This is a genomic window from Arthrobacter sp. Y81, assembly GCF_002929335.1.
Taxonomy (GTDB): Bacteria; Actinomycetota; Actinomycetes; order Actinomycetales; family Micrococcaceae; genus Arthrobacter.
Window position 1 is genome coordinate 54,914 of record NZ_PJIL01000018.1, and the last position, 43,353, is coordinate 98,266.

Annotated in this window: 42 protein-coding genes (1 of these 42 running past the window's edge); 28 read left to right on the top strand and 14 right to left on the bottom strand. The window is 66.8% G+C overall.

Annotated elements, in window-relative coordinates; genetic code table 11:
• Positions 1-96: the start of a phosphoglucomutase (alpha-D-glucose-1,6-bisphosphate-dependent) gene (pgm, locus tag CXQ91_RS19725; RefSeq protein WP_104175585.1), read on the bottom strand. 1,554 nt of this gene lie to the left of the window's left edge; only the first 96 of its 1,650 coding nucleotides appear in the window; it begins with the start codon at positions 94-96; its stop codon lies beyond the left edge, outside the window.
• 260 nt (positions 97-356) lie between these two features.
• On the opposite strand from pgm, the gene CXQ91_RS19730 reads away from it, so the two are divergent.
• Both CXQ91_RS19730 and CXQ91_RS19735 read left to right on the top strand, forming a co-directional pair.
• A complete protein-coding gene (locus CXQ91_RS19730) occupies positions 357-1,250 on the top strand; it encodes a nuclease-related domain-containing protein (protein WP_104175586.1) in 894 nt (297 codons plus the stop codon).
• Positions 1,251-1,371: 121 nt separating this feature from the next.
• Positions 1,372-1,794 carry a DUF4190 domain-containing protein gene (locus CXQ91_RS19735; protein WP_104175587.1) on the top strand — a complete coding sequence of 141 codons (423 nt, stop codon included), beginning with the start codon at positions 1,372-1,374 and terminating at the stop codon, positions 1,792-1,794.
• A gap of 7 nt (positions 1,795-1,801) precedes the next feature.
• Here the strand turns inward: CXQ91_RS19735 and CXQ91_RS19740 are convergent, their stop codons facing one another.
• The 4 genes from CXQ91_RS19740 to CXQ91_RS19755 all read right to left on the bottom strand — a co-directional run bounded on the left by CXQ91_RS19740 (position 1,802) and on the right by CXQ91_RS19755 (position 6,498).
• Entirely contained in the window at positions 1,802-2,674 is an 873-nt protein-coding gene (locus CXQ91_RS19740) for an aminoglycoside phosphotransferase family protein (protein WP_258074144.1), read from the bottom strand.
• 4 nt (positions 2,675-2,678) lie between these two features.
• Positions 2,679-4,148 carry a peptide MFS transporter gene (locus CXQ91_RS19745; protein WP_104175588.1) on the bottom strand — a complete coding sequence of 490 codons (1,470 nt, stop codon included), beginning with the start codon at positions 4,146-4,148 and terminating at the stop codon, positions 2,679-2,681.
• Positions 4,149-4,271: 123 nt separating this feature from the next.
• Positions 4,272-5,771 carry an amidase gene (locus CXQ91_RS19750; protein WP_104175589.1) on the bottom strand — a complete coding sequence of 500 codons (1,500 nt, stop codon included), beginning with the start codon at positions 5,769-5,771 and terminating at the stop codon, positions 4,272-4,274.
• On the bottom strand, positions 5,764-6,498 hold the full coding sequence (locus CXQ91_RS19755; protein ID WP_104175590.1) for a peptidase E: 735 nt from the start codon (positions 6,496-6,498) through the stop codon (positions 5,764-5,766). The genes CXQ91_RS19750 and CXQ91_RS19755 overlap by 8 nt, the downstream gene beginning before the upstream one ends.
• Positions 6,499-6,613: 115 nt before the next feature.
• On the opposite strand from CXQ91_RS19755, the gene CXQ91_RS19760 reads away from it, so the two are divergent.
• The 3 genes from CXQ91_RS19760 (at position 6,614) to CXQ91_RS19770 (ending at position 8,314) form a co-directional block, all read left to right on the top strand.
• The gene (locus CXQ91_RS19760; protein WP_104175591.1) at positions 6,614-6,940 is read left to right on the top strand and encodes a rhodanese-like domain-containing protein; all 327 of its coding nucleotides are present in this window, start codon (positions 6,614-6,616) and stop codon (positions 6,938-6,940) included.
• A gap of 88 nt (positions 6,941-7,028) precedes the next feature.
• Positions 7,029-8,012 carry a prephenate dehydratase gene (pheA, locus tag CXQ91_RS19765; RefSeq protein WP_104175592.1) on the top strand — a complete coding sequence of 328 codons (984 nt, stop codon included), beginning with the start codon at positions 7,029-7,031 and terminating at the stop codon, positions 8,010-8,012.
• A 92-nt stretch (positions 8,013-8,104) separates the two neighbouring features.
• Positions 8,105-8,314, top strand: coding sequence for a hypothetical protein (locus tag CXQ91_RS19770; RefSeq protein WP_104175593.1), 210 nt, complete (start codon positions 8,105-8,107; stop codon positions 8,312-8,314).
• 24 nt (positions 8,315-8,338) lie between these two features.
• On the opposite strand, the gene CXQ91_RS19775 is transcribed toward CXQ91_RS19770, so the two are convergent.
• Positions 8,339-9,442 carry a diacylglycerol kinase family protein gene (locus CXQ91_RS19775; protein ID WP_104175594.1) on the bottom strand — a complete coding sequence of 368 codons (1,104 nt, stop codon included), beginning with the start codon at positions 9,440-9,442 and terminating at the stop codon, positions 8,339-8,341.
• A gap of 77 nt (positions 9,443-9,519) precedes the next feature.
• Here CXQ91_RS19775 and serS point away from each other — a divergent pair, with 77 nt between their 5' ends.
• The 3 genes from serS (at position 9,520) to CXQ91_RS19790 (ending at position 13,056) form a co-directional block, all read left to right on the top strand.
• Complete coding sequence (gene serS / locus CXQ91_RS19780; protein WP_104175595.1) at positions 9,520-10,800, top strand: serine--tRNA ligase; 1,281 nt, start codon at positions 9,520-9,522, stop codon at positions 10,798-10,800.
• Between the two features lie 171 nt (positions 10,801-10,971).
• On the top strand, positions 10,972-11,985 hold the full coding sequence (locus tag CXQ91_RS24845) for a hypothetical protein (protein ID WP_104175596.1): 1,014 nt from the start codon (positions 10,972-10,974) through the stop codon (positions 11,983-11,985).
• 210 nt (positions 11,986-12,195) lie between these two features.
• Positions 12,196-13,056: an HAD family hydrolase gene (locus tag CXQ91_RS19790; RefSeq protein WP_104175597.1), complete on the top strand. Its 861-nt coding sequence runs from the start codon at positions 12,196-12,198 to the stop codon at positions 13,054-13,056.
• Positions 13,057-13,101: 45 nt separating this feature from the next.
• Here the strand turns inward: CXQ91_RS19790 and CXQ91_RS19795 are convergent, their stop codons facing one another.
• A complete protein-coding gene (locus CXQ91_RS19795) occupies positions 13,102-13,701 on the bottom strand; it encodes a helix-turn-helix domain-containing protein (RefSeq protein WP_104175598.1) in 600 nt (199 codons plus the stop codon).
• Between the two features lie 705 nt (positions 13,702-14,406).
• Here CXQ91_RS19795 and CXQ91_RS19800 point away from each other — a divergent pair.
• Positions 14,407-16,842: a phosphoketolase gene (locus CXQ91_RS19800; protein WP_104175599.1), complete on the top strand. Its 2,436-nt coding sequence runs from the start codon at positions 14,407-14,409 to the stop codon at positions 16,840-16,842.
• On the opposite strand, the gene CXQ91_RS19805 is transcribed toward CXQ91_RS19800, so the two are convergent.
• From CXQ91_RS19805 to CXQ91_RS19815, 3 genes are all read right to left on the bottom strand, one after another.
• Positions 16,839-17,627, bottom strand: a complete 789-nt coding sequence (locus CXQ91_RS19805) for a DUF429 domain-containing protein (RefSeq protein ID WP_104175600.1) — start codon at positions 17,625-17,627, stop codon at positions 16,839-16,841. The two genes, CXQ91_RS19800 and CXQ91_RS19805, sit on opposite strands and share 4 nt — an antisense overlap.
• A 77-nt stretch (positions 17,628-17,704) precedes the next feature.
• Complete coding sequence (locus tag CXQ91_RS19810) at positions 17,705-19,030, bottom strand: carboxylesterase family protein (protein ID WP_104175601.1); 1,326 nt, start codon at positions 19,028-19,030, stop codon at positions 17,705-17,707.
• Positions 19,031-19,215: 185 nt separating this feature from the next.
• The gene (locus CXQ91_RS19815) at positions 19,216-19,704 is read right to left on the bottom strand and encodes an inorganic diphosphatase (RefSeq protein WP_104175602.1); all 489 of its coding nucleotides are present in this window, start codon (positions 19,702-19,704) and stop codon (positions 19,216-19,218) included.
• A 150-nt stretch (positions 19,705-19,854) separates the two neighbouring features.
• On the opposite strand from CXQ91_RS19815, the gene dacB reads away from it, so the two are divergent.
• Positions 19,855-21,432 carry a D-alanyl-D-alanine carboxypeptidase/D-alanyl-D-alanine-endopeptidase gene (gene dacB, locus CXQ91_RS19820; RefSeq protein WP_104175603.1) on the top strand — a complete coding sequence of 526 codons (1,578 nt, stop codon included), beginning with the start codon at positions 19,855-19,857 and terminating at the stop codon, positions 21,430-21,432.
• Here the strand turns inward: dacB and CXQ91_RS24850 are convergent.
• Positions 21,429-21,674 (bottom strand): hypothetical protein, encoded by a 246-nt coding sequence (locus CXQ91_RS24850; protein WP_181038962.1) that lies wholly within the window; start codon positions 21,672-21,674, stop codon positions 21,429-21,431. The two genes, dacB and CXQ91_RS24850, sit on opposite strands and share 4 nt — an antisense overlap.
• 170 nt (positions 21,675-21,844) lie before the next feature.
• Here CXQ91_RS24850 and CXQ91_RS19830 point away from each other — a divergent pair, with 170 nt between their 5' ends.
• The 14 genes from CXQ91_RS19830 (at position 21,845) to CXQ91_RS19895 (ending at position 35,596) form a co-directional block, all read left to right on the top strand.
• A complete protein-coding gene (locus CXQ91_RS19830; RefSeq protein WP_104175604.1) occupies positions 21,845-22,960 on the top strand; it encodes a zinc-dependent metalloprotease in 1,116 nt (371 codons plus the stop codon).
• 69 nt (positions 22,961-23,029) lie between these two features.
• Complete coding sequence (gene tilS, locus CXQ91_RS19835) at positions 23,030-24,091, top strand: tRNA lysidine(34) synthetase TilS (protein ID WP_181038964.1); 1,062 nt, start codon at positions 23,030-23,032, stop codon at positions 24,089-24,091.
• A 29-nt stretch (positions 24,092-24,120) separates the two neighbouring features.
• Positions 24,121-24,672: a hypoxanthine phosphoribosyltransferase gene (hpt, locus tag CXQ91_RS19840; protein WP_011690021.1), complete on the top strand. Its 552-nt coding sequence runs from the start codon at positions 24,121-24,123 to the stop codon at positions 24,670-24,672.
• Between the two features lie 205 nt (positions 24,673-24,877).
• Positions 24,878-26,947, top strand: coding sequence for an ATP-dependent zinc metalloprotease FtsH (ftsH, locus tag CXQ91_RS19845; RefSeq protein WP_104175605.1), 2,070 nt, complete (start codon positions 24,878-24,880; stop codon positions 26,945-26,947).
• Positions 26,948-26,956: 9 nt separating this feature from the next.
• Positions 26,957-27,610: a GTP cyclohydrolase I FolE gene (gene folE, locus CXQ91_RS19850; protein WP_104175606.1), complete on the top strand. Its 654-nt coding sequence runs from the start codon at positions 26,957-26,959 to the stop codon at positions 27,608-27,610.
• 11 nt (positions 27,611-27,621) lie between these two features.
• Complete coding sequence (folP, locus tag CXQ91_RS19855) at positions 27,622-28,557, top strand: dihydropteroate synthase (protein WP_104175607.1); 936 nt, start codon at positions 27,622-27,624, stop codon at positions 28,555-28,557.
• Between the two features lie 13 nt (positions 28,558-28,570).
• Complete coding sequence (gene folB / locus CXQ91_RS19860) at positions 28,571-28,930, top strand: dihydroneopterin aldolase (RefSeq protein ID WP_104175608.1); 360 nt, start codon at positions 28,571-28,573, stop codon at positions 28,928-28,930.
• Positions 28,927-29,481, top strand: a complete 555-nt coding sequence (folK, locus tag CXQ91_RS19865; RefSeq protein WP_104175609.1) for a 2-amino-4-hydroxy-6-hydroxymethyldihydropteridine diphosphokinase — start codon at positions 28,927-28,929, stop codon at positions 29,479-29,481. The genes folB and folK overlap by 4 nt, the downstream gene beginning before the upstream one ends.
• Positions 29,482-29,484: 3 nt before the next feature.
• On the top strand, positions 29,485-30,012 hold the full coding sequence (locus CXQ91_RS19870; protein WP_104175610.1) for a DUF3180 domain-containing protein: 528 nt from the start codon (positions 29,485-29,487) through the stop codon (positions 30,010-30,012).
• Positions 29,993-30,505, top strand: coding sequence for a PH domain-containing protein (locus CXQ91_RS19875; protein ID WP_104175611.1), 513 nt, complete (start codon positions 29,993-29,995; stop codon positions 30,503-30,505). Before CXQ91_RS19870 ends, CXQ91_RS19875 begins: the two co-directional genes overlap by 20 nt.
• A 14-nt stretch (positions 30,506-30,519) precedes the next feature.
• Positions 30,520-32,139, top strand: coding sequence for a PH domain-containing protein (locus CXQ91_RS19880; RefSeq protein WP_104175627.1), 1,620 nt, complete (start codon positions 30,520-30,522; stop codon positions 32,137-32,139).
• Positions 32,132-33,052 (top strand): Rossmann-like and DUF2520 domain-containing protein, encoded by a 921-nt coding sequence (locus CXQ91_RS19885; protein WP_104175612.1) that lies wholly within the window; start codon positions 32,132-32,134, stop codon positions 33,050-33,052. Before CXQ91_RS19880 ends, CXQ91_RS19885 begins: the two co-directional genes overlap by 8 nt.
• Position 33,053: 1 nt before the next feature.
• On the top strand, positions 33,054-33,983 hold the full coding sequence (locus CXQ91_RS19890; protein ID WP_104175613.1) for a pantoate--beta-alanine ligase: 930 nt from the start codon (positions 33,054-33,056) through the stop codon (positions 33,981-33,983).
• A 128-nt stretch (positions 33,984-34,111) separates the two neighbouring features.
• The gene (locus CXQ91_RS19895) at positions 34,112-35,596 is read left to right on the top strand and encodes an MDR family MFS transporter (RefSeq protein WP_104175614.1); all 1,485 of its coding nucleotides are present in this window, start codon (positions 34,112-34,114) and stop codon (positions 35,594-35,596) included.
• A gap of 131 nt (positions 35,597-35,727) precedes the next feature.
• Here CXQ91_RS19895 and CXQ91_RS19900 read toward each other — a convergent pair whose 3' ends face one another.
• Genes CXQ91_RS19900 through CXQ91_RS19910 form a run of 3 tightly spaced genes read right to left on the bottom strand, consistent with a single transcriptional unit; the run spans position 35,728 to position 38,390 of the window.
• On the bottom strand, positions 35,728-36,564 hold the full coding sequence (locus CXQ91_RS19900; protein WP_104175615.1) for an alpha/beta fold hydrolase: 837 nt from the start codon (positions 36,562-36,564) through the stop codon (positions 35,728-35,730).
• A 60-nt stretch (positions 36,565-36,624) separates the two neighbouring features.
• A complete protein-coding gene (locus CXQ91_RS19905) occupies positions 36,625-37,479 on the bottom strand; it encodes an alpha/beta fold hydrolase (protein ID WP_104175628.1) in 855 nt (284 codons plus the stop codon).
• Between the two features lie 26 nt (positions 37,480-37,505).
• Positions 37,506-38,390, bottom strand: a complete 885-nt coding sequence (locus tag CXQ91_RS19910) for an alpha/beta fold hydrolase (RefSeq protein ID WP_374953684.1) — start codon at positions 38,388-38,390, stop codon at positions 37,506-37,508.
• A gap of 263 nt (positions 38,391-38,653) precedes the next feature.
• Between CXQ91_RS19910 and lysS the strand changes: the two genes are divergently transcribed.
• The 4 genes from lysS to CXQ91_RS19930 form a co-directional block, all read left to right on the top strand.
• Positions 38,654-40,183 (top strand): lysine--tRNA ligase, encoded by a 1,530-nt coding sequence (gene lysS / locus CXQ91_RS19915; protein ID WP_181038963.1) that lies wholly within the window; start codon positions 38,654-38,656, stop codon positions 40,181-40,183.
• A 2-nt stretch (positions 40,184-40,185) separates the two neighbouring features.
• Positions 40,186-40,404 carry a hypothetical protein gene (locus CXQ91_RS19920; protein WP_104175618.1) on the top strand — a complete coding sequence of 73 codons (219 nt, stop codon included), beginning with the start codon at positions 40,186-40,188 and terminating at the stop codon, positions 40,402-40,404.
• A gap of 135 nt (positions 40,405-40,539) precedes the next feature.
• Positions 40,540-40,866, top strand: a complete 327-nt coding sequence (locus tag CXQ91_RS19925; protein ID WP_104175619.1) for an Lsr2 family protein — start codon at positions 40,540-40,542, stop codon at positions 40,864-40,866.
• 442 nt (positions 40,867-41,308) lie between these two features.
• On the top strand, positions 41,309-43,353 hold a 2,045-nt coding region (locus tag CXQ91_RS19930), incomplete at its 3' end, for an ATP-dependent Clp protease ATP-binding subunit (RefSeq protein WP_104175629.1).

The following is a 43,353-nucleotide window of genomic DNA, read 5'->3' on the forward strand; positions in this document are numbered from 1 at the left end:
GCTCAGGTCGGGAGAAACATCGTAGTACGCGTCCAGGAGCGCAGTGAGGTCAACAAGGTCTTGGGGTTGGGCAACTGTGCCCGCGCGGCTAGCCATGGCACCAGCATGCCAGACGACGGCGGGACACAGCACGGTTTGAACCGGAATCCGGCCCCTATGACGCCGAATTTCACCGGGCATTTACCAATTCATTCCTATTTCCATTTAATTCGGGCAGTATTTGGATGCGAAAAAGCGAGTGGTGGCGCCAAAAGTACCTATATACCCGCCGTCGCAGGGCTGCTAATTTCTAAGGAAATTACGACGGCGGACCCTCCTCCGCCGTGAGCGTTGCGGCGAATCCAAGGGGACACTCAATGGCGGCAGGGGACGGAGCGGCAGATCAGTCACGGCTCGCGGCCGAGCGGATTGCCCGGCTGAAGCGCCAGCTGGACCACGCCGAACGCGCGTCCGATACCTGGGGTGCCGGTGCCGACGGGGAGCGCCGCACCGCCAACAAGCTCGGCGAGCTGGCTCCGCACGGCTGGTTCCTGCTGCACGACGTCCATTGGCCCGGCCGCCCGCTGGCCAACCTGGACCACGTACTGGTGGGGCCGGGCGGCGTTGTAGTGGTGGATACCAAGAATTGGTCGGGGAACGTCGAGGTCCGGGACGGGGTGCTCAGGCAGAACGGCTACACGAGGAATCCCGCCGTGGACGGCGCCCTGGGGCAGGCGGCCGCAGTGGCTGCATTGCTCAGTGCTCCCCACCGGCGCCTGGTCCGTTCCATCATCTGCCTGACCGGCCAGCCCGACCTCGGCGAGGTGACGGATTCCGGCGTCGAGGTGTTGGGCGTCAACCGTGTTGTTGCCCGGATAGCTGCGCTCCCGGCAGTGCTGGATCAGCAGGCGGTAGTTGGCGTCTACTCCCATCTGGGACAACAGCTGACGCAGCCCCAGTCGTCCGCAGCCCCCAACTACCGGAGCATGCCCATTCAGGGCCCGGCGCGGTGGCCGCGGCAGAACCCGGGCCAGGGCGCGCACCAGGGGACCGGGTATCCGTCGCCCCTGCCCAGCCGCTATCACGGACCCGTGGCCGGCAATGCCGCGGGCCGGTTGTCCCCGGCGGACACCCCGCGGCCCCCGCAGTACCTGAAAAGCCTGTACGGTGAACGCCAATTCCGCAAAAGCCGGGCAGTCGGCGCCCTGTGGAGCCTGCTGATCCTGGGGATCGTGGCGTTGGCACTCTCGGCGCCGCTCTGGGTCCGGTAGCCATATTTTCAGGCGGCCGCATCACGGCTGCATCACAGGTGCATTACGGGTGCGTACGGGGACGGCACGTCCGGCGGCGCGTTGGTAGGCTGGTTAAAACCACTCAAAAGGGGATTTTCCCATGACCAACCAGCCTGCCCCCGGCGACGAGGGGACGCCACAGGGCTACCAACCGCCGTCGTACATTCCGCCGCAGGGGTCACAGCCCACGCCGCCCAGCAATCCCTATGGCCAGCCGTCCGGGCCATACGGCATTGTGTATGGCCAGCCGTCGTACTACGGGGTGCCGCCGGAGCCCAAGAGCCTGAGTATTGCCAGTCTGTGCTGCGGGATCGCGGTGTTCCTGGGGCTGGGAATTTTCATCCTTCCGCAGATTGCGGCCGTCGTCCTGGGCCACTTGGCATACCTGCGGGAACCCGCAGGCAGGGGCCTGGCCACTGCCGGGTTGGTCCTTGGCTACCTCGGGCTTGCGCTTACGGCCATCGTGCTGACGCTCATCGTGGTGGCAATCTTCGCCGCAGCCAACGCCGGGTACGGCTTCTAACGCCCTGTCAGTCCGTCAGCGCCCGCTCCAGGCGGGTGGCATTCGCCTCCAGCCAGGCGGCCCGTCGCTCAATGACTCCGCCCACGCCTTCTGACCACATCCGCGCCCAGCCGCCGCCCACCGTCCGGGCATTGTGCTCCATCCGCTCGTACGACAAGCGGACGGCGTCCACGCCGAAGCCCGGCAGCCGCCGTCGTTCGTCCCCGGTCCAGCCATAGGCGTCCGCGAACATCCGGAGCCGCCGGAACGGATCCAGCTGCTCCCAGCCGGGCCAGGCATCGGCCGGGTCCCTGAGCGGCACCCAGTGCATTGCAGTGTTAAAGGAGTCCTTGAGGGCGGTGCTTGGCCCCGCGAGGTCGAAGTCCACCAGGCCGGCGGCCAGCCCGCCCCGGACCACCACATTCTGCGGGGTCACATCCAGGTGGCAGACCAGCGCTGCGGGATCGCCTTTCACGGTGTCCTGCCGGACGGGCCGGAGCGGGAACGGATGTGCCGCCGGCACGAACCCCTCCGAAGCGTGGTGCAGCCGGCGGACCAGGCGGCCCAGGGACGCAAGGAGGTCCTCCGACTGCACCCACGGTTCGGGCGCCGCTCCGGCGCAGTCCCCGGGCACGAACGTGAGGACATCCCGGCCTTCCGGGTCGCGCCCCAGGAACCGCGGCGAGCCCTCGAAACCGGCCTTCTCCAGCCAGTCGAGATAGTCGGCCACCGCGAAACTCTGCGGCTGGTGCGGGCGGCGGATCGTTCCGCCCACCCGCACCACGCCTTCGGTGACGTCGCCCGCGGGCATGGGTTCGACGTCGGACGCCTCGCCGGCGGCGGGCCGGTAGAGGCGGGATTCGACCGGCCTCTGCGCAGCCGGCGGGCGGTGGTTGCTCACCGGGTCAGCGTACGCCGCCCATGAGCTTCTTGATCCCCGGCGAAGCCACAGCCAGGCCGACGGCGAGGACCATGGCCGTGCCGCCGATGCCCGTGAAGTACGGCAGCTCATCGGCGGGGTTGTACAGGCCGGCGAGGATGCCGGCCAGGGTGGTGCCGAGCGAAACGGACAGGAAGAACAAAGCCACCATCTGCGTGTGGAACGCCTGCGGCGCCAGTTTGGTGGTGACGGAGAGCCCGATGGGCGAGAGGAAGAGCTCCGCGAGCGTGAACAGGAGCAGGATGCCCACAAGGGCCAGGAGCGGTGTCTTGCCGCCGCCGGACAACGGGATGAAGGCCAGGAAGGCCAGGCCCATCACGAACAGGCCGATGGCGAACTTCAGGGCCGATCCTGGCTGCTTGTGGCCGAGACGGGTCCACAGGGCCGCCATAACGCCGGCGAAGATGATGATGAACACCGGGTTGATGGACTGCACCCAGGCCGCCGGCATTTCCCATCCGAACAGGTTCCGGTCCAGTTTCTCCTCCGAGTAGACGGCAATGAACGTGAATTGCTGCTGGAAGAGCGCCCAGAACGCTGCAGAGGCGATGTACAGCGGGATGAACGCGACCACGCGCTTGCGCTCCGTCCCTGTCACCTTCGTGCTGCGGAAGATCAGGCCGAAGTACAGCACTGACGCGCCGATGGCCGCGTAAGCCATGGACATGGCCAGGTTTTCGGCGTTCACGGCACCGGTGGCCAACAGCACGGCCACTGCGGCGGCGATCCCAACGAAGATCAGCCCGTACCGGGTCCGCTCCGCGGCCGGCAGCGGATTGGGCACGTGGTGTGCCGCTTCGGGGAGATTCTTGCGTCCCATTGCGTAGATGCCCAGGCCCAGGGCCATGCCGACGGCGGCCGCGCCGAAGCCCCAGTGGAACCCCTGGCTTTCCTGCAGCCAGCCGGTGACCAGCGGGCCGATCAGTCCGCCCGCGTTGATGCCCATATAGAAGATGGAGAAGCCGGCGTCGCGGCGTTCGTCCTTCTCTCCGTACAGGCTGCCCACCAGCGCGGTGGCGTTGGCCTTGAGCCCGCCGGAGCCGACGCCCACCAGCACCAGGCCGGCAATGAGGCCGGGAATGCCCGGCAGGAGCGCCAACGCAATGTGGCCGGCCATGATCAGGACGGCCGAGCCGAACAGGACCCGTTCCGAACCGAAGAGCCGGTCAGCCAGCCAGGCGCCAAGAATGGTGGAGAGGTAGACTCCGCCGCCGTAGGCGCCCACCAGTCCTGCGGCCAGGCCCTGCTCGATTTCGAGGCCGCCCTGCGCAGCCGTGAAGTACATGTAGTAGAGGAGGATGCCCTGCATGCCGTAGAAGGAGAAGCGCTCCCACATTTCCACGGAGAAGAGGCTGGCCAGCATCTTTGGGTGGCCAAAAAAGGAAGTATCGCCCGGCGTTGTAGCGGGGCGATCGGATAAATGAGTTGTGCTCATTTACTTAAGGGTGGCACCGGATCGCGCGATTGTCACATTCCAGCGGGCAGGAAGCAAGGCAGACACGTGGCGCCACGGGCCATTGCGGCGGGCGTTGCCGCGTGTTGTTGCCAGAGACGCCGTCTAGTAGCCGATCTGGGCAGCCACTTGAAGCAGCAGGGCCTCGGATCCCATGGGTCCCACCAGCTGGATCCCCATCGGCAGGCCGGCGCCCGGTGAGCCGCCGGTCCAGTGCACGGGAATGCTGATGGCGGGCAGGCCGCACACGTTGACCATGGAGGACCAGGGCGCATATTCGCACTGCTTCCGGTAATCGCCGTCGGCGTCGCCGGCCCATTCCGACGCAGGCCAGTAGCCGTCCCCGTGCGAGGAACCCGTAAACCAGCCCACGGGCCGCGGCGTCTGGGCCAGTGCCGGCATCAGGACAAGGTCCCAGTGGGCGTACTGCGCAATGGTGTCGCGCTCGAACTGCCGCAGGAAACCGAGCGCCTCGTTCAGCTTGGACACACTCCGCTGCTGCGCCCTCCGCCGGAAAGTGCGGGTGAGCGGGGTCAGGAGCGCCTCGCGCTGCGGGGCAATCCTGGCATTTCCCACGCCGGCAGTCCACGCCGTAGTGAAGGCGTCCGGGTACCGGTTGTCATACCGGACGGCGGCTTCCGCCGTGAAGTGGCCTGCCGCCTCGAGCAGCCGGACACCCGCGTCGAGGGCGTCCATGGCTTCAGCGTCCGGAGTAAACGGGAAAATGGCCTGCCAGGGGCTGTCCAGGCTCACACCGATCCGGAGTTGCCGCGGCGGCCGGGACAGGGCCGCGAGGTACCGGCCCCCGCCGTCTGGAACAGCTTTGTGCCCGGACGTTCCCGGGTCCGTTGCCGCGGCCTCCTGCGCCGGTTCCGCTGATTCCGGTGCGGACACCAGGGCGTCGAGCATCAGGGCCGCATCCTCGGCGGACCGGGCCAACGGGCCGGCCACCACCAGCCGGGCCGGGTCCCCGGTGCTTTCACCGGCCGGGACGAGTCCGCGCCCCGGCTTCAGGCCCACCAGCCCGCAGGCCGCCGCAGGAATCCGGATGGAGCCGCCCCCGTCGGACCCAGGTGCGAACGGTACAAGGCCTGCGGCAACGGCGGCGGCGCTGCCGCCCGAGGATCCCCCCGAGCTTCGGCTCAGCGCATGGGGATTGCGCGACGGCGGGGCGATCAGGTTCTCGCTGTAGGCAGTCAGGCCGAATTCCGGAACCTGGGTCTTGCCCAGGGAGACGACGCCTGCCCGCTTCAACACCGCCGCCAGCGCGCCGTCCACGGGTGCAGGCTTATGGTCCAGGGCCGCACTGCCGTGGGTCGTCACCACACCGGCAACGTCCGTCAGGTCCTTGAACGCCACCGGCATGCCGTGCAGCAGCGGAAGCTCCCCCGGCGAACGGGAGTCCTGGGACCGGGCGTACAGTGCATCCGCGCGTGCGGCGTCGACCCGGGCCTGCTCCGCCGTCACCGTGATGAAGGCCCCGAGGCCCGGATTCCGCGCCTCGATCCGGGCCAGGAAATGCTCGGCCGCCTCCCTGGCGGAGAGCTTTCCCGAGCTCAGGGCGTCACGTAGCCCAACCGCGGACAATTCGTGGATTTCAGCCAAGGAAACGTGGCTCCAGCCGCTCTTCCGCGGCAGCAGCTGCGCCGGGCTGCCGCGTGACGCGGTACGCCGCCTTGCCGGGCACCTCGCTGACCACATCAACGAGGTCCGTGCCGAAGTAAACCAGCCCCACGCCGTCGTCCGTGCAGTGGGTTTCGCCGAGCGTGCCCTCAGCCACCAGCCGGTGCACCAACGGTCGGCGCTGGTCCTCGGAGTCGTAGTGCACGCCGTTGGCATAGGGCAGGAATCCCAGGGCGTTCGTCACCGAACGCAGCTGCGGGCCGAACGAATCCGTGGTGCCGCCTTGATACCAACAGATGGACCCTGCCGAGACGCCGGCCAGGACCACGCCGCCTTCCCACACCCGCCGCAGGATTCCGTCGAGGCCGTGCGCCCGCCAGACGGCCAGCAGGTTCACCACCGAACCGCCGTTGACCCACACCACGTCCTGCTCCATGAGGTGGGCTTCCGGATCGTCGATGCTGGGCATGGTGAACAGGTTCAGGTGGCTGAAATCGAAGCCGGCGATCCTCGCGGCCTGGTCCATTTCCGCGTTGAACCAGCGTTGGTCGCCCGCCGCGGTGCCGATATGGGTGACTCGCGGCACGCGCCCGGTAACGCCGGAAAGCTCGACGGCGTGACGCAGCAGCGCATCAAACTCGAGGCGTGAACGCCGGCCGGCCTTAAGTCCGCCGGACGTTGCCAGAATGGTGGGCTGTTGGGCTGCCATCGAAGATTCTCCTTTGCGGTCCACTTGAAGCGTAACGTGCCTCCGGATTCGGAGCCGCCGCCTCCGGTGGGGGATACGCTGGAGACAGACCGTCATTCCCCCGGAGAGGACTTCCATGAGCGACTTCGAAACCGTGACCGTTACCGACGTTCCCGCCGACGCCAAGATCCTTGACGTGCGCGAGGACTACGAATGGGCGGCCGGGCATGCCGAAGGTGCCCTCCACATTCCGCTGGACCAACTGCCGGCCCGGCTCAGCGAACTGGACCCGGACGAGGACCTGTACGTAATCTGCCGGACGGGCGGACGGTCCTTCCGTGCAGCCAAGTGGCTTGTGGGCCAGGGATATTCCGCTTTCAACGTGGCCGGCGGGATGGACCAGTGGCTTGAGTCAGGACTGCCGCTCGTCTCGGACAACGGCCTCAAACCAGTCATCCTCTAGCACTGCGGCCGCTGCCGCCCCATCGCCGGGTTGCGGCCGGCGCTGCCGCCCGCCGGGCGGCCCTGACATATAACGACAAGGACCGTCCATGCCTGCTTCGCCCGTCACCTACACGTTCCTCGGCCCGGAAGGCACGTTTACCGAGGCTGCGTTGATGCAGGTGCCCGGCGCCGTGGGGGCTGTTCGCATCCCCTCCTCCAATGTGAACACCGCGCTGGACAAGGTCCGTGACGGATCCGCAGATGCCGCCATGGTGCCCATCGAGAACTCCGTCGAGGGCGGCGTGACGGCGACTCTGGATGCCATCGCGTCCGGCCAGGAGTTGAGGATCATCCGCGAGGCGCTGGTCCCCATCAGCTTCGTCCTGGTTGCCCGCCCCGGGGTGGAAATCGCGGATATCCGCAAAATCTCCACCCATGGCCACGCCTGGGCGCAGTGCCGGCTCTGGGTCGAAGCGAACATGCCTGATGTGGAATACATTCCGGCCTCCTCCACCGCGGCCGGAGCCATGGGGCTGCTGAGCGAGGAAGGAGTGCACTATGACGCCGCCATCTGCGCCCCGATCGTGGCCACTGAGCAGCCCGGGCTGCATGTGCTCGCGGAGAACATCGGAGACAACCCGGGTGCGGTGACGCGTTTTGTCCTGGTCAGCCGGCCCGGTGCGCTGCCGCACCGTACCGGAGCGGACAAGACCACGGTGGTGGTCCCGCTGCCCGAGGACCGTCCGGGTGCGCTGATGGAGATCCTGGACCAGTTCGCCACGCGCGGAGTGAACCTCAGCCGGATCGAATCGCGGCCCACCGGGCAGTATCTGGGCCACTACTTCTTCAGCATCGACGCCGACGGCCACGTGGAGGACGCCCGTGTGGCGGACGCCCTGGCCGGGCTGCACCGGATCAGCTCCGCCACGCGCTTTCTTGGTTCCTACCCACGGGCTGACGCGCAGAGCCCCGAAGTGGAAGCGCACACGTCCGACGAAGCATTCCAGGCTGCACATGAATGGGTCGCAGGGATACTCAAAGGGGCATCCATTGAGCCGGGCCAAGCGCCGCAAGGTTCGCCAACAGCTTAGACAAATGCCCTTCCGGGTACTTCCCCGCCTGCACCGCAGTGCGTATGCTTGCCTGATCCATTGGGGACGACCTCTACCGGAAGGAGCGGGTCATGTCAGGAGCCAGTACCGACAACGACGGCCAGGGAATGATCGTCAATCCCAAGCCGACTGCCGATAACCAGGACTGGGACGGCGACGATGCGGACCGCGCGGATCGCCTGCGCTTCGAAGAGGAACAGGCCATGATCCGGGAACAGTCCGAAGCCCGCGCGGCGGCAAAGGCCGCAGCTGAGGCGGAACAGAAGAAGGCCAGCGCCTGACTCCGGGGTCTCCGGGCAGGCTGCCTACCCGGGGGCCTGCTGCGGGGTGGATTCGCCTGCGGCCGTTTCGCCGCCCTTGCTTTCCGTGACCCGAACCAACAGCGATCTCGGCTCCACCTGGACGGTCACGTCGGTGGCCATTCCTGAGGGGTCGCCGTCGACCTGGGTGGCTACCGGCTCTGCACATTTGATGACGATCTTGCCGGAGCGGTAGTAGCTCATGACCGGCAGGTTCCTTTTGTGTTTGAACATGATCTTTGCGTACATCGCGATCCACCCGATAGCACTGCGCGGGCTCATCACCACGACGTCCAGCATGCCGTCGTCGATCATTGCCTGCGGGATGAAGTCGATGCCGCCCGGGATCAGGCCGCAATTGGCGAACAGCACGCTGCGGATCTTCCGTGACTGTTCCGGCTGGTCGTCCAGGGCGATGGACACCTTCTTGCGCCGTCCGGGCAAATGCCTGACCCCAGCCTCGGTATAGGCGAGCCAGCCCACTGCCTTCTTCAGTCCGTCATTGGTGTCGCCCACTACCTCGGCGTCCATGCCCATGCCCGCAATTACCAGGAACGCATGCTCCGACGAAGCACCCGTTCGGGCGTTCCTGATGGCCATGCGGGCCATGTCGATGTGCCGCTGGTGTCCGAACAATGCTGTCTGGACGTTGGCGTGGAGATCGTAGACGTCGAGGTCGATGTTCCTGGCCAGCAGGTTTCCCGTGCCCAGCGGAATCAGGCCCATGGGCACGTTCGTACGCGCCAGCTTCTCGGCCACAACGCGTACCGTTCCGTCCCCGCCGCCCACGAGGACGACGTCGGCCCCGGTCGCGAGTGCTGCTTCGGCCTGCGAATATCCGGGGTCCTCGGCGGTTGTTTCGAAAAAGACCGGGGCGTCCCAGCCTGCGGAGAGGCAAGCGCGCTGGATCAGGGCGGTGGCTTCCGCGGACTTCGCCTTGACCGGGTTCATCACCACGGCCACTGTCTGACGGGCCTGGCCCGGGTGGTACGTGTCCTCTTGGACAGCGCTGCGCGTATGGAGTGCCTTGAGGCTCCGCACACCCCACCAGCTGGAGACTGCGAAAGCCAGGGCCGCAGTGATGATGAGGTAAAGCAGCCAATCGTTCATGGTGCTCCAACACTATCCCGCGCAGGAGCCCGCACGGCCCACCGCGTCATGGCGGGCGGATTCGATACTCTTGTCTGGTGATCGACGTAAAAGACCTCAGCGAAAATCCGGACAAGTTCCGTGCCAGCCAGCGCGCCCGCGGCGCCGACGAGTCCGTAGTGGATGCGATCATCTCGGCAGACGCGGCGAGGCGCGCCGCACTCATCCGCTTCGAAAACCTGCGCGCCGAACAGAATGTCTTCGGCAAGAAGGTGGCGCAGGCCAAGGGCGAGGAGAAGCAGGCGCTGCTGGCCGAGGTCAAGGTCCTGGCCGCGTCGGTCAAGGAGGCCTCCGCCGAAGCGGATGTCGCGCAGGCGCAGCAGGAAGAGCTGCTGCGGGCCATTCCCAACCTGATCGTGGACGGGGTTCCGGAAGGCGGCGAGGACGACTACATCGTTGTCAAGACCGTCGGCGAACCCCGCGAGTTCCCTGATTTTGAGCCGAAAGACCACCTGGAAATCGGTGAGCTGATCGGTGCCATCGACATGGAGCGCGGCGCCAAGGTGTCCGGTTCACGCTTCTACTTCCTCCGCGGCGTGGGCGCCCGGCTGGAAATGGCGCTCCTGCAGATGGCCATGGAGCAGGCCATCGACGCCGGCTTCGTTCCCATGATCACCCCCACGCTGGTCCGCCCCGAAACGATGCAGGGCACCGGTTTCGACGTCAAGCACGACGCCGAAATCTACCGTCTCGCCGAAGACGACCTTTACCTGGTGGGCACCTCGGAGGTGGCCCTGGCCGGGTACCACGCGGACGAGATCCTGGACCTCTCCGCAGGCCCCATCCGCTATGCGGGCCAGAGTTCCTGCTACCGCCGCGAGGCAGGCTCGCACGGCAAGGACACCCGCGGGATCATCCGCGTCCACCAGTTCAACAAGGTGGAAATGTTCATCTACACCACGGTAGAGGAGGCCGCAGCCGAGCACGAGCGCCTGCTGGCCTGGGAAGAGGAGATGCTGGCCAAGTGTGAGCTCCCCTACCGGGTGATCGATACCGCCGCCGGCGACCTCGGCAACTCCGCCGCCCGCAAGTTCGACTGTGAAGCCTGGGTGCCCACGCAGGGTGCGTACCGCGAACTGACGTCCACCTCGAACTGCACCACGTTCCAGGCGCGCCGCCTGAACATCCGTGAGCGCGTGCTGAACGAGGACGGCGCACCCAAGGGGACCCGCGCCGTCGCCACCCTGAACGGAACGCTGGCCACCACCCGCTGGATCGTGGCCATCCTTGAGCACCACCAGAACGAGGACGGCTCGGTGAACGTCCCCCGGGCGCTCCAGAAGTACCTCGGCGGCCTGGAAGTCTTCCCGGTCCTCTAGTTTGGGGTTTCCCAGGCTTGTCCGCGGTTCCTGCCCTTCACGGGCCTGATGCGCGGACAAGCCTAGGAATCGCCGGTTCGCGGCAGCGTGACCATTCCTCCACACCGGGCCCGGTCCACATAGCGCACCAGGCCCGTCGACTCATGAGGTCCGGAGGCTCATCGTGTTGGCATGGAGATCCCGCCTGGACTGATCGACTCCGCCGCCATTCTTCGCACCCGGGCCGGCACAGATTTCATCCATCGCGAGTTCCGGGCGGGAAAGCTGGTGCGGATCCGTCGCGGTTTCTATGTGCGCACCACAGAGTGGATCCGAGCCCGTCCGTCGGACCGCTTCGCGTGGACGACGGCGGCTGTTGCGAGGTCGGTGAAAGGTGCCGTGCTGTGCGGGGAGACGGCAGCCCTCGCTAGCGGCCTCCCTACGCTGAAGACGCCTGGCTGTGTTGAGCTGGCAACAACCCTGCCCGGACGCAGTGGGACAAGGCGATCGGCGCTTCTGGTGCTGGGGGAGGACAGCACAGCCCAACAGGTTCGGGACAAGCGATCCTACCCCCTCCGGTATTGCCTCAAAGCAGCGGTTGAGCCCGTGCAGCATGGGGAGTTTCTGTGCACCGGGCTGATGCAGACCGCGGTAGACGTAATGGTGTCCGGCAGGCTGAGCAATGCATTGGTGGTTGCTGATGGCGTGGCCCGAAGACTGGTACGTGACGGCGTCCTGGCCGCGGCCTCCGGCCTCCTCGGCGTGCCCGGAATCGCCGACCGCATCGCGGCCCACCCGTTTGCAGCCGCCCGGCGCCGCGCTGAACTGGCAGCCACCCTCGCCAGCCCCTTGGCTGAATCCGTGGGTGAGTCCTACAGCCGTGCGGCCTTTGAATATCTTGGCTTCGAGCAACCGGTGCTTCAGCACGTCTTCAGCGACCATGACGGCTTCATCGGCAGGAGCGACTGCTGGTGGCCAGAGCAAGGAGTTGTGGGGGAGTTCGACGGCAAGGCGAAGTACGTGGACGCGGCGCTCCGTGGCGACATCACGGCGGAGGAAGCCGTGTACCGGGAGAAACTTCGCGAAGACCGAATCCGCCGCCTCGGGTATGGCTTCGTTCGCTGGAATTGGGCGGATGTGGATAATCCCGACCGACTGAGGCGGAAGCTCCTGGCCGCGGGCCTGCGCCCACGGAACCCGCGCTAGTCTGCGCGTCCGAACCCTCAAGGGCAGGAACCGCGAACAAGCCTCGGATTCGAGGGGCCAATAGGTGCCACCGCCCTGTGCCCAGGCGGCAAGGTGAAGCGGCGGTAAACACTCACAGTGTGGACAACCCTGTGGGTGTTTACCGGAAGTTCACAACGGGCTGTGGCGTGCGTCCTAGCGGCTGTCGGGGGTGTCTGCTGTACTAGGTGAATGACAACATTGACTGAAACCTCAGTCGCTGGCAACGACGACCAGCGAAACAACGGTAAGAAGGACTCAACACAGAAGCTCATGGTTGCCCTGGATGTCGACGGCACCCTGGTCAACCATGACGGCCACATGTCGGCCCCCGTCCGTGAGGCCGCCCAGGCGGTGGTCGCAGCGGGCCACGAGGTCATGATCGCCACCGGCCGTTCCCTGAATGCCACCTTGCCCATCATTGAGCAGATCGGGATCGAAACCGGCTACGCAGTCTGCTGCAACGGCGGCGTGACACTCCGACTCGACCCGGCGCACCCCGACGGCTACGAAGTCATCCGGAAGGCCACGTTCGATCCGGGGCCCGCGCTCCGTGCCCTCCGCAAGCGGCTCCCGCTGGCCAAGTACGCGCTGGAGGACGAGGACGGCAATTTCCTGTCCACCGAACGTTTCCAGGATGCCAGCTTCGGCGTGGAAGCAATCGGCGTGGACTTCCAGACCATGCTTGACGCCACGGCCGTGCGCGTGGTGGTGTTCAGCTCCGAAAATACGTCCGAGGAGTTCAACGAGGCCATCAAGCACATCGGCCTCGCCGGCGTCACGTATTCAGTGGGCTGGACTGCCTGGCTGGACATCGCCGCCGAAGGTGTCACCAAGGCCAGCGCCCTGGAACACCTCCGCGGCCACCTGAGTATCGAGTCGCACCTCACGGTGGCCATCGGTGACGGCCGCAACGACATCGAGATGCTCACCTGGGCCCGCCGGGGCGTGGCCATGGGCCAGGCTCCCGACGAAGTGGTCGCCGCCGCGAACGAAGTCACCTTGTCCGTTCACGACGACGGCGCCGCGCACGTTCTCCGCAGCCTGCTCTAAGGCGGGGCTGCTTCGGGTCCGCATTCACAGGGGCGGGTCAACTGCCTAGCGGACCTCGAGGATCAGCTGGAGCAGCCGGGCCGCAGCCGGACGGGCCGCGTGCTCCTCGTTCCATTGCGCCCTGGCCACGGCCTTGCTGACTGCTTGGGTGGTGATGCCGAGCTCCTGGGCAACTGCCTTTTGCTGGCCGCGGACACCGGGTGTCAGCAGATCCAGGACACGCCACTCGGCCGCACTTCGCCCGTGCACAATGTGGCCGAGCAGCTTCAACACAGACTCGGATTCCGCGGCGAGGTCGGCAATCGGGCCGTCAACCGCGACGGGGATGCGTTCCTTGCCGTTGCGCAGGCGGTCCACAGCCCGGCGCGCGTAGATCAGGCCGTGTCCGGTGGCGTCCTTAATCTGGTTGGGTAGCGGCTCATTTATAGGCCCCACACCGATCCCGACAAACCAGCTCCCTGAGCGCAGGGCCACCAGGGCGGCGTCCACGGCCTGGTGCGGACAGTCCACGATGCCCTGGACTTCGTCCTCCACGGACCGGTCGAAATCGAGGCGCGCGGGTATGTGCCGCAGGTCCTTGAGCAACTGCGGTACCCGGTCACCGTCGCGCCGGCTGTCCGTTTGGTTGATGGTCAGCGTGAACATTCTGGATGACAGACTACCCGGTGGCAGGGCGCCGTTGAGGGAAAGCGATGAGCCTTTCAGGTCCTCGCGCGTTCAACCTCGGGTGCCGTTGTCGTAGAGCCCGGGCACCTGATCGCGCCGGTCTTCGTCAGCCTGCCCTTGATCAGATACGCGGGGATCGCGCCTGGGGGCAGCCCCGTGGGCCACACCGGAGCGGAGGCGAACGCCAACAGGAGGTACAAGGGAGCGAAGGACCAGCAAACGGCGCGCCAGCCGCCGAGCCAGGCTCGCGACGTCGTGCCGTCCGCGATTCTGACGGAACGCATCCGGCGGCGACGAACAGCCCGTCGTTGAAAAACAGGGCCAGGGAGAGCGGGCCCAATGCCAGATCCGGCCCCAAAAGTGCGGCCAGCCCGCAACTTCCACGTAATAGGCACCCGAGGCAGTGTGCCGGCGGACGCGGCGTCCGTTGACGGGGTCGATCAGTCCTGCGATGTCCGCTCCATCCAGCCGTGCCACGGTGGTTCCCCTCATCCCGGTGCCGAATCAAACAGCATGAATTTACCTTGTTGCGTTGTGCACGGCGATGGGCAGTACAACCCACGCCCCCACTGATGAACCGGACCACGGTCGACACGCTGCCCGGAGGTTGTGCCCGTGGCCTGAAGGTGTTGCCATGGGGAAGGACGCTGCCGACGGCGGCATTGACGGAAGCGGAGAAATGCCATGGCGAACACGCCGGGTAGGGACACTGCCAATAAGCCGGGGGCCAGCAATGCCGGGACGGGGACCGCGGAAGGCACCGAACTGGAACTCGTGGACCGCTGGTGGCGGGCGGCCAACTACCTCTCCGTGGGCCAGATCTACCTGCGTTCCAACCCGTTGCTGCGTGAACCGCTCCGCGCTGAAGACACCAAGTCCCGGCTCCTGGGCCATTGGGGCACCACGCCCGGACTGAACTTCGTCTACGCCCACCTCAACCGGGTCATCCGCAGGGACCGGCAGCAGATGCTGTTCATCGCGGGTCCCGGCCACGGCGGCCCCGCAGTGGTGGCGAACGCCTGGCTCGAGGGCACCTACTCGGAGATCTACAGCAACGTGGGCGACGACGAGCCCGGGCTGGCAGAACTCTTCCGCCAGTTCTCCTATCCCGGCGGCATCCCCAGCCACGCAGCCCCCGAGACTCCTGGCTCCATCAGCGAGGGTGGCGAACTCGGGTACTCGCTGGCTCACGCCTACGGATCCGTCTTCGACAATCCGAAGCTGATCACCGCCGTCGTGATCGGTGACGGCGAGGCGGAAACCGGGCCGCTGGCGGCCAGCTGGCATTCCCACAACTTCCTGGATCCGGTGGCCGACGGCGCGGTGCTGCCCATCCTGCACCTGAACGGCTACAAGATCGCCAACCCCACGGTCCTGGCCCGGATGCCGGAAGCCCAGCTGGAACAGTTGCTCCGCGGGTACGGCCACAAACCCCATTTCGTCACCGTGGCCGATCCTGACGACACCGCGGCCGCGCACCGCGATTTCGCCGCGGTCCTGGAGGCCTGCCTGGCCGAGATCCGCGCCATCCAGGCGGAGCGCCGCGGCGCCGGGACCCCGTCGACAGATGACGCCGGTGCCGCCCAGTGGCCCATGATTGTGCTGCGTTCGCCCAAGGGCTGGACCGGACCGAAGCGGGTTGACGGCAAGCAGGTGGAAGGCACCTGGCGGAGCCATCAGGTGCCGCTGTCGGAGGTCCGCACCAATCCGGAGCACCTTGCCCAGCTGGAACAATGGCTGGAATCCTACCGGCCCGGCGAACTCTTCGACGACCACGGCCGCCTCCGGCCCGACGTCGCGGGAAACGCTCCGGCAGGGGAACTGAGGATGAGCGCCACGCCCCATGCCAACGGCGGCATCCTGCTGCGCGACTTGAAACTGCCGGACTACCGCAAACACGCCGTCGAGGTGCCCACGCCTGGTGTGGACCGGGTCAGTGCCATGATCACCCTGGGTTCCTGGATGCGGGACGTTATTTCCCAAAATCCCGAAACTTTCCGTCTTTTCGGTCCCGATGAGACCGCCTCCAACCGCCTGCAGGACGTCTATGACGTCACCGACAAGGTGTGGCAATACCGGATCGACGACGTCGACGAGCACCTCGCGCGGGCGGGCCGGGTGATGGAAGTGCTCAGCGAGCACCTGTGCCAGGGCTGGCTGGAAGGATATCTCCTGACCGGGCGGCACGGCGTGTTCAGCTGCTACGAGGCGTTCATCCACATTGTCGACTCCATGTTCAACCAGCATGCCAAGTGGCTCAAGGTCCACCGCGAGCTCGCCTGGCGCCAGCCTGTGGCGTCGCTGAACTACGTGTTGTCTTCGCATGTCTGGCAGCAGGACCACAACGGTTTCTCGCACCAGGATCCGGGCTTCATCGACCACGCGGTGAACAAGAAGGCGGAGGTCATCCGCGTGTACCTGCCGCCGGACGCCAACACGCTGCTGTCCGTAATGGAACACTGCCTGGATTCCCGGGATTACGTCAACATCGTGGTCAGCGGCAAGCAGCCCTCACCCACGTGGCTGGGGCCGGCTGATGCCGCCCACCACTGCCAGCGGGGGCTGGGGATCTGGGAATTCGCTGGATCCGAGGTGCCGGGTGAGGAACCTGACGTGGTGCTGGCCTGCGCCGGGGATGTTCCTACCGTGGAGACGGTTGCAGCCGCCGAACTGCTCAGGGAAGGAGCGCCCGGGCTGAAGGTCCGCGTGGTCAACGTGGTGGACCTGATGCGGCTCCAGGACGTCAGCGAGCACCCCCACGGACTGACGTCACGGGACTTCGACGGTATCTTCACGGCGGACAAGCCGATTATTTTCGCGTACCACGGGTACCCATCGCTGATTCACCGGCTGGCCTACCGGCGCACCAACCAGGAGGGCCTGCACGTCCGCGGCTACAACGAAGAAGGGACCACCACCACGCCGTTCGACATGGCCATGCTCAACGGGATCGACCGCTTCCAGCTGGCCATCGACGCCATCGACCGGGTTCCGGGACTGGCGGAGCGGCACTCCCTGCTGCGGCAGGCGCTGCAGGACAGCCGTATCCGGGCGCACAACCACACGCGCAGCCACGGCGAAGACATGGAGGAGATCCGCGACTGGACGCTTGGCGGCTAATCCGGCGACCCCGGCGACCCCGGCTGCCCCGGCTGCTCTGTGAGGTCGGCGAGCCGGCCGGACGGCACATGGATCCAGCCCTCGCTGAGGGCCGCAGCGCCGTGATCCGTGGTGGGCTGCAGCGTTTGGCCGAGGCTGACGGCCCGGGCCGTGAGGGAGGCGATGACGGCGTCGAACATGTCGTCCGAGGCTGCCAGGTCATCCCGGTGCCCGGCAAGGTCCAGCCAGGGCGCCGCAGTCTCCAGGTTGTCCAGGATAAGGCGCAGCCGTTCCGACTCCGGGGCGCCCCGCCCTTTGTACCCGCGGGAGTGGATCCCCCAGAGCTTCAGGGAGGCTGCGGGGTAGACCTCCGCCAGCCGGCCCGAGCCGTCCCTGGGCTGCGGCCCGTGGTCCCGGGCGATCTTGGCTTGGATCACGGCGCAGCGCATCGCGGGGTGTGCCAGCCGGTCCGCAGAGACGCTGAGCGGGATCAGCCCGGTTTTGCCGGTAATGAACCGGTCGGTGTCCCGGTAGGCCAGGAGCCGGCGGCCTTCGATCCCGTCATGGTCCAGCACCGGATGCGCGTCGAATTTCAGGTGCCCGGCAAGGAAGGGAAGGAAGGCGTCCGGCCAGCCCACCGGGCAGTCGATGCCGGTCATGTCTGTGCTGCCGAACAGGTCCACGATCTCCTCGTCGGTGACATCCAGGGAGAGGTGGACCAGCTGCGCAGCGCCGCCGGTCCAGTCGATCACCGCCGCCGCCGTTTTCCTCGTGGCGGCGGCAAGGTCCACGCCCAGCGTCCTCATGGGTGTGCCGGGGCGGAGGTCCGCTGGCTCAGTTGCATGAAAACAATCTATTGGACGCCGGCCATTGGAACACCGGCTCAGACGGCGCGGAACCGGAGCGCACCGGGAAGCTCTCCCCGGCTTTCGAGGCCTTGCCCGTAGGCGAACCGGGCCCAGGTGGCGCGGAGGGCCCGGCCCTGGGCATTGATTTCGTCCCAGGTTGCGCCGTCGAGCAACCCGGCACCCTCCCAGGTCCGCTGGTTTCCGAACAGCAAGGGCAGATCGACGGTGTGGGCGGCGCCGTAGAAGTTCCCCGGGGCCGCCCAGGACAACACGTAGCTGTACGCTTTGCCGCCCGCCCGGGCATGCCGGCGGGCGAACCTCCGGGCCGGCCGGCCATAGACCGCTTCGGTCACGGCGCAGCTGATGCCGTTAACCACCGCGTTGCCCAGGACCGGGATCTTGGCCAGCCGGCTGGCCAAGGGACTGCTCGGCAGGAACAGGCGCGCCTCGTCCGAGGTGTGGCCGATCAGCACCTCGATGTGCGGCGCGGTGGCGTTCCACGCTGCCTCGATGCCGTGTTCCGGCGGCAGCGGGGCGTGCCCGTACTGGGTGCCGAACGGCATGGCGGCCATCAGCCCGTACTTTCGGGCCACTTGGGAGACACGGTCCTCGATGGCGACGACATCCATGGCCGGGGTGTCCTCGGTGACGGCTTCCGCTGCGACGCCCATGGCGGCGTTCATTTTCGCCCGGCCCCTGGCGATTCCCAGGGGCGCGCTTTGGATGATGGCGCGCTGGAACAGTGACGGCGCCTCCGGCGTCGCCATGAGGTGGGCGACGGCGTCGCCTCCCGCTGACTGGCCGAAGGCGGTGACGCGTTCCGGATCGCCGCCGAAGGCGCCGATATTGCGCTGCACCCACCGGAACGCCTCAAGCTGGTCCAACAGGCCCAAATTCGCGGGCCGCCCTGTTCCGGTTGCCAAATACCCGAACAGTCCCAGCCGGTATGTTACGGAGACGACGATGACCCGGTTCTCGGCTACCAGGGCCTTGGCGTCGAAGATCGCCAGGTCCCCGGAACCGGAGGTGTAGGACCCGCCGTGGAGCCAGACCATAACGGGCACCTGCTCACCGTCGGCGAGGTCGGCCGGGATAGTGATCGAGAGGCGCTGGCAGTCCTCGCTGCCGGGGAGCTCGCCGTAACGGGTGCCCAGGATGTCGTCCAGGAAGGGCACCGGACCCTGTGGGCAGGCCGGGGCGGGCGACGTCGCCTCAAAAGCCGCGGTCCGGTCGGGTGCACTGGCCGGCGGCTGGAAGCGGCCCGCCGTGGCGTAGGGGATTCCGGTGGCGCGCAGCACGTCGCCGTCGCGCCAGCCGGTGACGGGACCGCACGGAGGATTGAAGGAAGGCTCGGAAGTCACAAGCCCAACAATTTCACAAATTCCTGACACACCCCTGGAAACGGCCGAACGGACACTTGAGGCCTGGACCCGCGCGGGGCGGTTCCGGGTCTCAACTGTCCGTTCGCGCTCGGAGGGAGGCTGATTTAACGACGACGGCGGGTGCCTGGTTCGCGTGAACCCGGCACCCGCCGTCGAACTGCTTACTAGTGCGCTGTCGGAACGTAGCGCTTGATGGATGCCTCCAGCTCGGCCTCGGCAGCGGCGCGGTCGCCCCAGCCTTCGGCCTTGACCCACTTGCCCGGCTCCAGGTCCTTGTAGCGCGTGAAGAAGTGCTCGATTTCCTTGATCAGGAATTCGCTGACGTCGCTGACCTCTTTGATGTGGTCGAAGCGGGCGTCGGTGGGCACGCAGAGGACCTTGGCGTCCCCGCCGCCGTCGTCCGTCATGTTGAATACGCCGATGGGGCGCGCTTCAACGATGACGCCCGGGTGCAGATCGAAGTCCTGCAGGAGCACCAGTGCGTCCAGCGGGTCGCCGTCTTCGCCGAGGGTGTTCTCGAAGAAACCGTAGTGCGTGGGGTACTGCATGGAGGTGAACAGGACGCGGTCCAGGCGGACGCGGCCGGTCTCGTGGTCGACTTCGTACTTGACGCGTGACCCCTTGGGGATCTCGATTGTCACGTCATGCTTCATGGAATGCTCCTCGACTTCAGGGTGTTTGCGGCACACAGGACCATCAACTGAAGGAGTGTCGGTGCCGCCGACTACTATTGAGGATATAGCGATAGGCCCAGGTTTCATGAACTAGTGGGGACATTTCAGGACTAAAGGACCAACAGCAGCATGAAACGCATGATGAGCCGCGCGGCCAGCCATCCCTGGTTCGCCATCATCAGGCGGCACCTGCCCCTGGCACTTCTGACCATCCTGATCGTCGCGCTCGCCGTCCCGGCAGCCATGCTCGTCGTGCCCGCCTTCACCGGCCGGGGCACGGAACCGGAAAGCACGGAGTCCGCTGTTCCCGCCTGGCAGCAGGTCCCGCGTGACCTCTCCCTTCCCCAGGGCATCTCGCCCCTCAAAGACTCGGCGCCAGTCCCCTGGCCGGACACCCTCGCGGCCCAGCTCAACGCCACGCTGAAAACCGACGGCGGCGGAACGTTCACCGGTGTGGTGCAGGACGCCGCCACCGGCCAGGTGCTCTTTGACCGTGGCGGGGCCGAGGGCAGGGTCCCTGCCTCCAACATGAAGCTCCTGACCGCCGCCGCCGCTGTCCGCGCCCTCGGACCCGACCATCGCTTCAGTACCAGGGTGGTGGCCGGCGCCGAAACCGGATCGGTGGTCCTGACCGGCGGCGGCGACGTGCTGCTCGGCGCGGGGGAGTCATCCCAGGACGATGTGATGGGCCACGCCGGGCTCGCAACCCTTGCCCGGCTCACGGTTAAGTCCCTGCAGGAAAAAGGCATCAAGGGGCCGGTGCAGGTGCGGCTGGACGACTCCCTGTTCACCGGTCCGGCCCTGAACCCGACCTGGAGCCCGGAAGACGTGGCTGCCGGCGAGACGGCCCCGCTGTTCCCGCTGGCCCTCAATTCGGCCCGGTACGATCCCGCTGTCACCACCGGGCCGCGCCCGCAGGACGCCGCGATGAGCGCCGCCGAAGCGTTCTCCGCGCAGCTCACGGCGGCGGGCGCCGCCGCCGGACTGACTGTCGCTCCCGGCGTCGTGCGCGGCAAGGCGCCGGATGCCGCGGAACCGGATGCCGCAGAATCGGCCGACGGCGGTGCTGCCGACGGTGATGCTGCCGACGGCGGCGCAGCAGCAGGAGGCGGCGGCGCTGCGGAAACCAGCCCGGGCCAGGTGCTGGCCGAAGTCCAGTCCGCCACACTGCGCCAGCAGGTGGACCTGATGCTGCAGACCTCGGACAACTATCTGGCCGAAGTACTGGGCCGGATGGCCGCCGTCGCCGCGGGACAGCCCGGCAGTAACGACGGCGCCACCGCCACCGTGTACCAGCAGGTCAAGGACCTGGGAATCCCCACGGACGGCCTCCGCGTGGCGGACGTCTCGGGCCTGTCCCTGGGCAACCAGGTCTCGGCCGGGCAGCTGTCCGAAATTGTCCGGGACATTACCTCCGGCTCCGAGCCCAGCCTGCGGGCCGCAATCGGCGGCTTTCCGGTGGCAGGGCTCACCGGCACGCTCGGCAGCAGGTACACGGACGCCTCCACAGAGGGGGGCGCGGGACTGGTGCGGGCCAAGACCGGGACGCTGAACTCGGTGATTGCCCTGAGCGGCTATGTTGTGGACGCCGACGGCCGCCTTCTGGTGTTCTCCTTTATAGGAAACGGACTGGCGCCGGGCGCCGCGGGGAACAAGACGGCGCTGGACCGCACGGCGACGGTCCTGGCTTCCTGCGGCTGCCGCTAGCTGCGAGCCGCTGCGTCGCCGGCGCTCGCGGCATCACCCAAGCCGGCATCACCCGAGCCGGCATCACCCGAGCCGGAACCGGCTGCGGAACTCAGCTGCACCCCGGCCCCCGGTGCTGCCTCCGCGGCAGTGCCAAACGCGGCGGTACCCAGCAGCGCCGCCATAACGACGGCGGACAGGACGGACCTCCAGCTGTTGCTCTTACCCAGGTTCAGCGGCGGGATCGGGCGGTACGCAATCATCGGACTCTCCTCGGTGGTGTGTGGACTTCTGCACCAACTCTGGCCCGGAACATTTGCGTTCTTCTGTTCCGATCCTGTGCCGCGCCTGTGCGTTGCGTCCGGGCTGCCGCTGGTTCGCCGGACAGCGAACTTAAGGCGCAACCGCAGGGTGCTGTGATCTGATGGACGCTATGGAGTCAACTGGCGATTCATCAGCACAGGCCCAGGCACTGATCAACTGGGAGCTCGCAGCGTCAACAGCCGCCCGCCTGGCTCCGGCGGGCCCCTCGCTGGGGTCCTCCGAAATCGGGGCGGCCGTGGAGAACCTGCGCCTCATGGCGGACATTTCCGTGCCGCACGTCCACGACATCACCGGGCTTGAGGCGGCGCGCGACCTCCGCGATTCCTCGGTGCTGGTGGTGGACCGCGCCTCCTGGGCAAGGGCCAACACCCAAAGCTTCGCCGTCATGCTGAAACCGGCCATGGAAAAGATGCTGGAAAGCCGGCGCGGGGCCATGAGTCCCGGCGCGCTGGCAGTGAGCGGAGCCATCACCGGAAGCCAGCTGGGCGCCGTGCTCGCCTTCCTGTCCAGCAAGGTCCTGGGCCAGTACGATCCCTTCTCGGCGCTCGCCGAAGACTCCACCGCCCCCGCTGCGGGACGCCTCCTGCTGGTGGCACCGAACATCGTCCACGTGGAGCGCGAACTCAACGTTGCCCCCGAGGACTTCCGGCTGTGGGTCTGCCTGCACGAACAGACCCACCGGGTGCAGTTCGCCGCCGCACCCTGGCTGCGCCACCACATGCTGAACGAAATCGACAACCTCAGCGAACACCTGCTGGGCAACGTCGACTCCCTCCTCGAGCGGGCATCGGCCGCCGCACGGTCGCTCAAGGACCGCACGGCCGCCGGAACAGCGCCGGGGCGCGGCGCCATCCTGGACCTGCTCCAGGACCCGGAGGAAAAGGCCTCGCTTTCGCACCTGACGGCCGTGATGAGCCTGCTCGAAGGCCACGCCAACGTGGTCATGGACGCGGTGGACGCCAGCATTGTTCCGTCCGTCAAGACCATCCGGCAGCGCTTCAACGCCCGCGGCAAGGACCGCGGCGTCGTGGAGAAATTCATCCGCAGCCTGCTGGGCCTCGACGCCAAGATGCGTCAGTACACGGACGGCGCCAAGTTTGTCCGGGGCGTGGTGGACGTGGCCGGCATGGAAGGCTTCAACCGGGTCTGGGAGTCCGCCGGGAACCTCCCTACCGAACCGGAAATCCATGACGCCAAGCTCTGGCTCGAGCGGATGGGGCTCTAGTTGTCCCAGCCTGCAACCGGACGACGGCGGCCCGGCCGGCTGTCGCCCGTCGTCGGCAAGGCGCGCAAAATGCTGCAGAACGCCCTGGCCGACGCCGGCTATCCCGAACGGGTGCTGGTCGCCTGCAGCGGCGGCCCGGATTCCCTTGCCCTCGCGGCCATCGCGTCCTACTTCGGCCGCCGCGGCCACGTGGACGGCCACCCCGTATCGGTGGGGGCCGTCGTCGTCGACCACCAGCTGCAGCCCGGCTCCGCCGGCGTCGCCGCCCAGACCGCCGCCGTCCTCCGGGACCTGGGGCTCTCCCCGGTGGAAGTGCGGCGGGTTGACGTCGCGTCCACCGGGATTGGCCCCGAAGCCGCGGCACGGGATGCCCGGCACGCTGCCCTGGAGGAGGCTGCCGCCCACGCCGGGGCCGGCGTGATCCTCCTCGGCCACACCCTGGACGACCAGGCGGAACAAGTGCTGCTCGGCCTCGCCCGCGGCTCCGGAACACGCTCGCTGGCAGGAATGCGGCCGGTCCGCGGGCTCCTGGTGCGGCCGTTCCTGGGCCTCCGCCGTGCCGACACCCTCGAGATCTGCGACGTCGAGGGACTGGATCCGTGGCACGACCCCAGCAACTCCGACCCGTCCTTCGCCCGCTCCCGCACGCGGGTGGAGGTCCTGCCCATGCTGGAGGAAAAGCTCGGTCCCGGCGTCGCTGAATCCCTCGCCAGGACGGCAGCCATCCTGCAGCTGGACGCCGACTACCTCGACGACGTGGCGAACAGCACGTATGAGCAGTTGGCGGAGCAGTCGGGCACCGAAATCAGCCTGCCCGAGACAGCGCTGGGCGAACTGGCCCCCGCCATCCGGTTCCGGGTCATCGCCAAGGCGGCCGCCGCCGTCGGAGGCCAGCAACCCAGCTATCAGCGGCTGCTCGCCGCGGAGGCGCTCCTGCGCCGGCAGGGTTCCGCCGGCCCCGTTGAACTTCCCGGCGGAGTGAACGCCTACCGGCTTTCGCTGGCGCAGATCCTCGCCGGCGAAGGGCAGAATCAACCGGATCCTGCGCGGGATGCTGCCGCCGGCGGTCCCCGCGGAGCCGCCCGCTGTGGGAAGCTAGTATTCCGGCCTCAACAGCCGCCCCAAAAATAGTCGCACCCGCATCTACACAGGAGCCATTGGTGGATTCAAACGACGTCCAGGCAGACCTCAAGCACGTTCTCTACACCAAGGATCAGATCCAGCAGCGGATTACCGAGCTCGCTGCACAGATCGACAAGGACTACGAGGGCCGGGAGCTCCTCATCGTCGGCGTTTTGAAGGGCGCAGTCATGGTCATGGCAGACCTGGCACGGGCACTTCACAGCCACGTTTCCATGGACTGGATGGCAGTGTCCTCCTACGGTTCCGGGACCCAGTCCTCCGGCGTTGTGCGCATCCTCAAGGACCTCGACACGGACCTCATGGGCAAGGACGTGCTGATCGTCGAGGACATCATCGATTCCGGCCTGACGCTGTCCTGGCTCAAGACCAACCTGGAATCCCGCGGCACCGCCTCGGTGGAAATCTGCACCGCCTTCCGCAAGCCCACGGCCGCCAAGGTCCAGATCGACGTCAAGTACGTCGGCTACGACATCCCGAACGAATTCGTCGTCGGCTACGGCCTGGACTACGCCGAGAAATACCGCAACCTGGACTTCGTGGGCACGCTGGCGCCCCACGTCTACGAATAGGCGCATTACCGGGCTCCCTCCCGGCCCGGCCGGGCCCCGCAACGGGCCGCGGCCCCGCCCCGCTACGCCTAGAGGGAACTTTTGCACCGCATCGTGCGTGAATCACTCCGAACGGTGTATAGCTAGAAGCTGACGCAGCACCACACGCGCGCAGACCAGTCGCCGTGCAGCACTACCAGGAGGGACGGGGCCAGCCCCCGATCAGATGAAAGCTAAGAGTTTCTTCAAGGGCCCGGGCATCTGGATCGTAGTTGTGGTCGGAATGCTCCTGCTGGCCTTTGCCACGCTCGCTCCCGGCGGGTCAACCCGGATTGACACGAAACCGGGCCTCGAGCTCCTCGCGGACAGCGGCAAGGTGGAACAGGCCAAGATCTTCGACGCGGAGAACCGCGTTGACCTGGTCCTCAAGGACAACCTGGTCATCGACGGGCAGGACAAGGGCAAGAACGTCCAGTTCTTCTTCGTCAATGCCCGCGCCGCGGACGTGGTCAAGGCAGTCACGGACGCCAACCCCTCAAGCGGCTTCACCGACCAGCCGATCGAAAACAACTGGTTCTCCGGGCTGTTCTCCCTGCTGGTCCCCGTGCTCCTGCTGGGCGTCCTCTTCTGGTTCCTGCTCTCCCGCATGCAGGGCGGCGGATCCAAGATCATGCAGTTCGGCAAGTCCAAGGCCAAGCTGGTCAACAAGGACATGCCCCAGGTGACGTTCAACGATGTCGCCGGCGCGGACGAGGCCGTGGAAGAACTCCAGGAAATCAAGGAATTCCTCCAGGAACCGGCCAAGTTCCAGGCAGTGGGCGCCAAGATCCCCAAGGGCGTGCTGCTCTACGGCCCTCCCGGCACCGGCAAGACCCTGCTGGCCCGCGCTGTCGCCGGTGAAGCGGGAGTGCCTTTCTTCTCCATCTCGGGTTCCGACTTCGTCGAAATGTTCGTCGGCGTGGGTGCATCCCGTGTCCGCGACCTCTTCGAGCAGGCCAAGGCCAGCTCTCCGGCCATCATCTTTGTGGACGAGATCGACGCCGTCGGCCGTCACCGCGGTGCCGGCATCGGCGGCGGCAACGACGAACGCGAGCAGACCCTCAACCAGCTGCTGGTTGAGATGGACGGCTTCGACGTCAAGACCAACGTCATCCTGATCGCCGCCACCAACCGTCCCGACGTCCTGGACCCGGCCCTCCTGCGTCCGGGCCGCTTCGACCGCCAGATCACCGTTGAAGCCCCGGACCTCGTGGGCCGCGACCAGATCCTGCAGGTCCACGCCAAGGGCAAGCCGATGGCTCCCGGCGTAGACCTGAAGGCCGTTGCCAAGAAGACTCCCGGCTACACCGGCGCGGACCTTGCGAACGTCCTCAACGAAGCCGCGCTGCTGACGGCCCGGTCCAACGCCAACCTGATTGACGACCGCGCCCTCGATGAAGCCATCGACCGCGTGATGGCGGGTCCGCAGAAGCGCAGCCGGGTCATGAAGGAACACGAGCGCAAGATCACGGCTTACCACGAAGGCGGACACGCCCTGGTGGCTGCCGCCCTGCGGAATTCCGCCCCGGTTACCAAGATCACCATCCTGCCCCGCGGCCGTGCCCTGGGCTACACCATGGTGGTTCCGGAGAACGACAAGTACTCCATCACGCGCAACGAGCTGCTGGACCAGATGGCGTACGCCATGGGCGGCCGGGTGGCGGAGGAGATCGTCTTCCACGATCCGTCCACCGGCGCCTCCAACGACATCGAGAAGGCCACCTCGACCGCCCGCAAGATGGTCACGGAATTCGGCATGAGCGAACGCGTCGGTGCCGTCCGCCTCGGCCAGGGTGGCGGTGAGCCGTTCCTGGGCCGCGACGCCGGCCACGAGCGCAACTACTCGGACCAGATCGCGTACATCGTGGACGAGGAAGTGCGCCGCCTGATCGACCAGGCCCATGACGAGGCGTACGCGATCCTCACCGAAAACCGCAGCATCCTGGATTCGCTGGCCCTCGAGCTCCTTGAGCGTGAAACCCTGAACCAGGCCGAGATTGCGCATGTCTTCCGGGACATCCGCAAGCGCGACTTCCGTGAAGTGTGGCTCTCCAAGGAAACCCGTCCGGTGCAGAGCGCAGGTCCCGTGGAATCCCGCCTCGAAAAGGCCGAACGTGAAGCCCAGGAAGAGGCCAAGGAAGCCCGGCTGGAGGAACCGCTGGACGCGCAGCCGCCGCACCCGCAGGGCGTCGCAAGTCAGGAGGCGTTCGGCGGTGGTGTTACGGACGTCGGCGCCGACGGACCGCATCACGGATAAGCTTCTGCTGTGAATCATTTCGACGACGACGACGTTTCCGCCACCGCCGATCCCTCAACTGGCAGTTCATCCCGCAGCTCCTCGCGGCGTTCGGACAACAAGGTTGACCGCCGGCGGATCGAGGCGGCCGTGCGGGAAATCCTGCTGGCCATCGGTGAGGACCCGGACCGCAGCGGGCTCCTGGACACCCCCAAAAGGGTGGCCAAGGCCTACGCCGAGGTCTTCGCGGGCCTGCACCACGACCCCGCGGAAATCCTGTCCACCACCTTTGACCTGGACCACGAGGAACTGGTCCTGGTCAAGGACATTCCGTTCTACTCCACCTGCGAGCATCACCTGGTGCCGTTCCACGGAGTGGCGCACGTTGGCTACATCCCGTCCCATGACGGCAAGGTCACCGGACTGAGCAAACTGGCCAGGCTGGTGGACATGTTCGCCAAGCGGCCGCAGGTGCAGGAGCGTCTCACCACCCAGATCGTCGAAGCACTCGTAACGCACCTCAAGCCGCGCGGTGCGATCGTGGTCATCGAATGCGAACACCTGTGCATGTCCATGCGCGGTATCCGCAAGCCCGGCGCCAAGACCGTCACCAGTGCCGTGCGCGGTCAACTGCATGACCCGGCCACCCGCGCCGAAGCCATGAGCCTCATACTCGGAAGGTAATTAAACAGACTATGGACTCCCTCGCTGCAGCTCCTGGAACCGGACCCGCAACAAACCCCTTGCCAGTCCTGCGTAAACCGCGGCCGGCAGCCAAGTTTGAAGATCTCCCCACGGACCGCACGCTGGTGATGGGCATCCTGAACGTCACCCCGGATTCCTTCAGCGACGGCGGCAAGCACCCGACGCCGGATACCGCCATCGCGGCCGGCCTCCGGATGTTCTACGCCGGCGCCGACATCATCGACGTCGGCGGTGAATCCACGCGCCCCGGCGCGGAGGAAGTCAGCCCCGAAGAGGAACAGCGGCGCGTGCTGCCGGTCGTCGAGGCCATGGTCAAAGCCGGCGCTTTGGTCAGCATCGACACCACCCACGCCGCAACCGCGGCTGCTGCCCTCAAGGCCGGCGCAACCATCATCAACGACGTCTCCGGGCTGACGGTTGAGCCCGAGATGGCCGAACTGGTGGCGCGCACCGGTGCGCCGTACGTCCTGACCCACCGCCGCGGCGACGCCAAGACCATGAACTCGCTCACTGACTACGGCAACGTGGCGGGGGAAGTCGCCGCCGAACTGGTGGGCGTGCGGGACAAGCTGTACGCGGCCGGGGTGGCACCGGAGCAGATCATCGTGGACCCGGGCCTGGGCTTCTCCAAGAACGACGGGCAGAACTGGGAACTCCTGCGGAACATGGGACCGCTGGAGGCCCTTGGCCACAGGATCCTGGTGGGGGCTTCCCGCAAGCGATTCCTCGGCACGCTCCTGTCCGTTGCAGGCAAAGCTGCGGCCCCGGAGGAACGGGACCACGCGACTGCCGCCATCACGTCCATCAGCGCCGCGCGCGGCGCATGGGCCGTCCGGGTGCACGACGTCGGACCCAGCCTTGACGCCGTCAAGGTTGCCGCACGGATGTCTCCCGGACCGCTCGGCGACACCAGCCCCACCAACTAGGCAGGCAGCCACGATGGACACAATCACGCTGAGCGGTGTTACCGCAGTCGGCCATCACGGGGTGTTCGATTTCGAGCGCCGCAACGGCCAGCCGTTCATCGTTGATGCCGTGCTGCACCTGGATTTCACGAAGGCCGCCGCGTCGGATGACGTACTGGACACCGCGCATTATGGCGAGGTGGCCGAACGCATCAAGCACTGGATCACCGGCGAGCCCCTGAACCTGATCGAGGCCCTTGCCGTGCGCATCGCCGACGACCTCCTGCAGGAGTTCCCGCTGGCTGCTGTGGACATCACGGTGCACAAACCCAAGGCGCCCATTGAGGTTGAGTTCGGCGACGTGTCCGTCAGTGTGCATCGGCGGCGGTCATGAACCCCCCGTATTCGAACAACCCGTATGTCCGTGCCGTCCTGGCGCTCGGCAGTAACCTGGGGGAGCGGAACGACACCCTGTCCACCGCCGTCGCCGACCTCGTGGACCGGCCGGAAGTGCGGTTGACCGCGGTGTCCCCGGTGGTCCAGACCAAGGCCGTGGGCGGCCCCCAGGGCCAGCCCGACTTCCTGAACATGGTGATCACGGTGGAGACCTCGCTGCCGCCAATGGAACTGCTGCGCCATTGCCAGGCCGTCGAAAACAAGCACCACAGGGTGCGCGAGGTCCGTTGGGGACCGCGGACCCTGGACGTGGACATCATCACCTACGCCGATGTGGAGAGCTCCGATCCCACCCTGACCCTGCCGCATCCGCGCGCGGCGGAGCGGGCCTTTGTGCTGTACCCCTGGTCGCTCATCGACCCCGCCGCCGAACTCAACGGCGTGCGGGTGGCCGAGCTGGCGGCCAAGGCCGCCGATTTCCCGGACCTGGCGCCGTTTGACGGCTTCGGGGACTTCGACGGCCTGCCCACTGCCGGAGCGGTGGAGTAGCCCGTGAAACCAGTCAATCCCTTCCTGCTGATCGTTGTGGGGCTGATCCTGGCCATTGCTGGCTGGTTCGCGGCGGTCATGACCACCCGCTACGGCCTGGCCACCCCGGTGCTGCCCCAGACCGGCCTGGTGACCATGGGAGTGATCGTGGCGCTCACGCTGATCCTGGGGATCCGCGTCCTGCGCTGGCGGAACGGCAAGAAAAAGAAAATGCTGAACCCCATCCTGGCCGCATGGACCCTCGTCCTCGCCCAGGCCTGCGCCTACACCGGAAGTGTGCTGCTGGGCTGGCATGCAGGGATCTTCCTGGACCTGCTGCGGCTCTGGAACCTGCGCAGCGACCAGGGAATCACCTGGCTGGCCCTGTCCATGGCCGGCGGGGGACTGGCCATGATCATCGTGGGGCTTGTCGTGGAACGCTTCTGCCGGATTCCGCCGGAAGACGGCGACGCCGACGGTGCACCGGGAATGCCCGGCAGGGGCGCCCGCAAACCCAAGGGGGAAGGCGAATATGCCTACAGAGGCGATTGATCCGCCCGGAATTTCCTGGCTCCGGGTGTCGCCCAAATACGTGACGGTCCGGCTGGTTGAGTGGGCGATCGGGAACCTGATCGCCGTGGCGCTGCTCTCGCTGCCGCTGGTGTTCGCGCTGGTGGGCTGGTGGGACTGGGTTCCGCTCTGGCTGGCCATCACCGTCCCCGCGTTCATGCTGCTTTTGGCTGTCTGGCGGCTGCTGCTTATTCCGCGGCAGGTGCGGGCCATCGGTTATGCCGAGCGCGACGACGACCTCCTGATCCGCAGCGGCATCTTCTTCCAGCGCACGCTGGTGGTTCCCTACGGCCGGATGCAGTACGTGGACATCGGCGTCGGGCCGGTGGAACGCGGCCTTGGCCTGTGCACGCTGAAGCTGCACACCGCCTCGGCCGGCACCAACGCGGAGATCCCCGGCCTGCCGTCCGACGAGGGGGCGCGGCTCCGCGAGCAGCTTTCCGCCCGGGGCGCGGCACGGCTGGCCGGGCTGTGACCTCTGACCGCGCTGTGACCTCTGACGGAGCCGGAACGGCCGGCGGGCCCTTGGGAGGAAGTGCTCCCGCCGGCGATGGACCCGCCGGGCAGGCTTCTATTAAGCCCGACGGCGAGTGGCTGCGTGTACATCCCGCGTCACCGTTCATCCGGGGCTGGGTGGCGCTGGCCGCCATCGGCTTCTTCTTCGGCCGCGACACCTTCGAACGGATGCTGCAGGGCCGGCCCCTCATGGACGAGATGTATTCCGGGCGGGTGCCGTTCCTGATCGCCGGCGGCGGGCTGGTCCTCGTCCTGTCCGTGCTGGGGTTCATCCTGACGTGGTACTTCACCCGCTACCAGGTTGCCGAGGGCTACGTCCGGGTGAACACCGGCTTCCTGTTCAAGCAGCAGCGCCAGGCGCGGCTTGACCGCGTTCAGGCCATCGACATCGTGCAGCCGCTGCTGGCCAGGATCTTCGGCCTTGCCGAACTCAAGTTCGAGGTGGCCGACGCCGGCGAATCAGCCGTGCGCCTCGCCTACCTCCGGATCGACGACGCCCGCCAGCTGCGGGCCACCATCCTGGCCCGGGCGGCCGGGCTGGAACCCGACCCGGAGCGTCCCGACGAAGCCCTGCCTGAGGCTCCGGAATTTCCCGTCCTATCCGTCCCGCCGTCGCGCCTTATCGGATCGTTGCTGCTGAGTGAGCAGAGTTTCTTCGTGGTGGTCGGCGCGGTGGCGTCCGTGGTGCTGTCAACCGTCACGGACAACCGCGGGTTCTACTTCTACCTGATCCCGGCCGCCCTCGGCCTGGCCGCCGCTTACTGGGGATCGTTCAACAAGGGCTACAACTTCACTGCCGCCATTTCGCCGGACGGCATCCGGCTCCGCTACGGGCTGCTGGATACTCAGGCGCAGACCCTCCCGCCCGGCCGGATTCAGGCCCTGAAGGTGACGCAGCCGCCGCTGTGGCGGATCTTCGGCTGGTACCGCATGCAGGTGAACGTGGCCGGTTACGGGGGTCCTGGCAGCAATGGCGAGGGCGCCTCACGCACCACACTTCTTCCGGTGGGCGTCCTGGCCGATGTGATGAGGATGCTGTCGCTGGTGCTCCCGGATCCGGGAACGCCGGACCCGGCACGCGTCTTTGCGGCCGGCCTGACCGGCATTGCTCCGGCCGGCCGGCCCGGTCCCGCACGGCAGCCGGCCGCCGCGGAGGCAGCCGAAGCGGGGGAACCGGACAGCGGGTTCGTCACCAGTCCGCGCCGCGTGCGGCTGCTGGCTCCGCTGGGCTGGCGCCGCAACGGCTTCACTGCCACTGACACGGCGCTGCTGATCCGTTCCGGCCGCCTGTGGCGCGAGCTGGTGGTGGTTCCCCATCAGCGCACGCAGTCGATGGCCCTGCACCAGGGTCCGCTGGCTCGCCGCTTCCGCGTGGCGGACCTGGTCCTGCACACCACAGCCGGCCCGGTGTCGCCCCGGGTCATCCAGGCCGGACTGGACGAAGCCCGTGCGCTGTTCGACGCGCAGGCCGCCCGCGCCAGGGAAGCCCGCAAACGGCAGACCAGCGAGCAATGGCTGGCGCAGGTCGCCCCGGCTGCGGTGGTTGAGCCTGATAACCCACAGAACCACCAGGAGGGCCCGCAGCATGGCTAAGCCAGGACGCCTCGGCGTCGGAATCATCGGTGCCGGCAAGGTGGGCGCAGTCCTCGGTGCGGCGCTCCGCGCTGCCGAGCACGCCGTCGTCGGGGTTTCTGCGGTCTCGGACGCGAGCCGGGAACGCGCCGAAACCCTGTTGCCCGGCGTTCCGGTGCTGGACGTGCAGGACATCGTGGAACGGTCCGAGCTGGTGCTGCTGGCCGTGCCGGACGACGCGCTCGGCGGACTCGTGCAAGGCCTCGCAAAGCTGGGGGCCTGGCAGCCCGGGCAGCTCGTGGCCCACACGTCGGGCCGCTTCGGCGTGGGGATCCTGCACCCGGTGCGGGCCGCAGGCGCGGTTCCGCTGGCCCTGCACCCGGCGATGACCTTCACCGGCATGAGCCTGGACCTCACGCGCATGCTGGACTGCACGTTCGGCGTCACGGCGGATGCCGCCATGCTGCCGATCGCCCAGGCCCTGGTGGTGGAGATGGGCGCCGAGCCGGTGGCCATCGCCGAAGGCGACCGCACCCAGTACCACGCGGCCCTGGCCCACAGCTCGAACCATTTGGTCACCCTCGTCGCCCAGGCCTCGCAGCTGCTCCGCGAAGTGGGCGTCGAAGCCCCGGAGCGCATGCTGGGGCCGCTCCTCCGGGCCACGCTGGAGAACGCGCTAGCCTCCGGCGAGACCGCCCTGACCGGGCCCGTGGCCCGCGGCGATATTGGCACGGTTGCCGCGCACGCCGAAGCGCTGCGGGAACACGACGCCGGTGCCGGCGGCGATATTCTGGAGGCTTACCTGGCCATGGCGCGGGCCACCGCGCGCCGCGCCGTGAACCGGGGGCTGTTGAAGCCGGAGCAGCTGGATGCGATCCGCGCGGCCTTGGACGGCACGGACAACGACGGGCCGCAGGCCCCTGGAGGAAACTGACTTGACGATCAAACTCGTGACCACCGCCGCGCAGCTGCGGGCCGAAAGCGCACGGCTGCTGACGGAAAAACAGGGTTCGTCGCAAGGCCTCGTTCCCACCATGGGCGCCCTGCACGAAGGCCACGCCAGCCTGGCGCGCACCGCCGTCGAAGAAAACGACGTTGTGGTGGCCAGTATCTTCGTCAATCCGCTGCAGTTCGGCGAGGCCGTGGACCTGGACCGATACCCCCGGACCCTCGAAGCGGACATGGAACTCCTCGACGCCGAGGGGGTGGACCTGGTGTTCGCGCCGTCGGTGGAGGAGGTCTATCCGGGCGGCGAACCCCTGGTCCGTGTGACGGCGGGCCGCCTGGCCGAGAAATGGGAAGGCGCCTCCCGCCCCGGCCACTTCGACGGAGCCCTGACCGTGGTGGCCAAGCTTCTGCATTACGGGTTTCCGGGCGCCGGGCTGTCAGGGGGCGGCGCCTTCGTGACCGGCGCCGGCGCGGGCCTGCCCGCCTACCGCGCCTACTTCGGCCAGAAGGACGCCCAGCAGCTGACGCTGGTGCGCCGGATGGTGGCTGACCTGAATTTCCCCGTGGAGATCGTTGCGGTTCCCACGGTGCGGTCCGCGGACGGCCTGGCCCTGAGCAGCCGGAACAGGTTCCTTTCCGGGGAGGAGCGCGAGGCCGCCCTGGTGCTGTCCCGGGCCCTGCGGCTCCTCGAAGAGCGGGCCAACGCCCATGAACCGCTCGACCTCGAGTCCGCCCAGGCCATGGTGGAATCCCAGCCACTGGTGGGACTGGACTACTTCGACGTGGTGGACCCGGACACCTTGGATCCCCTGGCCGAGAACTGCAAGGAGACGCCGTTCCGTGGCGAAGGCCTGGCAATTATTGCGGCGAAGGTGGGGCCGGTCCGGCTGATCGACAACGTGCCGCTGAACTCCTGACTCGCCGCATCTCCCGCTCCTGATCTCATTTTTTCTAATGACGGGAATTACCCCGGGGGCTACACTGTTGGAATCTGCAGCGACGACGCTCGCCGGAAACCACTTCGCATCTCCCTGAGGGAATCCCTATGTCTACAGACGTCTCTTCCAACGCCCACGGCGATCCCGTGGCCCCTGCCGCTGCGGCAGCGCAGGCCGCGGGCCCGGTGAAGATGTCCCGTGAGTCCGTCACCATCATCGTCACGCTGCTGGTTGCCACCTTCGTGGTCATCCTCAACGAAACCATCATGAACGTCGCGCTGCAGAGGCTCATGGTGGACCTCGGGGTTGACGCACCCACGGTGCAGTGGCTCTCCACGGGTTTTATGCTCACCATGGCCGTAGTCATCCCCACCACGGGGTTCATCCTGCAGACCCTGTCCACCCGGGCCGTGTTCATGCTGGCCATGGGCCTGTTCTCCGGCGGCACACTCCTGGCCGCGCTGGCTCCCGGATTCGAAGTGTTGCTGCTGGCCCGCATTGTCCAGGCCGGCGGTACAGCCATCATGCTTCCGCTCCTGATGACCACGATCCTCACCCTGGTCCCGATCGAACGCCGCGGCGCCGTCATGGGCAACGTGAGCATCGCCATCTCGGTGGCGCCGGCCATGGGGCCCACCGTCTCCGGGCTGATCCTTGAGCACTTCACCTGGCGGTTCATGTTCGTCTTCGTCCTGCCGGTAGCCCTGGCGGCCTTCGCCATCGGCGCCCGCTTCCTTACCAATGTCGGCGAGTCCGAGAAGACCAGGCTGGACTTCCTGTCAGTGCTGCTGACCGTTCCGGCATTTGGCGGAGTTGTCTATGGCCTCAGCCAGATCGGCGGCGGCCATGGCGGCCAGAGCGGACCCGGCGCCGCCGCTGTCGCGGCGCTGGCGGTGGGTGTGATGGCCATGCTGGCCTTCGTGTTCCGCCAACTGAAACTGCAGAAAAAGGACGCGCCGCTGCTGGACCTGCGGGCGTTCAACTTCCGCATGTTCACGGTGTCCGTGCTGCTGATGGTGGTGGCCATGATCGCGCTGTTCGGCGCCGTCATCCTGCTGCCGCTCTACCTGCAGGAAATCCGCGGCCTAAAGTCCCTCGAAACCGGCCTCGCGCTCCTCCCGGGCGGCCTGGCGATGGGTCTGCTGGGACCGGTCATCGGCCGCTGGTTCGACAAGGTGGGTCCGCTGCCGCTGACCGTCACCGGTTCCGTCATGATGGTCCTCTCCCTCTGGCAGTTCTCCATGCTGGATGCCGGAACAGCCGTCTGGTGGATCGTGTCCCTGCACGTGGTGCTGAGCCTCGGCCTGGCGCTCCTGTTCACCCCGGCCTTCACCACAGGGCTCAACCCGCTTCCGCCGCACTTGTACTCGCACGGGTCGGCGATCATGAGCACGCTGCAGCAGGTGGCCGGTGCCGCCGGGACAGCGCTGCTGGTCTCGATCTACGCCGTGGTGGCCGCAGGATCGGGTATCGTCGCGGGCATGCACGCGGCTTTCCTGACGGCAGCCGTCATAGCCGTCGCCGCCGTCGTGCTTTCCGCCATGATGCGCAAGACGGCCGGCGCGGAGCACCCGGCCCGGGCCGCCCACTAGCCTTCCACAAAGCGCGAACGGACAGTTGAGGCCCGACTACGAAGCGCGAACGAGCAGGTAATGCCCTCAAATCCACATTTTGAGGGCATTATCTGCACGTTCGCGCTGGGGCTGGACGTGCCTAACCGGGGTCAGCCGGCGAAGAAATCGCTGAGTTCGGTGATCAGCTTGTCCGGCGCCCGGTTGACGCCGTCGTGGCCCGAGCCGGGCAGGATGGTGTAGCTGGAACCGGACAGCACGTCGTGGATCTGGCCGCACGCGATGCCGAAGTAGGCGGGGCTCTTTTCACCGACAATGATGAGGGTCTCGAGGGGCAGTGCCAGGAACGGCTCGGCCGGCATGTCCGCGGCGATGATCGCCTTGATCTCCCGGACACCGGTCTTCATCAGGTCGCGATGCTGCTTGCCGATGGGTGTTCCGGCGATGAGCTTGTTGGCGAGGGTGAGCATCGAAAGCGGCATCCGTGAGGACAAAGCCCCGCCCGTCTCGAGCCCCCTGACCAGCACGGCGAGGGCGCGGTCGTCGTCGCCGGCCGCCGTCGCGCGTTCGTATTCGGAGATCCAGTCCGCCTTGACGCTGTGGTTCACGGACACGGCGGGATCGTAGACCGCCAGCCGTTCCACCGGCAGCGTGCGGGCCGCGTGGAGCGCCACGGCGCCGCCGAAGCTGTGGCCGAAGACGTCCGTGCTGGCCGTGTGCTTCATCACGGTATCCAGGTCGCGGATGTCCACATCCAGCGTGTAGTCGTCCGGCTGCGCCGAGGATTCGCCGCGTCCGCGCCGGTTGAACGTGTGCACCGGCCGGCCCAGCGAGGCACTCAGCTTCTGGGCAAAGCGCGTGTAGTCGGCGGCGGTGACCATGGAGGCCTGCACGACGACGACGCCCGAGCCTGCCGAGGCCAGCTCGGCCCCCGTGGTGTAGAGCTCCAGCGTTCCGCCGTCGGGTGTCTTGATGTTCTCGCGCGTCATGTTCCGAGCCTACCCGGGGCGGCAGGAACCGCACAGCAGCTTGGGACCGGCATCACCATGTCAGCCCTTGAAGTACGCGGAGATGTCCTCCACCAGTTCTTTGACGGCCGCGGGGATGGAGGCGTGGACGCACTTGGGCGAGACCTGGAGCTCGCTGCCGGGTACGGCCCGGTGCAGCTGTTCGGCCGTCGCCTTGTAGTAGTGCGGGCTTTTGGCGCCCACCATAAACCTGGTGTTCGGCGGCAGGACGGAAAAGTCCCGGACGTGGTCGTTTTCATCGAACACCGCTTTGAGCTCGCCCACGCCGCTGGGCATGAGCTCCTTGAACACCCGGTTCACCTTGGTCCGGGACACCAGCGCCATCAGGCCGGCCAGGAGCGGTTCCGGAATCCTGGCCAGGGGCGAGCCGGGCTGCATGCCCTTCTTGAGCTTGGCCAGGGCGTGCGGGACGTTTCCGGCGTTGACGGAGCGTTCGAAACTGTCCAGCCAGGACATATCCACCTCGCCGTCGATATTCACCGCGGCGTCATAGACAGCGAGCTTGTCCGGCTGGTGCCCGGTCCCGGCGAACTCCTGGACCGCATTCAGCGCTACGGAACCGCCCAGGCTGTGGCCGAAGAGGTTGCGGGCGCCGGTGGCGTCCATAACGGCCCGGACATCGGCAATTTCGGTGGCCATCGAATAGTCTGCCGGCTGCGGCGTGGAGTCGCCGCGGCCGCGGCGGTCATAGACGTCCACGGCCCAGCCCTCGCCGAGGCCCTTGGACAGTGCCTCGGAAAACGGCCGGTAGATCAGCGCCGTCAGGAAGGCTCCGCCGATCACCACGACCCGCCGCTCGCCGGCCGCGTCCACGGTGCCGTAGCTGTACAAAGCCAGCCGGCCGCCGTCGTGCGTGGTGATGAACTGCTGCTCCACTGATCCCTTGTCTTTGAAGGCTTCCTTCACTGACCAATCCTAAAGCGGCTGCCCAGCGGGTGCCTGGCGGCGCGGATCCGCTGGAGCCGCAGGCCGACGTCGTTGGCCAGGAACCGTGCGGTGGTGAGGGCCAGGCGGTGCCCCGGCCGGAGCGGTCCCTCGTGGAGCTGCCCGGGGACCAGTGCGAAGTCGATGGCCGGCACCGCCGCGGCGAGCTGGCGGCCCGTTTCGGCGAAGTACGCCGGGCTCCAGCCGCCGCTGAGCATCAGGGTGGGTGTGGTGACGCCGGCGAAGTCGGCGAGCTCTGCGTCGGATTTCAGCACGGCCCGCATCTCGGCGACGGCGGTGGGCAGCAGCTGCCGCATCTCCGCCCCGAGCCGCGTCCGGGCGGACAGGATGCTCAGCATGCGCAGGGCGCCGAGCGGGAGCTTGGAGACCGGACCTGCCGTTTCCAGCCCCTGGACCAGATGAGCCCAGGCATGGTCGAGCTGGCCGGCGGCCATGGAATGCTCCAGTTCCGGACGCCACCGGCGTTCGAGGCTGCCGGAGAGGGAAACCGCGGCGTCGTAGGTTACGAGCCGCCGGATGGGCTCGGTCCGGGCTGCCTGCAGGGCCACAAAACCGCCGTAGCTGTGTGCCACCACGTCCGCGGAACCGGTGGCCCGCATGACGGCCGCGAGGTCGCTGATCTCCGTCGCCGCTGAATAGTCCTCGCGCTGGCCGGCGGAACCGCCGCGGCCGCGGCGGTTGTAGGTATGGACCGGCCGCCCCAGGAGGCGGGCAATCTTCATGGCGAAAGGGCGGTAGAGCGCGTCGGTCACCAGGGTTCCGTGAATTACGACGACGCCGGGTTGCCCCGCGTCGTCCGGGTGACCGGCCAGGCTGCCGTCCGGGTCGCTGGCTGCCGGCAAGGCGGGGGAGGCCACGGGCCTGAAGGAGTGCACCTCAAGGTGACCGTCGCCGTCGTCCGTCCTGATCGTCCGAGTCTCCACAGCCCCGAGTCTATTCCCCTCGCCGCAGCAGCCTCCGCCCGTTCACTTCCGGACGGTTTGTTCGGACAGCGTCCCTCAGGAACTGCCGTCGGGGGCATTAGCCGCGCAAAAAATCCCCGGTGAGGGGAATCATGGCCGGCAGGAAAAAACATGCCGCGGAACTCCCGGTAAACTTAGGGATTGTGACTTCCCAAAACACCCCCACCCCGACCAATGCTGCCGAACCGGCGGACGCCAGCGAGCAGATGCGCATCCGCATGGAGAAGCGCGCCAAGCTGATTGAACGCGGCGAGGCGTACCCGGTGGGTGTTGAGCGCACGCATTCCCTGAGCGAGATCCGCGAAAAGTACGCCCACCTCGAGGCCGACGAGACCACCGGCGACACTGTTGGCGTCAGCGGCCGCATCGTGTTCATCCGCAACACCGGCAAGCTCTGCTTCGCCACCCTCCAGGAAGGCGGCACGGACGGCAAGGGCACCCGCCTCCAGGCCATGCTGAGCCTGGCCAACGTGGGTGAGGAGTCCCTGGCCGAATGGAAAGCCCTGGTGGACCTGGGCGACCACGTCTTCATCAAGGGCGAGGTCATTTCCTCCCGCCGCGGCGAGCTGTCCGTGATGGCCGATTCCTGGTCCATGGCCTCGAAGGCGCTCCGCCCGCTGCCTGTGCTGCACGCCGGCCTGAACGAGGAAACCCGCGTCCGCCAGCGTTACGTGGACCTGATGGTCCGCGACGAGGCCCGCGAGATGGTTTACACCCGCGCCGCGATCACCCGCTCAATCCGGGAAAGCCTGCACCGCCGCAACTACGTCGAGGTGGAAACTCCGATGCTCCAGCTGGTCCACGGCGGTGCCCTGGCCCGGCCGTTCGAAACCCACATGAACGCCTTCGACCAGAAGATGACCCTCCGCATTGCCACCGAGCTGTACCTCAAGCGCGCAGTGGTGGGCGGCATCGACCGCGTCTACGACATGGGACGGGTGTTCCGCAACGAGGGCGTGGACTCCACGCACAGCCCGGAATTCACCACGCTGGAATGCTACGAGGCCTGGGCCGACCAGTTCGTCATGGCGGACCGCATCAAGGAGATCATCCTTGACGCCGCCGACGCCGCCGGTGTGGGGCGCACCATCCAGACCGAGGCCGGGGAGATCAACCTCGACGGCGAATGGGCCTGGCTGGCTGTATACCCCGGACTTTCCGACGCCGTGGGCCAGGAAATCACGCCGGACACCACCGTGGAGGAACTGCGGGCCGTGGCGGCCAAGCACGATGTCAAGGTTGATCCCAAATGGGATGCCGAGAAGCTGGCAGTTGAACTGTTCGGCGAAATCGTGGAACCAACCCTGCTGAACCCCACGTTCGTCTACAACTACCCGCCGTCCGCGCAGCCCCTTGCGCGCCAGCACCGCGACGACGACCGCCTGATCGAGGCCTGGGACCTGATCATCGGCGGCATGGAACGCGGCACGGCCTTCTCCGAGCTCATCGACCCTGTCATCCAGCGTGAACGCCTCACCGAGCAGTCAAGGCACGCTGCTGCCGGTGACGTGGAGGCCATGCAGCTGGACGAGGACTTCCTCCGCGCGCTCGAGTACGGCGCGCCGCCCATGGGCGGCATCGGGCTGGGCATTGACCGCCTGGTGATGCTGTTCACCGGCGCCGGCATCCGCGAAACCATCCTTTTCCCGCTCCTGAAGCCTGAAGGACACTGACCGTGGAGTACGTTGCCGTCCTTCTGCCCTCCCTTGTGGTCGGGTTGCTGTTCTGGTTTGCCATGAAGTCGATCTTCAACGCGGACAAATCGGAGCGCCAGGCTGAGGCGCAGGCCCAGGCTGAGGCAAAAGCCCGCGACGCTGAATCAAAGCAGGAGACGAATGGTGCCCCGAATAAGGGAACCACTCCCGGCGACGGCAACGGCAACAGCACAAACTAATACTCCCGGCTTATTCCTGCCCACCATTCACAGGAACCTTTTGCCGCTTTGACGCGTTGCCATAAAGCGAGAGATACTTTATCTGATACATCCTGCTTTTCTGCATACCCGTCCTTTCCAAAAGAGAGAATTTTTATGGCACAGAAAGTAAAAATCATCCTTGTCGATGATCTGGATGGGGGAACCGCGGACGAAACTGTCCGATTTGGCCTTGACGGCGTCAGTTACGAAATTGACCTGTCAGCTGCCAATGCTGCAGAACTACGCTCCTCCGTGGAGCGGTTTGTTTCAAGCGCCCGCAAGACGTCCACCGGCCGCGCCACCCGCACAAAGGTCTCAAGCGGTCGGAACCAGGACTCTGCACAGATTCGTCAGTGGGCCAGGGAGAATGGCTATGCGGTTAACAGCCGCGGCCGTATCCAGGCTGAAATTCAGGAAGCCTACCAGAAGGCAAATTCCTAGCACTGCCGCAGTTTTGCGTGGAAAAGCAATGCCCCTGCCAAACGGTGGGGGCATTGCCATTTGAATACCAGGCAGGCCGCCGGAGGCCGTTGTGGTAAAGCGCCCCGGTTATTCGAGGGTTATTGCGTGCCCGGAGCAGGTTTCGGACGAGTGCAGCGCAAATGGAGTCCCTCCGGTGAACGGATTCCGGGTGGACAACAAACGTGGACAACAAAGCCATTGTTTGTCGGGTTGCCGGCGCGCCGTTGCGCCTTCGCCGGACGGCGGTATTGGGGGCCGCTTCGCTGGTCATCGGGCACGCGGCGGCAGTCCCGGCGGGCGGTATCAGCCCGTGGCGTCAACCCGGGAATCGGGTCCCGGGTTTCCCCTGTGGCGAACACGCTCCACAAGTCCGGGTCTGCCACGTAGCATCAAAGTACGTCGTAGCTAGGAGTGTGGCGAAATGTTTGAGCGATTTACGGACCGTGCCCGTCGCGTAGTTGTGCTTGCCCAAGAAGAGGCACGCATGCTGAACCACAATTACATCGGTACCGAACACATCCTCTTGGGTCTTATCCATGAGGGTGAAGGCGTTGCCGCCAAAGCTCTGGAGTCCTTGAGCATTTCGCTCGACGGCGTACGCGAGCAGGTGCAGGAGATCATCGGCCAGGGCCAGCAAGCCCCGTCCGGCCACATCCCCTTCACTCCGCGCGCCAAGAAGGTGCTGGAGCTCTCGCTCCGCGAAGCGCTGCAGCTGGGCCACAACTACATCGGCACGGAGCACATCCTGCTGGGCCTCATCCGTGAGGGTGAAGGCGTTGCCGCCCAGGTGCTCGTGAAGCTCGGAGCCGACCTCAACCGGGTCCGCCAGCAGGTGATCCAGCTCCTCTCTGGCTACCAGGGCAAGGAGACCACCGGCGCAGGCGTCGGACCCGGCCAGCCGGAGGGAACCCCTGCCGGCTCCGTGGTCCTGGACCAGTTCGGCCGCAACCTCACCCAGGCTGCGCGCGAGAACAAGCTGGACCCGGTCATCGGGCGCGAACAGGAAATGGAACGCGTTATGCAGGTCCTTTCCCGGCGCACCAAGAACAACCCCGTCCTCATCGGCGAACCCGGCGTCGGCAAGACCGCCGTCGTCGAAGGCCTCGCCCAGGCAATCGTCCGCGGGGACGTCCCGGAAACCATCAAGGACAAGCAGCTCTACACGCTGGACCTTGGGTCCCTGGTGGCAGGCTCCCGCTACCGCGGTGACTTCGAAGAGCGCCTGAAGAAGGTCCTCAAGGAAATCCGCACCCGCGGCGACATCATCCTGTTCATCGACGAAATCCACACCCTCGTCGGTGCCGGTGCAGCCGAAGGCGCCATCGATGCAGCTTCCATCCTGAAGCCCATGCTGGCCCGCGGTGAGCTCCAGACCATCGGTGCCACCACCCTGGACGAATACCGCAAGCACATCGAGAAGGACGCCGCGCTGGAGCGCCGCTTCCAGCCGATCCAGGTCAAGGAGCCTTCGGTTGCGCACGCGATCGAGATCCTCAAGGGCCTGCGTGACCGCTACGAGGCGCACCACCGCGTCACCATCACCGACGGCGCCCTCGCCTCGGCAGCCAACCTGTCCGAACGCTACATCTCGGACCGCTTCCTGCCGGACAAGGCCATCGACCTCATCGACGAAGCCGGCGCACGCCTGCGCATCCGCCGCATGACCGCTCCGCCGGAGCTGAAGGCCATGGACGAGCGCATCGCCGAACTGAAGATGGAGAAGGAGTCCGCGATTGATGCGCAGGACTTCGAAGGCGCCGCGTCGCTGCGCGACAAGGAGCAGAAGCTCATTGCCGAGCGGGCAGAGAAGGAACGCCACTGGAAGACCGGCGGCATGGACGACATCTCCGAGGTGGATGAGGATCTCATCGCCGAGGTGCTGGCGAACTCCACCGGCATTCCGGTCTTCAAGCTGACCGAGGAAGAGTCCTCGCGCCTGCTGAAGATGGAAGACGAACTGCACAAGCGCGTCGTCGGCCAGAACGAGGCCATCAGGTCCCTGTCCCAGGCCATCCGCCGCACCCGTGCGGGCCTGAAGGACCCCAAGCGTCCGGGTGGCTCGTTCATCTTCGCCGGCCCCACAGGCGTCGGCAAGACCGAACTCGCCAAGGCCCTCGCGGAGTTCCTGTTCGGTGAAGAGGATGCCCTCATCACGCTGGACATGTCCGAGTACTCCGAGAAGCACACGGTTTCGCGGCTCTTCGGTGCCCCTCCGGGCTACGTCGGTTACGAGGAAGGCGGCCAGCTGACCGAAAAGGTCCGCCGCCGTCCGTTCTCCGTGGTGCTGTTCGACGAAGTGGAGAAGGCCCACGCGGACCTCTTCAACTCGCTGCTGCAGATCCTGGAAGACGGCCGCCTGACCGACTCCCAGGGCCGGGTGGTGGACTTCAAGAACACCGTGATCATCATGACCACCAACCTTGGAACGCGGGACATTTCCAAGAGCGTTGCCACGGGCTTCCAGTC

Excerpts from the sequence above, each read along its gene's own strand:
- CXQ91_RS19730 (WP_104175586.1), top strand. The coding sequence starts at position 357 with ATGGCGGCAGGGGACGGAGCGGCAGATCAGTCACGGCTCGCGGCCGAG.
- CXQ91_RS19735 (WP_104175587.1), top strand. The coding sequence starts at position 1,372 with ATGACCAACCAGCCTGCCCCCGGCGACGAGGGGACGCCACAGGGCTAC.
- CXQ91_RS19745 (WP_104175588.1), bottom strand. The coding sequence starts at position 4,148 with ATGAGCACAACTCATTTATCCGATCGCCCCGCTACAACGCCGGGCGAT.
- CXQ91_RS19755 (WP_104175590.1), bottom strand. The coding sequence starts at position 6,498 with ATGGCAGCCCAACAGCCCACCATTCTGGCAACGTCCGGCGGACTTAAG.
- CXQ91_RS19760 (WP_104175591.1), top strand. The coding sequence starts at position 6,614 with ATGAGCGACTTCGAAACCGTGACCGTTACCGACGTTCCCGCCGACGCC.
- pheA (WP_104175592.1), top strand. The coding sequence starts at position 7,029 with ATGCCTGCTTCGCCCGTCACCTACACGTTCCTCGGCCCGGAAGGCACG.
- CXQ91_RS19770 (WP_104175593.1), top strand. The coding sequence starts at position 8,105 with ATGTCAGGAGCCAGTACCGACAACGACGGCCAGGGAATGATCGTCAAT.
- CXQ91_RS19775 (WP_104175594.1), bottom strand. The coding sequence starts at position 9,442 with ATGAACGATTGGCTGCTTTACCTCATCATCACTGCGGCCCTGGCTTTC.
- CXQ91_RS24845 (WP_104175596.1), top strand. The coding sequence starts at position 10,972 with ATGGAGATCCCGCCTGGACTGATCGACTCCGCCGCCATTCTTCGCACC.
- CXQ91_RS19790 (WP_104175597.1), top strand. The coding sequence starts at position 12,196 with ATGACAACATTGACTGAAACCTCAGTCGCTGGCAACGACGACCAGCGA.
- CXQ91_RS19795 (WP_104175598.1), bottom strand. The coding sequence starts at position 13,701 with ATGTTCACGCTGACCATCAACCAAACGGACAGCCGGCGCGACGGTGAC.
- CXQ91_RS19800 (WP_104175599.1), top strand. The coding sequence starts at position 14,407 with ATGGCGAACACGCCGGGTAGGGACACTGCCAATAAGCCGGGGGCCAGC.
- CXQ91_RS19805 (WP_104175600.1), bottom strand. The coding sequence starts at position 17,627 with ATGAGGACGCTGGGCGTGGACCTTGCCGCCGCCACGAGGAAAACGGCG.
- CXQ91_RS19815 (WP_104175602.1), bottom strand. The coding sequence starts at position 19,704 with ATGAAGCATGACGTGACAATCGAGATCCCCAAGGGGTCACGCGTCAAG.
- dacB (WP_104175603.1), top strand. The coding sequence starts at position 19,855 with ATGAAACGCATGATGAGCCGCGCGGCCAGCCATCCCTGGTTCGCCATC.
- CXQ91_RS24850 (WP_181038962.1), bottom strand. The coding sequence starts at position 21,674 with ATGATTGCGTACCGCCCGATCCCGCCGCTGAACCTGGGTAAGAGCAAC.
- CXQ91_RS19830 (WP_104175604.1), top strand. The coding sequence starts at position 21,845 with ATGGAGTCAACTGGCGATTCATCAGCACAGGCCCAGGCACTGATCAAC.
- tilS (WP_181038964.1), top strand. The coding sequence starts at position 23,030 with ATGCTGCAGAACGCCCTGGCCGACGCCGGCTATCCCGAACGGGTGCTG.
- ftsH (WP_104175605.1), top strand. The coding sequence starts at position 24,878 with ATGAAAGCTAAGAGTTTCTTCAAGGGCCCGGGCATCTGGATCGTAGTT.
- folP (WP_104175607.1), top strand. The coding sequence starts at position 27,622 with ATGGACTCCCTCGCTGCAGCTCCTGGAACCGGACCCGCAACAAACCCC.
- folB (WP_104175608.1), top strand. The coding sequence starts at position 28,571 with ATGGACACAATCACGCTGAGCGGTGTTACCGCAGTCGGCCATCACGGG.
- folK (WP_104175609.1), top strand. The coding sequence starts at position 28,927 with ATGAACCCCCCGTATTCGAACAACCCGTATGTCCGTGCCGTCCTGGCG.
- CXQ91_RS19875 (WP_104175611.1), top strand. The coding sequence starts at position 29,993 with ATGCCTACAGAGGCGATTGATCCGCCCGGAATTTCCTGGCTCCGGGTG.
- CXQ91_RS19885 (WP_104175612.1), top strand. The coding sequence starts at position 32,132 with ATGGCTAAGCCAGGACGCCTCGGCGTCGGAATCATCGGTGCCGGCAAG.
- CXQ91_RS19895 (WP_104175614.1), top strand. The coding sequence starts at position 34,112 with ATGTCTACAGACGTCTCTTCCAACGCCCACGGCGATCCCGTGGCCCCT.
- CXQ91_RS19900 (WP_104175615.1), bottom strand. The coding sequence starts at position 36,564 with ATGACGCGCGAGAACATCAAGACACCCGACGGCGGAACGCTGGAGCTC.
- CXQ91_RS19925 (WP_104175619.1), top strand. The coding sequence starts at position 40,540 with ATGGCACAGAAAGTAAAAATCATCCTTGTCGATGATCTGGATGGGGGA.